At 74.1% G+C, this 44,540-nt stretch carries 34 protein-coding genes; 18 read left to right on the top strand and 16 right to left on the bottom strand.

Annotated elements, in window-relative coordinates; all coding sequences use genetic code 11:
• Window positions 1-121: 121 nt before the first annotated feature.
• The gene (locus ACIP5K_RS25875) at window positions 122-1,096 is read right to left on the bottom strand and encodes an NADP-dependent oxidoreductase (RefSeq protein ID WP_401413134.1); all 975 of its coding nucleotides are present in this window, start codon (window positions 1,094-1,096) and stop codon (window positions 122-124) included.
• 69 nt (window positions 1,097-1,165) lie between these two features.
• Here ACIP5K_RS25875 and ACIP5K_RS25870 point away from each other — a divergent pair, with 69 nt between their 5' ends.
• On the top strand, window positions 1,166-2,194 hold the full coding sequence (locus ACIP5K_RS25870; RefSeq protein ID WP_401413133.1) for a GlxA family transcriptional regulator: 1,029 nt from the start codon (window positions 1,166-1,168) through the stop codon (window positions 2,192-2,194).
• 44 nt (window positions 2,195-2,238) lie between these two features.
• On the opposite strand, the gene ACIP5K_RS25865 is transcribed toward ACIP5K_RS25870, so the two are convergent.
• The 3 genes from ACIP5K_RS25865 to ACIP5K_RS25855 form a co-directional block, all read right to left on the bottom strand.
• Window positions 2,239-4,293 carry an NAD(+) synthase gene (locus ACIP5K_RS25865; RefSeq protein ID WP_401413131.1) on the bottom strand — a complete coding sequence of 685 codons (2,055 nt, stop codon included), beginning with the start codon at window positions 4,291-4,293 and terminating at the stop codon, window positions 2,239-2,241.
• Window positions 4,294-4,540: 247 nt separating this feature from the next.
• Window positions 4,541-7,528, bottom strand: coding sequence for a P-loop NTPase fold protein (locus tag ACIP5K_RS25860; protein WP_401413129.1), 2,988 nt, complete (start codon window positions 7,526-7,528; stop codon window positions 4,541-4,543).
• A gap of 90 nt (window positions 7,529-7,618) precedes the next feature.
• On the bottom strand, window positions 7,619-8,884 hold the full coding sequence (locus ACIP5K_RS25855) for an FAD-binding protein (RefSeq protein WP_401413127.1): 1,266 nt from the start codon (window positions 8,882-8,884) through the stop codon (window positions 7,619-7,621).
• A 106-nt stretch (window positions 8,885-8,990) separates the two neighbouring features.
• On the opposite strand from ACIP5K_RS25855, the gene ACIP5K_RS25850 reads away from it, so the two are divergent.
• Window positions 8,991-9,680, top strand: a complete 690-nt coding sequence (locus ACIP5K_RS25850; protein WP_401413125.1) for a pyridoxamine 5'-phosphate oxidase family protein — start codon at window positions 8,991-8,993, stop codon at window positions 9,678-9,680.
• Between the two features lie 60 nt (window positions 9,681-9,740).
• On the top strand, window positions 9,741-11,063 hold the full coding sequence (locus tag ACIP5K_RS25845) for a radical SAM protein (protein WP_401413124.1): 1,323 nt from the start codon (window positions 9,741-9,743) through the stop codon (window positions 11,061-11,063).
• A 73-nt stretch (window positions 11,064-11,136) separates the two neighbouring features.
• On the opposite strand, the gene ACIP5K_RS25840 is transcribed toward ACIP5K_RS25845, so the two are convergent.
• Complete coding sequence (locus tag ACIP5K_RS25840) at window positions 11,137-12,117, bottom strand: asparaginase (RefSeq protein ID WP_401413122.1); 981 nt, start codon at window positions 12,115-12,117, stop codon at window positions 11,137-11,139.
• Window positions 12,118-12,256: 139 nt separating this feature from the next.
• Here ACIP5K_RS25840 and ACIP5K_RS25835 point away from each other — a divergent pair, with 139 nt between their 5' ends.
• Window positions 12,257-12,706, top strand: coding sequence for an Lrp/AsnC family transcriptional regulator (locus tag ACIP5K_RS25835; protein ID WP_401413120.1), 450 nt, complete (start codon window positions 12,257-12,259; stop codon window positions 12,704-12,706).
• A gap of 86 nt (window positions 12,707-12,792) precedes the next feature.
• Here ACIP5K_RS25835 and ACIP5K_RS25830 read toward each other — a convergent pair whose 3' ends face one another.
• Window positions 12,793-12,972 (bottom strand): hypothetical protein, encoded by a 180-nt coding sequence (locus tag ACIP5K_RS25830; protein ID WP_401413118.1) that lies wholly within the window; start codon window positions 12,970-12,972, stop codon window positions 12,793-12,795.
• Between the two features lie 130 nt (window positions 12,973-13,102).
• On the opposite strand from ACIP5K_RS25830, the gene ACIP5K_RS25825 reads away from it, so the two are divergent.
• From ACIP5K_RS25825 to ACIP5K_RS25810, 4 genes are all read left to right on the top strand, one after another.
• Entirely contained in the window at window positions 13,103-13,246 is a 144-nt protein-coding gene (locus ACIP5K_RS25825) for a hypothetical protein (protein WP_401413116.1), read from the top strand.
• A 279-nt stretch (window positions 13,247-13,525) separates the two neighbouring features.
• Window positions 13,526-14,731 carry a ribosome small subunit-dependent GTPase A gene (gene rsgA / locus ACIP5K_RS25820; RefSeq protein WP_401413114.1) on the top strand — a complete coding sequence of 402 codons (1,206 nt, stop codon included), beginning with the start codon at window positions 13,526-13,528 and terminating at the stop codon, window positions 14,729-14,731.
• Window positions 14,732-14,830: 99 nt separating this feature from the next.
• Window positions 14,831-16,231: a DNA-3-methyladenine glycosylase 2 family protein gene (locus tag ACIP5K_RS25815; RefSeq protein WP_401413145.1), complete on the top strand. Its 1,401-nt coding sequence runs from the start codon at window positions 14,831-14,833 to the stop codon at window positions 16,229-16,231.
• Window positions 16,228-16,743 carry a methylated-DNA--[protein]-cysteine S-methyltransferase gene (locus tag ACIP5K_RS25810; RefSeq protein WP_401413113.1) on the top strand — a complete coding sequence of 172 codons (516 nt, stop codon included), beginning with the start codon at window positions 16,228-16,230 and terminating at the stop codon, window positions 16,741-16,743. Before ACIP5K_RS25815 ends, ACIP5K_RS25810 begins: the two co-directional genes overlap by 4 nt.
• On the opposite strand, the gene ACIP5K_RS25805 is transcribed toward ACIP5K_RS25810, so the two are convergent.
• The 4 genes from ACIP5K_RS25805 to ACIP5K_RS25790 all read right to left on the bottom strand — a co-directional run bounded on the left by ACIP5K_RS25805 (window position 16,740) and on the right by ACIP5K_RS25790 (window position 19,741).
• Window positions 16,740-17,423 (bottom strand): 4'-phosphopantetheinyl transferase family protein, encoded by a 684-nt coding sequence (locus ACIP5K_RS25805; protein ID WP_401413111.1) that lies wholly within the window; start codon window positions 17,421-17,423, stop codon window positions 16,740-16,742. The two genes, ACIP5K_RS25810 and ACIP5K_RS25805, sit on opposite strands and share 4 nt — an antisense overlap.
• 22 nt (window positions 17,424-17,445) lie before the next feature.
• Window positions 17,446-18,132 carry a DedA family protein gene (locus ACIP5K_RS25800; protein ID WP_401413109.1) on the bottom strand — a complete coding sequence of 229 codons (687 nt, stop codon included), beginning with the start codon at window positions 18,130-18,132 and terminating at the stop codon, window positions 17,446-17,448.
• A 97-nt stretch (window positions 18,133-18,229) separates the two neighbouring features.
• Window positions 18,230-18,712 (bottom strand): DUF456 domain-containing protein, encoded by a 483-nt coding sequence (locus tag ACIP5K_RS25795; protein WP_401413107.1) that lies wholly within the window; start codon window positions 18,710-18,712, stop codon window positions 18,230-18,232.
• Window positions 18,713-18,760: 48 nt separating this feature from the next.
• On the bottom strand, window positions 18,761-19,741 hold the full coding sequence (locus ACIP5K_RS25790) for a helix-turn-helix transcriptional regulator (protein ID WP_401413106.1): 981 nt from the start codon (window positions 19,739-19,741) through the stop codon (window positions 18,761-18,763).
• Between the two features lie 190 nt (window positions 19,742-19,931).
• Between ACIP5K_RS25790 and ACIP5K_RS25785 the strand changes: the two genes are divergently transcribed.
• Window positions 19,932-23,684 (top strand): S8 family peptidase, encoded by a 3,753-nt coding sequence (locus tag ACIP5K_RS25785; protein WP_401413105.1) that lies wholly within the window; start codon window positions 19,932-19,934, stop codon window positions 23,682-23,684.
• A gap of 160 nt (window positions 23,685-23,844) precedes the next feature.
• Here ACIP5K_RS25785 and ACIP5K_RS25780 read toward each other — a convergent pair whose 3' ends face one another.
• Window positions 23,845-24,000, bottom strand: coding sequence for a hypothetical protein (locus ACIP5K_RS25780; protein ID WP_401413103.1), 156 nt, complete (start codon window positions 23,998-24,000; stop codon window positions 23,845-23,847).
• Window positions 24,001-24,874: 874 nt separating this feature from the next.
• Between ACIP5K_RS25780 and ACIP5K_RS25775 the strand changes: the two genes are divergently transcribed.
• Both ACIP5K_RS25775 and ACIP5K_RS25770 read left to right on the top strand, forming a co-directional pair.
• Window positions 24,875-26,053: a protein phosphatase 2C domain-containing protein gene (locus ACIP5K_RS25775; protein WP_401413101.1), complete on the top strand. Its 1,179-nt coding sequence runs from the start codon at window positions 24,875-24,877 to the stop codon at window positions 26,051-26,053.
• A gap of 88 nt (window positions 26,054-26,141) precedes the next feature.
• Window positions 26,142-27,887: a pyruvate dehydrogenase gene (locus ACIP5K_RS25770; protein ID WP_401413100.1), complete on the top strand. Its 1,746-nt coding sequence runs from the start codon at window positions 26,142-26,144 to the stop codon at window positions 27,885-27,887.
• Between the two features lie 36 nt (window positions 27,888-27,923).
• Here ACIP5K_RS25770 and ACIP5K_RS25765 read toward each other — a convergent pair whose 3' ends face one another.
• A complete protein-coding gene (locus ACIP5K_RS25765; RefSeq protein WP_401413099.1) occupies window positions 27,924-31,031 on the bottom strand; it encodes an alpha-mannosidase in 3,108 nt (1,035 codons plus the stop codon).
• A gap of 228 nt (window positions 31,032-31,259) precedes the next feature.
• On the opposite strand from ACIP5K_RS25765, the gene ACIP5K_RS25760 reads away from it, so the two are divergent.
• Entirely contained in the window at window positions 31,260-31,730 is a 471-nt protein-coding gene (locus ACIP5K_RS25760) for an ATP-binding protein (protein ID WP_401413098.1), read from the top strand.
• A 27-nt stretch (window positions 31,731-31,757) separates the two neighbouring features.
• Here the strand turns inward: ACIP5K_RS25760 and ACIP5K_RS25755 are convergent, their stop codons facing one another.
• The gene (locus ACIP5K_RS25755; RefSeq protein ID WP_401413097.1) at window positions 31,758-32,834 is read right to left on the bottom strand and encodes a DUF2637 domain-containing protein; all 1,077 of its coding nucleotides are present in this window, start codon (window positions 32,832-32,834) and stop codon (window positions 31,758-31,760) included.
• A gap of 186 nt (window positions 32,835-33,020) precedes the next feature.
• A complete protein-coding gene (locus ACIP5K_RS25750; protein ID WP_401413096.1) occupies window positions 33,021-33,875 on the bottom strand; it encodes a (2Fe-2S)-binding protein in 855 nt (284 codons plus the stop codon).
• A gap of 141 nt (window positions 33,876-34,016) precedes the next feature.
• Here ACIP5K_RS25750 and ACIP5K_RS25745 point away from each other — a divergent pair, with 141 nt between their 5' ends.
• Window positions 34,017-34,787 carry a GntR family transcriptional regulator gene (locus tag ACIP5K_RS25745; RefSeq protein ID WP_401413094.1) on the top strand — a complete coding sequence of 257 codons (771 nt, stop codon included), beginning with the start codon at window positions 34,017-34,019 and terminating at the stop codon, window positions 34,785-34,787.
• Window positions 34,788-34,854: 67 nt separating this feature from the next.
• On the opposite strand, the gene ACIP5K_RS25740 is transcribed toward ACIP5K_RS25745, so the two are convergent.
• Entirely contained in the window at window positions 34,855-35,631 is a 777-nt protein-coding gene (locus ACIP5K_RS25740) for a hypothetical protein (protein ID WP_401413092.1), read from the bottom strand.
• Between the two features lie 115 nt (window positions 35,632-35,746).
• Window positions 35,747-37,426 (bottom strand): PucR family transcriptional regulator, encoded by a 1,680-nt coding sequence (locus tag ACIP5K_RS25735; RefSeq protein WP_401413090.1) that lies wholly within the window; start codon window positions 37,424-37,426, stop codon window positions 35,747-35,749.
• Between the two features lie 313 nt (window positions 37,427-37,739).
• Between ACIP5K_RS25735 and ACIP5K_RS25730 the strand changes: the two genes are divergently transcribed.
• The 5 genes from ACIP5K_RS25730 to ACIP5K_RS25710 all read left to right on the top strand — a co-directional run bounded on the left by ACIP5K_RS25730 (window position 37,740) and on the right by ACIP5K_RS25710 (window position 44,420).
• A complete protein-coding gene (locus ACIP5K_RS25730; protein WP_401413088.1) occupies window positions 37,740-38,636 on the top strand; it encodes an FAD binding domain-containing protein in 897 nt (298 codons plus the stop codon).
• Complete coding sequence (locus tag ACIP5K_RS25725; protein WP_401413087.1) at window positions 38,636-39,223, top strand: (2Fe-2S)-binding protein; 588 nt, start codon at window positions 38,636-38,638, stop codon at window positions 39,221-39,223. The genes ACIP5K_RS25730 and ACIP5K_RS25725 overlap by 1 nt, the downstream gene beginning before the upstream one ends.
• Before the next feature lie 4 nt (window positions 39,224-39,227).
• Window positions 39,228-41,627: a xanthine dehydrogenase family protein molybdopterin-binding subunit gene (locus tag ACIP5K_RS25720; protein ID WP_401413084.1), complete on the top strand. Its 2,400-nt coding sequence runs from the start codon at window positions 39,228-39,230 to the stop codon at window positions 41,625-41,627.
• Window positions 41,628-41,778: 151 nt separating this feature from the next.
• Window positions 41,779-43,230 carry an NCS2 family permease gene (locus tag ACIP5K_RS25715; protein ID WP_401413081.1) on the top strand — a complete coding sequence of 484 codons (1,452 nt, stop codon included), beginning with the start codon at window positions 41,779-41,781 and terminating at the stop codon, window positions 43,228-43,230.
• 41 nt (window positions 43,231-43,271) lie between these two features.
• Window positions 43,272-44,420: an XdhC family protein gene (locus tag ACIP5K_RS25710; protein ID WP_401413079.1), complete on the top strand. Its 1,149-nt coding sequence runs from the start codon at window positions 43,272-43,274 to the stop codon at window positions 44,418-44,420.
• Window positions 44,421-44,540 lie beyond the last annotated feature (120 nt).

The raw sequence follows: 44,540 nt of genomic DNA, 5'->3' as shown, positions 1-44,540 counted from the left end.
TTGGGTCCGGGTGCTGGGAACTCTTTACCCGGTTGGCTTTAGTCAAACGACCCCTCGGGGGGGGGGGGGGGGGGCCCGCGGGGGGGGGGGGGGGGGGCGCGCCCCCCCCCCCCCGCGCCGCTCACGCGCGGACGGTGAGCACCAGCTTGCCGGTGACCCGGCCGGTCTCGCCCTTCTCGTGCGCCTTCGCGGCGTCGGTGAGCGCGTAGGTCTCCGAGACGTGCACCCGCAGCTCGCCCGACTCGGCCAGACCGGCGACGGCCCGCATCCCCGCCTGGTCGTGCTCGACCAGCATCGCCGTGGCCCGCACGCCCAGCTCCCGCGCCCTGGCGGGGACCTCGGCGAACCCGTTCGGCAGGATCGAGACGAGGATGCCGCCGGGGCGCAGCACCTCCAGCGAACGCAGCCGGGTCTCCTCGCCGAGCGTGTCGAGCACGACGTCGACGTCCCGGGCCTGCGCGACGAAGTCCTGGGTGCGGTAGTCGATGACCTCGTCGGCGCCGAGCGACCGGACGAAGTCGTGCTTGGGCGCCGACGCGGTGCCGATGACGTACGCGCCGCGCGCCTTCGCGATCTGCACGGCGACGTGCCCGACGCCGCCCGCGGCGGCGTGCACCAGCACGCGCTGCCCCGGCCGCACGTCCGCCAGGTCGACGAGCGCCTGCCACGCGGTCAGCGAGACCAGCGGCAGCGCACCCGCCTCGACGTGGCCGAGCCCGGCCGGCTTGGGCACGAAGGCGCGGGCCGGCCCGGTGACGTACTCGGCGTGCGCGCCGGCGCCGTACGGGTACGGCAGCATCCCCATGACCTCGTCGCCGGGCTGGTGCAGGGCCACGCCGACGCCCACCGCCTCCACGACGCCGGACACGTCCCAGCCGAGCGTGAACGGCGGCTCGCCCAGGAAGGCGCCGGTCCTGCGGTGCTTCCAGTCCGTCGGATTCACGCCCGTCGCGTGCACGGCCACCAGGATCTGGCCGACGCCGGGCTTCGGCCGGGCGACCTCGATCTCCTTCAGGACGTCCGGTTCGCCGAGGGCGTCCTGGCTGATGGCCTTCATGGTCGGCTGTGCGGGCTGCTCGCCGCTGTTCTTGGTCATGTCTCCAGCCTGCGGCAGGCCCTCCGGTCCGGCAATGGCAAGATGGTCATTAAGCGATAGGATCGTGCCATGACCCGGATCCCCGCCACCCCCGCCCCGGCCCGCACCGCCCGGCCGGTCGAGCTGCGCGCGGCCCCGCCGCACCGCGTCGTCGTGCTCGCCCTCGACGGCGTCTACCCCTTCGAGCTGGGCATCCCGAACCGGGTCTTCCCGATGGTCCCCGGGGCGTACGAGGTGGTGACCTGCGCCGCCGCGCAGGACCGCACGGTCGCGACGAACGCCGACTTCACCCTCACCGTCGCCCACGGCCCGGAGGCCCTGGAGACGGCGGACACGGTCGTCGTCCCCCCGTTCGACCTGCGCTTCCTGTCGGCCGAACTGCCGGAGCCGGTGCGCGCCGCGCTCGCCCGGATCCGGCCCGGCACCCGCGTCGTCTCGATCTGCACCGGTGCGTTCACGCTCGCCGCCGCGGGCCTGCTCGACGGGCGGCCGGCGACGACGCACTGGGCGCTCGCCGACCTGTTCCGCCGGATGTTCCCGCAGGTCGCCCTGGACCCGGACGTGCTCTTCGTCGACGACGGCGACCTCCTCACCTCGGCGGGCGCCGCATCCGGCGTCGACGTGTGCCTGCACATCGTCCGCGCCGACCACGGCAGCGCGATCGCCAACCGGGTGGCCCGGCACTGCGTGGTGCCGCCGTGGCGGGACGGCGGCCAGGCCCAGTACATCGAGCAGCCGATGCCCGACGAGGACGGCACCAGCACCGCCGACACCCGCTCCTGGGCCCTGCTGAACCTCGAACGGGCCCTGACGCTCGGCGAGTTGGCCGATCACGCGCGGATGAGCCGGCGCACGTTCGCCCGCCGCTTCCAGGAGGAGACCGGCACCAGCCCCGGCCGCTGGCTCATCCAGCAGCGGGTGCACCGGGCCCGGCAGCTGCTGGAGACCAGCGATCTGCCGGTGGACCGGATCGCGGCGGAGGTCGGCTTCGCCACCGGGACCTCCCTGCGCCAGCACCTGCACGCGGCCATCGGAGTGTCGCCCCGGGACTACCGCCGCACGTTCAGGGCGGGCGCCCCGCAGGAGTCCCGCGTCTGAGCGCGGGCGGGCCCCGCGGCGCGTCCGGGAGGCCCGCGGCGCCGTCAGCCGTCGATGCGGGCGGGGTCCCAGCGCTCCAGGTCCCGCAGCCAGGCCCGCGCCGAACTGTCCGACGGCATCCGCCAGTCACCGCGCGGCGACAGCGAACCACCGGCCGACACCTTCGGCCCGTTCGGCATCGCGGACCGCTTGAACTGGGCGAACTGGAAGAAGCGGCGGCAGAAGTACTCCAGCCAGTGCCGGATCTCCGCCAGCTCGTACGCCGTGTGGTCCGCGTCCGGGAAGCCGGGCGGCCACGCGCCCGCCGCCGTGTCCCGCCACGCGTGCCACGCCATGAACGCGATCTTCGTCGGCCGGAACCCGTACCGCAGCACGTAGAACAGCGTGAAGTCGTGCAGCGCGTAAGGACCGATCTTGTCCTCGGTCGACTGCAACTCCTCGCCCGGCACCAGCTCCGGGCTGATCTCCGTGTCCAGGATCGCGGTGAGGATCGCCCCGGCCTCGTCCCCGAACTGCCCGCTGCTGACCACCCAGCGGATCAGGTGCTGGATGAGCGTCTTCGGCACGCCGCTGTTCACGTTGTAGTGGCTCATCTGGTCGCCGACGCCGTACGTGCACCAGCCGAGCGCCAGCTCCGACAGGTCGCCGGTGCCGAGCACGATGCCGCCGCGCTGGTTGGCCAGCCGGAACAGGTAGTCGGTGCGCAGGCCCGCCTGGACGTTCTCGAAGGTGACGTCGTAGACCGGGTCGCCGCCCGCGAACGGGTGGTCCATCTCCTTCAGCATCAGCCGCGCGGTGTCCGTGATGTCCAGCTCGGCGGCGGTGACGCCGAGCGACTTCATCAGCGCGTGCGCGTTGTTCCTCGTGTGCTCGCCGGTCGCGAACCCCGGCATGGTGAAGGCGAGGATGTCGCTGCGCGGCCGCCCCGCCCGGTCCATGGCCCGCGCGGCGACGATCAGCGCGTGCGTCGAGTCGAGCCCGCCGGACACCCCGATCACGATCTTCGGACCGCCGATCGCGCCGAGCCGCTGCATCAGGCCCGCGACCTGGATGTTGTACGCCTCGTAGCAGTCCTGGGCGAGCCGCTCGGCGTCGGCCGGCACGAACGGGAACCGCTCCACGGTGCGGCGCAGCCCGAAGTCGTCGGCCGGCGCGTCCAGCCGGAAGGAGACCCGGCGGAAGTCGGCGGTGCGCGCGGCGTGCGTGCGCCGGTTGTCGTCGAAGGTGCCCTGGCGCTGGCGCTCCTGGCGCAGCAGGTCCAGGTCGATGTCGGCGGTCGCCGCCCGGTCGCCGAGCGGGAAGCGCTCCGTCTCGTCGAGCAGCGCCCCGTTCTCGTAGATCATCGTCTGCCCGTCCCAGGACAGGTCGGTGGTCGACTCGCCGAGCCCGGCCGCCGCGTAGACGTAGGCGGCGAGGTAGCGGGACGACGCCGACCGGCACAGCAGCCTGCGGTCCTCGGCGCGGCCCACGGTGATCGGGCTGCCGGACAGGTTGGCGATGACCGTCGCACCGGCCAGCGCCGCCTCCGCCGCGGGCGGCACCGGCACCCACATGTCCTCGCAGATCTCGACGTGCAGCACGAGCCCGGTCACGTCCTCGGCGGCGAACAGCAGATCCACGCCGAAGGGCACCTCGGCGCCGCCGAGCCGGATCGTCCCGCCGCGCTCGGTGTCACCCGCCGCGATCTGGCGCCGCTCGTAGAACTCCCGGTAGTTCGGCAGGTACGACTTCGGGGCGACGCCCAGGATCCGGCCCCGGTGCACGACGACCGCGCAGTTGTAGATCCGGTCCCGGTGGCGCAGCGGGGCGCCGACCACCAGCACCGGCAGCAGCTCGGCGGAGCCCGCGACGACGGCCGCCAGCGCCTGCTCCACCTCGTCGAGCACGACGTCCTGCAACAGCAGGTCCTCGATGGAGTAGCCGCAGAGCCCCAGCTCGGGGAAGACCGCGACGGCCACCCCGTCGGCGGCGCGCTCGCGGGCCTGGCGCAGGATCGCCTCGGCGTTGGCGTGCGGATCGGCGATGGCGGCGTGGCCGGTGCAGGCCGCCACCCGCGCGAATCCCTGACTGTAGATCGACCGGAAGTTCACCCGGCCCATGATGTCAAGCGGGCGCCGGCGGTGCCTGCCGGGGGCCCCGCGCCGCCCGCGTCGTGGCTGGTCGCGCCCCGCTCCCGGCGGGCACCGCCACCTCCCGGCCCGGGCCCGCGCGGGGGAGCGGCGCCGCGCGGAACGCTTCCCGCCGCGGCGCCCCGCCCCAAGTCGCCGCACGGCCGGTGCCGTTGGCCGTCCCGCGGCGCGGGCCACGGGACGCCCGGGTGGTCCCCGGCGCCGGGCGGGGACGGGGTCACGGCGCCCCGCCGGGCGCCGGGACGACGGCGCGCAGCGGCGTGCCGGCCGGCACCTGGAGGCCCCAGGCGCGCCGGACCGCGTCCAGGAGCGTCCGGGCACTGTGCGGGGACACGGCCAGCTCCTGCCGCGCCTCGGCCAGCAGGTGGGGGTCCCCGTCGGGGCCGGTCGCCGCGGCCGCGGCCCGCCGCTCCCGGAACGCCGGGGCGGTGAACACGTCGAGGAACGTCAGGGCCAGATAGGCGTAGGCCGTCGCCTCGTCGACCAGCCGGACCGCGCTCTCCGGGACGCCCGGCGTGGGGGGCAGCGGACGGAACGCGAAGTTCCGCAAAGCTTCGGTGAGCGCCTCCTGGTGGGCCGGGGTCGCGGACGCGGTGGTCCGCAGCAGCGTGGTGAGGCCGCGGAAGCGGGTGAGCACGTCACTGCTCGGCGCCGTCCACTCCTCCTTCCCGAGCAGGATCCGGAACCCGGCGAGGGTGTCGGCGAGCTCCTCGACCACCAGTCGGCGGCAGACCGTGGCCAGCTCGTGGGACTTCGTGTGCTGCTGCATCTCCACGATCCGGCGGGCGTACCGGATCAGGTCGCGCGGGATGCCGCCGGACAGGGCGTGCGCGAGGAGCACATAGGGCTCGGGAATGCCGTCGGCGCGCCGGTCGAGGATGGCCCGGGACGCCTCCAGGGTGCACGGCTGCACGTGCAGGACGTCGTCGAGGGAGCTGTCGGTGGCGTCGCGGTGCGGCAGCCCGCGCCGCACGAACGCGGCCCCGACGTCCTCGGCCACGGACAGCAGGAAGTGGACGTGCGGGATGCCCAGCACCGCCTTGATCTCGCCGAGGAACTCCAGGGCCCGGGTGTCGGTGCCGAGCCGGTCGAGCTCGTCGACCGAGATCACCACCCGCTTCCCCCTGCCGTGGGCGTCGAGCGCGATGCGGGCGAGCAGCTCGCGGAAGTCGTTGACGAGCTTGGGGAAGCGCGGCGGCACGGAGGTGACGGCCGCGGCGTGCGAGCCGCTCAAGGAGGCCACGGGAGCGACGGCGCCGGTCAGCGTCGTCGACATGGTCTGCACCGTCTGGAGCCGCAGGAGCTGGGCGCGGCAGTCCTGCACCAGGTCGGGCGCGGCCACCCGCGCGCTCACCGGGACCCGCAGGCGCAGCAGCGCCAGGCCGAGGACGGCGAGCGCCGAGCGGGGCAGGTTGTCCGGGTCGAGGAGCATCGGGCGGGTGTGCCGGTCGTGCCAGAGCAGCGCGAGCGGCAGGACGATGCCGGCGGCACCGGAGACCACGGTGATCACGATGGCCGTCCAGCCCCTCGGATCCACCCCGTCCTCCGGGTCGGCCGTCCGGCACTTGTCGTACCAGCGCGCGGCGATGAAGAGCGGGGCGAAGCTCACCACGAGGAGCAGGAACGGCCGGTTGGTCGGCCGTCCCTGCGGGTCCTTGGGGCCGCTGGCCATGAACTGCGTGCCGAACCGGCGGATGGTGTCGTCGTGCAGGAGGTCGACCAGGCACCACGTGAGGAGGACGGCTCCCGCGACGACGCACGCCGCGTTCCACAGCGAGCGCAGTCCGGGGCCGAGCCAGGCCACTCTGCTGAACAGGAAGAGCAGCGCGGCGAGCAGGAGCGCGAGGAACGTGGGGGCCGGGGTGCTGCCGGCCCAGGCGTGCGCGGACGCCGCCCCGAACAGGCCGGCCACGCCGTCGGCGGCGTGCACGAGGACACCGCCGTTCCAGTCGCGCAGCGCCCGCACCCCGGGCGCCGCGCCGAGCACCAGCAGCGCCCCGGAGAGGAGGAGCAGGCCCGCGCGGCCGGCTCCGCGGCGGCGTCCGCCGGCGGCGTTGCGCAGCATCCGGCGGAACCGGGACAGGTCGTCGTAGCGCGGCACCTCCTGGCCCCGCCAGACGAGGTACCGCTCGCAGACGGTGGTGAACAGCATGAGCAGGAAGTCGTGCGCCACGTATCCGGCGGGCGCCTGCACGAGCACCGAGAAGTCGTCCGGGCGGGCCGTGCCGCCGAGCAGGGTCGACTTGCCCGCGCCGCGCGGTCCGCTGACGGCGACGGTGCCGCCCTGCAACTGCCCGAGTTTGGCCTTCAGGCGCTTCATCGAGTCGACCGGGACGACGAGTTCGGCGGCGTGCCCCTGCCGCAGACCGGCGGGGTCCAGGGGCATCCACACCGAGTCCGGGTCCGCGCCGAGCAGCGAGGCGATCACGCTGTGCACGTCGGCGGTGAGGTCGGCGTCTCGGAACTGCCGCTGCCACAGGCGCAGTTGCAGCTCGCGGAAGAGCAGCAGCGGTGCCATGGCGAGCAGGCCGCCCGCCGCGTCGCGCAGTCTCACGAACCCGTCCCGCGATGCGGGGTGCTGCGCCGTGGCGAAGCCGAGGGTGAGCACGGCGACGGTGAGGGAGAACGGCACGATGCCGGGCAGCGGGCGCGCGAGCCGGCAGACGACGGCCAGGAGGAACGCGCCGACCAGGCCCTGGGCGAGAGGGTCGGCGATGCGCTCGCGCGTGCTGCGGTCGGTCAGCCACAGGCCGAGCGGGCCGAGCGCCAGCATGGTGATGAGGACGGCCACTCCTCCCGAGCTGCGGCCCGGGAGGGTAACGGCCATCAGGACGGCGCACAGGACGAGCCAGCGCAGCCGGCGGGTGCCCAGCCGCCACCAGCGCGACGGCGCGGGGCCGCGGGCGCGCTCCCGGCGCGCCCAGAGCCGCAGCAGGACCACCGACCGGTGCCGGCGCAGCGCGACGGCCTCCGTGCGCCGGGCCGCCGCCAGGAAGCGGCTGTGGTGGCGCAGCGCCCGCCCGATCCGGGCGGGATCGGTGGTCATGATGTGCCGGACGACCGGCCGGGTGACGCCGGGCCGCACCCCCATGCGGTCCTGCACACCGGGGGCGTCCAGCGCCTTCTCCAGCGCACCGTGGTAGACGCTCCGCTCGAACGGCGATCTCAGCCCGAGCGGAACCTCCGCCCCCTCGCTCTCCGCCATGGCGGCCCCCCTCCCGTGCCCCTGGACCTCGCCCGGGTTCCATGAGAGCGGAGATTGCCCGGCGGCGGGCGGTTCTCGCGCAACCGTGACTCAGGCCCGCGCCACGACCTGCCGCACGAAGGCGTTGGTGAACTTGCCGGCGGGGTCGAGGCGCTCGGCGAGCGCGGCGAAGTCCGCCACCCCCGGGTAGCGCGCCGCGACCCGGGCGGGCGCGACGGTGAAGACCTTCCCCCAGTGCGGGCGCGGGTCGAACTCCCGCAGGCGGTCCTCGACCAGGGACACGACGGGCAGCACGCGCCCGGTGTCCGCCACCCACGTGAAGTGGAAGGCGACCGTGTCCCGCCCGTACGCCGGGCTCAGCCACTGCGTGTCGGCGGCCACGGTCCGCACCTCGCACACCTGGAGCACCGGCGCGATCCGGTCCCGTACGCCGTCCAGCGCGGCCAGCGCCGCGAGCGCGTGCCCGCGCGGCAGCAGGTACTCCGACTGCAACTCGTCGCCGCTGCTCGGGGTGAACTCGGCCCGGAAGTGCGGCAGCCGCTCGTGCCAGGGCCCCGGCACCCCGAACTGCTCGGTGCAGTTCACCGCGGGCATGCCGGGCACCGGATGCTGCTTCTCCGTGGCGGGTTCGGCCCAGGGGAAGTCGACCGCCGGACCGGCGGCGTGCGGGTGCCGCTGCTTCAGCCAGACCTGGTCGAAGTGCGGCCCGCGCCACTTCGTGAACAGGCTCACGCTGTACGCCGCCGCCGTGACGGCCTCGAAGTCCAGCCCCTGGAAGGGCAGTTCGCGGAACACGTGCTGACTCACCGGGTAGGCGGGCTGCACGTCCAGAGTGAGCGAGAGGACGACGCCGAGCGCACCCAGCGAGACCACGGCGCCCTCGAAGCCCGCGTCGCCGCGCGCGAGGGTGACGGTCCCGCCGTCCGCGGTGACGATCTCCACGGCGCGGACCGCCTCCGCGAGCGACGCGTTGCCGTTGCCCGAGCCGTGGGTGCCTGTCGCCACCGAACCCGCCACCGAGATGTGCGGCAGGGACGCCATGTTGGGCAGCGCCAGACCGTGGGCGTGCAGCCGCGCCGCCAGCTCGGCGTAGCGGACGCCGCCACCGACCCGGACCGTGCGGGCCGCCGCGTCGACGTCGACCGTGCCGGGCAGGCCGCCCAGCGACACCAGGGCGCCGTCGCGGTCCCCGTCCACGTCGGCGACCCGGTTGAAGGAGTGGCCGCTGCCGAGGACCCGGACGTGGGGGCTGTCGGCCACGAGCCGGCGCAGGGCGTCGGCGGTCGCCGGGCGGTGCACCGCGGCTGCCGAGAAGGTGATGTTGCGGGCCCAGTTCATGGGGCGGGTGTCGGGCATGGGCCGATTGGATCACGGCCGGGCCGGGCGCCCGACAGCCGGTGGGCGCCGCCCCCGGTCCCCCTGCCCCCGGGCGGGGCGATCACCCGGGAGTACTGTCCGGCGCATGACGCACTCGCACCTGCCCCGCACGCTGACGCCCACCGACCGCACGCGCCTGCGTCGCTTCAAGGAGAACGCGAGCTTCGAGCGGGCCGACCTGGAGGCGATCCTCGACGCGGGCTTCGTCTGTCACCTGGGGGTGGTCGTCGACGGCGTCCCCATGGTCGTACCGACGGTGTACGGGCGTGACGAGCGGTACCTGTACGTGCACGGGTCGGTCGCCAGCCGCAGCCTGACCGGCGCCGGGGACGGCGCCGACGCGACGATATGCGTGACCGTCACCCACGTCGACGGCCTGGTCCTCGCCCGCTCCGTCTTCGAGCACGGCGTGAACTACCGGTGCGCGATGCTCTACGGCGTCCCGCGCGTCCTCACCGACGACACCGAGAAGACCGAGGCGCTGCGCCTGCTCACCGAGCACGCGGCGCCGGGCCAGTGGGACTACGCGCGGCGCCCCAACCGCAAGGAACTCGCCGCCACCACCGTCCTCGCCCTCTCCCTCGAAGAGGCCTCCGTCAAGATCAGCGCGGGCCCGCCGGACGACGGCGACTCGGCCGACGCCGCCCTCGGCCTGTGGGCCGGCACCCTGCCGCTCACCACGCGCTGGGGAGCACCCACCGCCGACCCCATGCTCCCCGCCTCCCGCACCGCCCCCGCGCACATCGTGGCCCGAGCGGGGACCCGGCAGGGCTGACCCGCGGGCGGGGGATACCGTGGGAAGGACTGTGGCCGTCGATCGAGCAAGGAGAACGGGATGCAGAGCCGTACGGCGCTGGTAGAGGACCTGATGGAGCGCTTCCCGCATGTGCCGAAGGAAGCGGTCTTCAAGGAGGACCTGCTGCGCGGCGGTGTGGCGTTCGACGCCTCGGCTCTCAGCGACAACGAGGACGGCGAGGTCAAGCCGAAGTCGTACTTCATCTTCTCCTTCGACCACGGCACCCTGCCCGAGCTGGGCGAGGCCGCGCTGCGCCGCCCGCCCGAGGAGATCGTCCTCACCGGCGGCCCCTACGACCTGCGCCGCACGGTCGTCTCGGTCCGGGTGAACCCGTCGTCCCCGTACCGCGTCGCGGCCGACGACGAGGGCATGCTCGGCCTGTACCTCGACGGCAGGCGCATCTCGGACGTGGGCGTGCCGCCCATGCCGGAGTACTACCGGCACAAGCTCTCCAACGGGAAGTCGGTCATGGAGGTGGCGCCCACGATCCAGTGGGGCTACCTGATCTACCTGACCGCGTTCCGCGTCTGCCAGTACTTCGGCGCCAAGGAGGAGTGCCAGTACTGCGACATCAACCACAACTGGCGCCAGCACAAGGCGGCCGGCCGCCCGTACACGGGCGTGAAGGACGTCGACGAGGTCCTGGAAGCGCTGGAGATCATCGACAAGTACGACACCGCGAAGGCGTCGACCGCGTACACGCTGACCGGCGGCGCGATCACGTCGAAGGTGCAGGGCCTGGACGAGGCGGACTTCTACGGCCGCTACGCCAAGGCCATCGAGGAGTACTTCCCCGGCCGCTGGATCGGCAAGGTCGTCGCGCAGGCGCTGCCCAAGGACGACGTCCAGCGCTTCAAGGACTACGGCGTCCAGATCTACCACCCCAACTACGAGGTGTGGGACGAGTACCTGTTCAAGATGTACTGCCCCGGCAAGGAGCGCTACGTCGGCCGTGACGAGTGGCACCGCCGCATCCTGGACTCGCGGGACGTCTTCGGCGCGCGCAACGTGATCCCGAACTTCGTCGCGGGCGTCGAGATGGCCGAGCCCTTCGGCTTCAAGACCGTCGACGAGGCCATCGCCTCCACCACGGAGGGCCTGCGCTTCTTCATGTCGAACGGCATCACGCCGCGCTTCACCACCTGGTGCCCGGAGCCGACGACGCCACTCGGCAAGGAGAACCCGAACGGCGCGCCGCTGGAGTACCACATCCGGCTGCTCGACGCCTACCGCTCGACCATGGACGAGTACGGCCTGTCGTCGCCGCCCGGATACGGCCCCGCCGGCGCCGGCCGGGCCGTGTTCTCGGTCAGCTCCTTCATGGACAGCCTCGCGCCCAACGAGGAGAGCGTGGAGTTCTAGGGCCGGGAGGCCCGGAGCCGGGAGACGCGGGGTCGGGGCGGGCGCGGGGACACCCCGCGCCCGCCCCGACCGCTCACTGCTCCGGGTCGGTCACCAGCCGCTCCAGCAGCCCGGCGTCGCCCTCGGCGAGCAGGGTGGCCAGGACCGCGATCCGGGCCTGGCCCGCGCGCAGCGTCCCGGTGAGCACGGCGCCCGCGGCGACCAGGTCCACGGCGCCGCCGCCGGTGTAGATCTCGGCGAGCGGGCCGGCCGGGACGCGCGAGGTGACGGCGACCAGGACCCCGCGCCGCACGGCGCCCGCGACGGCCTCCGCGAACGCCGGAGTGGCGTTCCCCGCCCCGGTGGCGACCAGCACGACGCCCCGGGCGCCCGCCGCGAGCGCCGCGTCGAAGAGCGCCGGGTCCGCGTCGCTGTGATGCATCACGATGTCGACGCGCGGCAGCTCCCCGTCGTCCGTCTTCGGTACGGGCAGCGGCTCGGGCCGCCGCGTGGCGCGGCGGATGTCCACCCGGCCGAAGCCGAGCCGGCCGAGCGGCTGCGGCCGCGACGGGTCGCCGAACGCGTTCGCCGCGAGCGTCTGCGTCTTCACCGTGCCGCGCGCCGCGTACACCGCGCCGTCGAACGCGATCAGCACACCCAGGTCCCGCACCGTCGCGGCGACCTGGAGCGCGTCGTACAGGTTCCCCGGGCCGTCCCCGTCGAGGGCGCCGAGCGGCTTCTGCGCGCCGGTGAACACCACCGGGCGCGGGTCGTCGTGGTGCAGGTCCACCAGGAACGCGGACTCCTCCAGGGTGTCCGTGCCGTGGGTGACGACGACGCCGTCGACGTCCGGGTCGGCCAGGGTGTCCCGCACCGCGCGCAGCAGTGTCAGCTGGCGCCCGCTGGTCATCTGCGAGCTGTTGATGTTGAAGAGGTCGACGACCTTCACCTCGACGTCGTCCGGCACGGCGGCGCTGGCCAGGACGGTGTCCCCGCCGGCGTCGGCGGCGTAGCCGGTGCCCTGCCAGCGGCTGGCGATCGTGCCGCCGGTGCTGAGGAGCGTGATGCGCTTCATGAAGAGGTGCCTCGCGAAGGGGGGAGGGGAATGGGGGGATGGGGACATGGGTCAGCATCGCAAGGATAAATCGAAAACCACGCAATATGATTGCCAGTTCTGGCCTGCATGCGGCAAAAGTGTGGTGGATGATTGCGCCATGGACGCGATCGACCTGCATATCTTGCGCGAGCTTCAGAACGACGGCCGGCTCAGCAACCAGGAACTGGCCCAGCGGGTGGGGCTGAGCCCGTCGCCCTGCCTGCGCCGGGTCCGCCAGCTCGAACAGGACGGCGTCATCCAGGGCTACCGCGCGGTGGTCGACCCGGCGGCGGTCGGCCGCGGCTTCGAGGTCCTCGTCTCCATCGAGGTCCGCCGCGACCGCGAGTCCGTCGAGGCCTTCGAGCGGGCGCTCCAGGACATCCCCGACGTCATCGAGGCCTACCGGCTGTTCGGCAGCCCCGGCTGCCTGCTGCGCATCGCGGTCGCCGACCTCGCCGCGTACGAACGCCTGTGGATCGAGCGGCTCACCACCCTCGGCGGGGTCACCGAGGTGAACTCCCAGATCATCATGAAGCGCGTCAAGGAGCCGCGGGGCCTGCCGGTCTGAGCGGGAACGCCCGAGGGGCGGTGCGGATCACCCCGCACCGCCCCTCGGACCGCTCGCGTGCCCGGCCGCCCGCCGTGGTCGGCGGATCAGCGGCGGCGCGACGAACGGCCGCGCGCCCAGCCGCCCGCACCCGCCAGATGAAGGGCCAGCGCGGTGAGGCCCAGCAGCATGATGTTGACGGAGGCGAAGACGTCGTTCGTCGCGATGTCGGCGGCGTTGATCAGGAACGCCAGGAAGAACAGCACGGCGGCGGCGATGGCGAACATGGGAACTCCAGTTCCTCGTCGGGGTGTTGACGCCCGTGTGCCCCCGATCGTGTGGTGTACGGCATCCCGGGTAATCGGTAACCACAGGAGAGCGACACACCGACGAACGACCGTTCATCTTGGAGGCGACATGCCGGGCATCCTCAGCCGGATCAAGCAGTACAGCCGCACGCCGCAGGGCCGCCGGACCATCGCGACGGCACGCCGGACCGCCTCCGACCCGCGCCGCCAGGCCCAGGCCCGCGCCTGGCTCGGACGGCTGCGCCGCCGCTGACCCGCCACGGGGGGCCGCGGAGGCGGACGACGTGAAAAACCACTGGCGCCGTCCCGGCGCGGGTGACTAACGTCTGCTCCGATCCCGCGGCGCCTTCGGGCCGCCGCACCAGGCCGTGTGATGTGGAGGTGTTGACCGATGGCTGTCGTCGCGCCGGGCGTTGCCCGCATTCGGAAGTCCGTCACGTCCATCTCCGTGGCCACCGGCTGATCCCCAGACTCTCGTTCTTCTCCGCGTCCCAGGACGCGGCGCCGGGGCCACCCCTGTGAAGGGTCCCCCTTGTCTCCGTCTCCGTTCTCCTCTCCTTCTTCTTCTCCTTCTTCGGCCTCGCCCTCTTCTCCCGCGTCTCCTGATGACGCTCCGGTCCCGCTCGCCGCGTACGGCTGGGACCCGGACTGGGAGTCCGCGTTCGCCCCGTACGGCGCGCAGGGCCTGCTGCCCGGCCGGGTCGTCCGGGTCGACCGCGGACTGTGCGACGTGGCCACGCCCGAGGGCGTCGTCCGCGCCGACACCGAGTTCGTCGTGCCCCGCGACCCGATGCGGGTCGTGTGCACGGGGGACTGGGTCGCCGTCGACCCCGACGGCCACGATCCGCGCTACGTGCGCACGCTGCTCCCGCGCCGCTCCGCCTTCGTCCGGTCCACGTCGTCGAAGCGGTCCGAGGGGCAGGTGCTGGCGACCAACGTCGACCACATCCTCATCTGCGTCTCCCTCACCGCCGAGCTGGACCTCGGCCGCATCGAGCGGTTCCTGGCCCTCGCCCACGCCAGCGCGAGCGGTGACGCCCTGCTGGCCGGCGCGGGACACGCCCCCGCACCGGCGACGCCGCCCCTCGTCGTCCTCACCAAGGCCGACGTCGTCCCGGACGCGGTCGGCCTGTCCTACCTGGTCTCCGACGTGGCGGCCGCGGCCCCCGGCGCCCAGGTCCTGGCCGTCAGCGCCCAGGACGGCGACGGGATCGACGTGCTGCGGGCCATCGTCTCGGGCGGCACGTCCGTGCTCCTCGGCCAGTCCGGCGCCGGCAAGTCCACCCTGGCCAACGCGCTGGTCGGCACCGACGTCATGGAGGTCAGGACCGTCCGCGACCAGGACGGCAAGGGCCGGCACACCACGACCACCCGGAACCTGTTCGTGCTGCCCGGCGGCGGCGTCCTCATCGACACCCCGGGACTGCGCGGGGTCGGACTCTACGACGCGGAGGAGGGCGTGGAGCAGGCGTTCGCCGAGATCGCCGAGCTGGCCGAGCGGTGCCGGTTCCACGACTGCGGGCACCAGGCCGAGCCCGGCTGCGCGGTGCTCGCCGCCCTCGACGACGGCACGCTCCCGCAGCGCCGCCTCGACAGCTACCGCAAACTGCTCCGCGAGAACCGCCGCCTCGCCGCCCGGACGGACGCCCGGCTGCGCGGAGAGATGCGCAAGGTCTGGAAGCAGCGCGGACAGCAGGGCCGTGCCGCGCTGGAGGCCAAGCGCGGGCACCTGAGGTAGGACCCGGCCGCGGCCTCGCGGGCCCACTGCCCGCGAGGCCAACGCCGTGTCCGATTCCCGCCAGCCGGAGGATGCGGGAGCGGCGACACTGGAAGCGTGATGATCGACGAGGACACGCGCTACGAGGCCGTGCGCAGCCGGGACGCCCGGTTCGACGGCGAGTTCTTCTTCGCCGTGCGGACCACGGGGATCTACTGCCGGCCCAGCTGCCCCGCGGTCACCCCCAAGCGGCAGAACGTCTGCTACTACACGACGGCCGCCGCCGCCCAGGGCTCCGGCTTCCGGGCCTGCCGCCGCTGCCGCCCGGACGCCGTGCCGGGCTCCGCGGAGTGGAACGTGCGGGCGGACGTCGTCGGCCGGGCCATGCGGCTGATCGGCGACGGCGTCGTCGACCGCGAGGGCGTCGGCGGACTCGCCGGACGGCTCGGCTACAGCGCCCGCCAGGTGCAGCGCCAGCTCACCGCCGAGGTGGGCGCCGGACCCGTCGCGCTCGCCCGCGCCCAGCGCGCGCACACCGCCCGCGTCCTGCTCCAGACGACACCGCTGCGTGTCACCGAGATCGCGTTCGCGGCCGGCTTCGCCAGCGTCCGCCAGTTCAACGACACCATGCGCGAGGTGTACGCCCGCACCCCCACCGAGCTGCGGGCCGACGCCCCCGACCGGCACCGGGCCGTCGCCTCCAGCGCGGGCATCCCGCTGCGCCTCGCCCACCGGGGCGTCTACCAGGCGCGGCCCGTCTTCGACCTGCTCGCCCGCGAACTCGTCCCCGGCGTCGAGGAGATGACCGGCGCCGCACCCGGGTCCCGGACCTTCCGGCGTACCCTGCGCCTGCCCCGCGGCACCGGCATCGTCTCCGTCGACGAGACCGGGCACGAGCAGCCCGGCGCCCGCGCCGAGCACCGCGGCGGCTGGCTCGACGCCCGGATCCACCTCACCGACCTGCGGGACCTGACCACCGCCGTCGGCCGGCTGCGCCGCCTGTTCGACCTCGACTCCGATCCGTACGCGATCGACGAACGGCTCGCCGCCGACCCCCGGCTCGCCCCGCTCGTCGCCGCCCGCCCGGGCCTGCGCTCGCCCGGCGCCGCGGACCCCGACGAACTCGCCCTGCGCATCGTCGCCGGGCCCGCCGAGTCCGCCCGGCTCGCCGAGCGCCACGGCAAGCGGCTCGACGTGCCCTGCGGCGCCCTCGACCGGCTCTTCCCCGCCCCGGACACGCTCGGCGGCGAACCCGGCACGCTCGGCGCGCTGGCCCGCGCCCTCGCCGACGGCGCCCTGCGGCTCGACGCGGGCGCCGACCGCGACGACGCCGAGGCCGCCCTGCGCGCCCTGCCCGGCATGGACGCCCGCACCGCGGCCCTGATCCGGCTGCGCGCCCTCGGCGACCCCGACGTCACGGTGCCGGGCGACCCCCCGCCCGCACCCGGCAGCGACATCGCGGCGTGGCGGCCCTGGCGGTCCTACGCACGCCAACACCTCTCCCCGGAAGGACAGCTGTGAACGCCACCCCCGTACTCACCGCCATCGACACCACCGTCCGCCACACCACGCTCGACAGCCCGCTCGGTGAACTGCTCCTCACCGCCGACGCGTCCGGCGCCCTGACGTCCCTGTCCGTCCCCGGCCAGAAGGGCGGGCGCACCGTCCAGGACGGCTGGGTGCGCGACCCGGCGCCGTTCGCCGAGGCCGTCCGGCAGCTCACCGCCTACTTCGCCGGGGACCTCAAGGAGTTCGACCTGGAGCTGAGGCCGGAGGGCACCGACTTCCGGCGCCGGGTGTGGGACGCGCTCGACGCCGTGCCCTACGGCGCCACCGCCACCTACGGCGAGATCGCGGCCCGGATCGGCGCGCCGCGCGCCGCCGTGCGGGCCGTCGGCGGCGCGATCGGCGCCAACCCGCTGCTCGTCCTGCGTCCCTGTCACCGCGTCATCGGCGCCGACGGCTCCCTCACCGGGTACGCGGGCGGCCTCGACCGCAAGGTGACCCTGCTGACCCTGGAAGGGACCCTCTAGGGGGCGAGGGCCACCGCCGCCAGATGGCCGGACGGCACGGGCACGTCCCGCACCGTCCAGCCGTCCGGCGATCCGGGCACGCCGGGCAGCGCGCCGACGTAGTCGAGGTCGGGGGCGCGGGACAGGCCGGTGCCGATGCCCTTCAGATAGGCCTCCTTGCGGACCCAGGCGCGGGCGAGGGCGTCGCGGTGCTCCACCGGGTCCGCCAGCGCGGCGAGTTCGGCCCGCTCGCGCGGGTGCAGGACCGCCGCAAGCTCCCGGGCCGCCTCGGCCGACGGCAGCTCTTCCACGTCCATGCCGACCGGGACGGGCGCCAGCGCGATCAGCGCCAGGTCACCGCTGTGGGAGAGCGAGAAGTGCAGGTCGCGCGCGTCCGCGAGGGCCGGCCGGCCGTGCGGCTCGGCGCACCGGGGGCAGGGCTCGCGCACGAACCGCACCGCGCCCGGGGCGCACCCGAGCCGCTCCCCGAGGATGCCGCGCAGCGCCAGGTGCGCGGCGACGTACCGCACCCGGTGCCGCGCGAACCGGAAACCGGCGGCGCGCCGCAGCTCGTCCGCGTCGAGCACCCCGGCCCCGTCGGCGCCGCCCCCGCCGTCCCCGCCGTCGGTGGCGTGCCCGTCCGTCCGCGCCAGCCACAGCCGGGCCCGGTCCCGGGGCGCCAGCTCCCTCACACCGTCCATGTCACCTGCACGGAGAGGAACCCTACCCGCCTTCTTCGGCCCGGTGACGGCCCGTGCGGCGACGCCCCCTGACCCGTACGACGACGTAGGCGACGACCGCGACGAGGGCCGCGGCGAGCACCACCTTCGACAGGACGCCCACGTACCGCTCGACCAGCTCCCACCGGTCGCCCAGCCAGTACCCGGCGAGCACCAGCACCGTGTTCCACACGAACGAGCCGAGCGCCGTGAGGGACAGGAAGACCGGCAGCCGCATCCGCTCCACGCCCGCCGGGACCGACACCAGGCTGCGGAAGAGCGGCACCATCCGGCCCAGCAGCACCGCCTTGGTGCCGTGCCGCTGGAACCAGGCCTCCGTCCGCTCCAGGTCGGAGACCTTCACCAGCGGCAGCCGGTCCCACAGCGCGAACATCCGCTCGCGCCCGACCGCCCGGCCGATGCCGTACAGCGCCGCCGCGCCCACCACCGAACCGAGCGTCGTCCAGAACAGCGCCGAGGCAAGGCCGATCGCGCCCCGCCCCGCCGCGAACCCGGTCAGCGGCAGGATGACCTCGCTCGGCAGCGGCGGGAACAGGTTCTCCAGCGCGATCGCGAGACCGGCGCCGGGACCGCCCATCGTCTCCACCAGCCGCGCCGCCCACCCGGCGATCCCGGAGGTCGGCTCGCCGGAGTCGCCGCCGGAGCCGGCGGCCAGGGTCACGAGATGCATAGGGGGTCTCCAGGCAGGGGGGAACGGCGGCCCGGCGCCGCCATGAAGGTAAACGCCTGGCAAAGTCAGGAGTTCCCGGCCCGCCCGCCGCGCGGGCTCAGCCCCAGACGACCGCGCCGATCCAGGCGCCCACGATCAGGAAGCACGCGAACAGCTCGGCCAGGACGCTGGAGCCGCCCGCCCGCAGGGCCGTCCGCGTCGAGGCGGCCGCGTCGCCGTGGCTGCCCAAGCGCCGCCGCTCGCAGAGGTAGATCCCGCCGACGTATCCGGGGATCGCGCCGATCACCGGAAGCACGCAGAACCCCACGAGCGCCCCGAGCCCCGCCCACACCGCGAGCCGCCAGGTGGCCCCGGCCTGCCGCAGCCGGCGCGGCGGCAGCTGCCAGCGCAGCACCTGCGCGGCGAGGAGCACGACCGTGGCACCGACCAGCACCCCCCAGGCGAGGGTGTCGGGCTCGCGCAGGGCCCAGACCGCGACCGCCGCCCACACCAGCCACGACCCGGGCACGCCCGGCACCAAGACCCCGGCAAGACCGAGCAGGAGCACCGCCCCGACCAGCAGGAGTTCCCACGTTCCCATGCGGGAAGCCTGCCATGATCATGCCCGCGCGGCACGGCCAGAAAGGCGTCAGCGCGCGACCCAGCCCCGCTCGAAGGCGTGCCAGCCCAGCTGGAGCCGCGTCGTCACCCCGGCCAGCTCCATCAGCCGCTTCACCCGCCGCTGCACCGTCCGCAGGCCCAGATCGAGCTGTTTGGCGACGCTCGCGTCGGTCAGCCCGGCGAGCAGCAGCGACAGGATCCCCAGATCGACGGCGTCGGGGCCGTCCGGGCCCTCCTCGGACACCTGCCCGTCCGTGCCGAGCCGCAGCGGCAGCGACTGCCGCCACACCGCCTCGAACAGCCCGCTCAGCGATTCCAGCAGCCCGCTCGCGTGCACCACGAGCGCCGCCGGCTCCGCGGACCGCGACGTCAGCGGCACCAGCGCGAGCGACCGGTCGGCGATCACCAGCTTCGTCGGCACCCGGTCCACGAGCCGCACCTGCTCGTCCCGGCGGATCGCCGCCGACAGCTCGATCAGCCCCCGGGGCAGCGACAGCACCTCGCGCTCGATGACGACCCGGTAGCCGACCCCGCGGCTGACGGCCTGCGGCTCCGCCACGTTGTCCGAGCCGGTCACCGCGACCGGGCTGTCGGTGACCAGGGCGCAGACCTCCTCGGTCGCCCCGAGCTGGATCTGGAGGAAGCGCTGGGTGACGGCGGCCGCCCCGGTCACCACCTCGACCAGGTCGTGCACGGCCGTCTCGGACGCCTGCGCCCGGTACTCCTCGACGAGCCGGGCGGCCGTCAGCTCCGCCTTCTCCAGCTCGTGCCGCTGCTGGGCGAGCAGGGCGCCGAGCGCGATCCCCGGCGGCGCCGCCACCCAGCGGCCCGGCCGCGCCGACGACCGGGCGGCGAGACCGTGCCGTTCGAGGCGGCGCAGGATGCGCTCGGTGTCGTACTCGGCGTGCGCGAGCCGCAGCGCGAGATCCGGCACGTCGGCGGCCCCCACCGCCACCAGCGCGCGGTACGCCGTCTCGTGCGCCTCGTCCAGACCTATCGCGCCCAGCATGCGGTGACGCCCCTCCCTCGGCTCGCGTTCGTCGCCCCCGTGGCGGGAAACAGCCACGGCACATTCCCGCCGCGCTCATCTTCCCCGCACCTGCCGCCACTCTGCCAATGTGGCGCCACCGCAGCACCAACACCCGCCGGGAATACGGGCTTTGCCCGGAATTCACCTGCGCATTCACCTGGGGAGAGCGATGCGCCCGATAGCGCGTACGGCCCTGGTGGCGGCGACCGCCGCCGTCCTGGCCGCTACGGCGGCCGTGCCGTCCGGAGCGGTGGAGGGGACCGCTCCGGACCACGCCCGTCCACTCGTCGGCAGCACCGGCACGGCCGGCACGGCCACGACCGCGACGGTGACCCTGGTGACCGGGGACCGCGTCCTGGTCACCACCGGCGCCGACGGCACCAGCTCCGCGACGGCGCTGCCCGCCGAGGACGGCACCACGCCACTGCTCCAGACCCGCCGCGCCGGGAAGAACCTCTACGCCTACCCGGACGGCGCCGCGCAGGCGCTCGCCGCGGGCCGCGTCGACGAGGAACTCTTCAACGTCACCGGCCTGATCCGGCAGGGCTACGACGACCAGCACAGCGCGACGCTCCCGCTCATCGCCACCTACGCCCCGACCGTCGACGTCGCCCGCGCCGCGCCCGCCACCCCGCGCGGCGCCACCCGCGGCCTCGTCCTCGACGCGATCGACGGCGTCGCCCTCAAGGCCGACAAGAAGAAGGCCGCCGCCTTCTGGGCCGACATCGCCACCCCCCGCTCCCGCGCGGCCGGGGACCTGAAGAAGCTCTGGCTGGACGCCAGGGCGACGTCGCTGCTCGCCGAGTCGACCCGGCAGGTGCACGCCGACCGTGCGTGGGCCGCGGGCTACGACGGCAAGGGCACCAAGGTCGCCGTCCTCGACACCGGCGTCGACACCGCGCACCCCGACCTGAAGGGCCGGGTCGCCGAGTCGAAGAACTTCACCGACTCCGCCGACGCCGACGACCACCAGGGCCACGGCACCCACACCACGTCCACCGTCGGCGGCAGCGGCGCCGCCAGCGGCGGCAAGGAGAAGGGCGTCGCCCCCGCCGCCACCCTGCTCAACGGCAAGGTCCTCGACGACAGCGGCTCCGGCGCCACGTCGTGGATCATCGCCGGCATGCAGTGGGCCGTCGACGAGGGCGCCGACGTGGTCTCGCTCAGCCTCGGCAACCCCTCCGAGCTGGACTGCTCCGACCCCATGGCGCAGGCCACCCAGGAACTCGCCCGGTCCGCGAAGAACACCCTGTTCGTCATCGCCGCGGGCAACTCGGGACCGCAGAACAACACCGTCTCCTCGCCGGGCTGCGTCCCCGAGGTGCTCACCGTCGGCGCCGTGGACGGCGACGACGCCACCGCGAGCTTCTCCAGCCGCAGCCCCGTCCGGCGCACCCACACCCTGAAGCCGGAGATCGCCGCGCCGGGCGTCGCCATCACGGCCGCCGCCGCGGGCGGCCGGGGCGTGTACGCGTACCAGGCGATGAGCGGTACGTCGATGGCCACCCCGCACGTCGCGGGCGCCGCCGCCCTCGTCCGGCAGCGCCACCCCGACTGGAGCGCCCAGCGGATCAAGCAGGCCCTCGTCTCCTCGGCCGACGCCGGCATCCCCGGCGACGTGCGCGAGACCGGCGGCGGCCGGCTCGACGCGAAGGCCGCCGTCGACCAGACGGTCCTCGGCGCCGACGCCGTCCAGGGCGGCAGCTTCGACTGGCCGCAGGACAGGAGCGACCGCACCACCGTCCAGGTCCCGTACACCAACACCACCGGGAAGCCGGTGAAGCTGGCCCTGTCCGTCGCCCGCGTCACCGGCAACGACGGCTCCACCGTCCGCTCGGCGGTCGCCGCCCTCGGCGCGCGCACCGTCACGGTCCCCGCGGGCGGCACCGCCCGGGTACCGCTGACCCTCGACCCGGCGGCCCGCCTCAAGGCCGCCCAGTACGGCGACGTCACCGGCCGGATCCTCGCCACCGGGCCGGGCGGCACGCACCTGAGCACCCCGTTCTCGATGTACGTGCAGCCCGAGACGGTCACCCTGCGGGTCAAGGTCCTCGACCGGCAGGGCCACCCCGCCGCCGGCGCCTCCTCCCTCGACGTCATCGGGACCGACGACGCCTCCGGCGAGCGGCGCGTGAACGACGGCGCCGCCGACCAGACCTACCGGCTGCGCCCCGGCGCCTACTTCCTGTCGAGCTTCGTCGCGACACCCGCCGCGGCGGGCACCCTCGTCGACTCGGCGTCCTTCCTCGCCCGCCCCCAGCTGACCCTCACCAAGGACACCACCGTCGTCCTCGACGCCCGCGACGCCCACCGGCTGAGCGTCAGGACCGACCGGGACAGCGAGGTGCGCGGCGCCTCCCTCGGCTTCGCCCGCACCTTCGGCGCCGACAACTGGCTGCACGCCGCGACCATCCAGGGCTCGCGCACGGTGCGCGCCTACTACGCCGACGTCCGGGGCCGCCCCACCGACGGCACCTTCGAGTTCGACAGCTTCTGGCGGGCCGCCGCCCCGCAGATCAGCGCGTTCGGCGTGACCGGCGGACCCGCCCTGCACCCGGTGACCGGCTCCACCAACTCCGCGAACCTGGACGGCACCGGCAGCGCCGCCGTCGTCGACGCGGGCTCCGGCACCGCCGCCGAACTGGCCGCCGCCCGGGGCCGGATGGCCCTGGTGAAGCTGCCCGAGGGCGGCTCCGTGGCGGCCGTCGCGCAGGCCGCGGCCACGGCGGGCGCGCGGGGCGTGGTGTTCTACCGCGAGGCCGCGGGCCGCTGGTACCCGACGGCGGGCTTCACCGGCGCCACCCTGCCGACGCTCGCCCTGGAGTCCGCCGAGGGCGCCGCGCTCGCCGCCCGCGTCGCCTCCGGCCCCACCACGCTGCACTGGAAGGCCACGGCCACGAGCCCGTACAGCTACACCCTGGCCTTCCCCGAGAGCGGCCAGCTCCGCGCCGACCGCACCTACCGCGTCGCCGACCGCGACCTCGCCGCCGACACCGCGACGTACCGGGCGATGGGCACCGCCGCCGACTACCTCGACTTCCCGTCGGTCTCCCGCCCGAACGGCCTGAGCGCCGGGTTCGGCGACCTCATGACGATCGCCGCGCCGTCCACCCGCACCGAGCTGTACTCCACGGGCGGCACGGGATTCGGGCACGAGGTGTCCAGCTCCTTCCCGTTCGGCGAGTTCATGAGCGACCCCGCGCGCACCTACAAGAAGGGCGAACGGCGCACCGAGGAGTGGTACGGCGGCGTGCTCGCCCCCACCACACCGCTGACCGCCACCGGTGAGCAGGCGCTCGCCGCCGAGCGGCAGGGCAACCTGATCGGCGTCGCCCCCGGCTTCTGGGGCGACGCGCAACACCAGGGCGTCCAGGGCTCGTTCGGCGACATCGGCAGTGTCCGGCTGACGCGGGACGGCGAGGAGGTCGGCCAGAGCGGCTGGCCGTACGGGGTGTTCGAGGTCCCGGCCGACGACGCCGCGTACGAACTCACCCTGGAGACCGGCAAGATCGGCTCCAAGGTCTGGAACCGCTCGACGCGGACCAGCACGACCTGGTCGTTCCGCTCGCACCTCGACGAGAGCGCCTTCTCGCAGGGCATTCCGCTGCTCTTCCCGCACGTGGCGCTGCCCGAGGACGGGCTCAAGACCGTCGCCGCGCGGGACGGCCGACGGATCACCCTGACCGCCACCGGCCACGCGGGGTACCGGCCCGGGCGCCTCACCGAGGCCGCGGTCTCGTACTCCTACGACGGAGGGGAGACCTGGACGCAGGCCAGGACCGCCCGTCACGACGGCAGTTGGACCGCGACCCTGGACCACGCCGGCGCCGCAGGCCGGCAGGTCACGCTCAAGGTGCGGCTCACCGACGCGAAGGGGGCCTCGGTCATCCAGACCGTGACCCGCGCGTACGACGTGCGCTAGTTCGAACCGTCACACGAACCGGTCCGCCGGGTGGTCTCCCCGTGGGGGGTGGGACCGCCCGGCGGATCTTTGTGCGGGGGATTTTCCCGATGCACCGTTTTCGCGCGCCCCGACCTGTGGACAATAAGGGCATGAGCCAGCAGGGGGAGAGGCCCACCGGTCACCGGTCCCGGGAGTCCCAGAAGGTGCAGGAGTCCTGGGAGGACGACTGGTGGGGACAGTTGTACGAGGACGAGGGCGCCGCCGCCGACACCGGCGCGGTCCCGGCCGCCGACACGCTGGACGACCGCTTCGCCTCGGTCGGCTCGGTGACCACCCCACCACCCCACCGAACCCCACCCGCCCCACCCACACCACCGCCCTCGACGGCCCCGACAGTCCCGACAGTCCCGACAGTCCCGACGGTCCCCAACGATCCGGGTGCTCCGGCGACGCAGGTGACCCCGGGCGTTCCTACAGCCCCGGCCGCCCCAGGCGCTTCGGCGCCCCCGGCGGTCCTAGGCGCCCCGGCGGCCCCAGGCGCTCCGGTGCCCCCGGCGGTCCCAAGTGCTGCGGCGACACCGGAGGCCCCAGATGCTCCGGCGCCCCCGGCAGCCCCAGGCGCTGCGGCGACTGCGACGGTTCCGGGGGCATCGGCTGATCCGTCGGCTGCCGCCGATCCCATGACGGCGGCGGGCCCGGCGGATCAGGCGGATCCAGGGGATGCGGCCCCGACGGCGCCCGAGGGCACAGGGACCACGGCGGCTTCGGCGAACTCACCGGCGCCTGGGGTGCCGACGGGTCCGAGGCTCCCGGCGGATCCGGCGTCCTCCGGGTCCGCGGACGCGGTGCGACCGTGGGGGCCGGGGGCTCCGGTGGAGGGCCAGGACCCTGCGGTGCCGGCGGGGCCTCCCGTCCGGACGGGCTCTGCGGGCTCGCCGGGCTCGCCGGGCTCACCGGTTTCGGCGGAGGCTGCGGATCCGCTGTCCCCAGGCGCTCCGGACCCGGCGACCCCGAGGGGCCCAGGGGCCTCGGTGGGCGCGGTGGGCTCCGCGGACCCGTCGGTCCCCGGCGCTCCGGACCCGGTGGCCCCGAGAAGCTCGGAAGCCTCGGTGGACCCCGCGGGCCCGGCGGAGCCGGTGGGCCCGGCGATCCCGGCGGGCCGGGCGGGGCCGGAAGGCTCCGCGGCCCCGAAGGACCCGAGGACCCCGATGGCGCCCGGCAGGGCACCGGCACCGGCACCGGCGGGGCCGGTGATGAGTCCGTCCCCGCCGCCCTGGGGCCCGCCGCCCTCCGAACCGCCCGCCCCCGTCGCCGGGACGCCGCCCCCCGGCACCGCGGGGCCCGCCCCGCGCACCCCGCCCCGGCCCACCGTGCCCGCCCCCGCGAGCCCGCCGCCGTTCCCGGCCGAGCCTCCGGAGCGGGTCGTTCCGTACGTGGGGGACGGCCCGCCCACCTACGAGGCGGAGCCCACCACGCTGCCCGCCGCGGACCCCGACGACCTGGACGGCCTGGTCGCCGACACCGTGCTCGACGGGGCCCGGTACGGCTCCTGCGTGCTGCGGGTGGCGTCGGTGCGCGGCGACTCCGCGCGCTACCGGGGCGAACCGCGCCGCGACACCATGCTCACCGCCCGCTTCGGCAGCGGGCCCGGCGCGCTGATCCTCGTCGCCCTCGCGACCGGCGCCCGCGCCACCCCGGGCGCCCACCGCGCCGCCGCCGACGTGTGCGACTGGATCGGGCGGGCCGTCGGGCTCAGCCACGCCCGGCTGGCCGAGGACATCAGGGCGGGCCGCCGCGGCGACCTCAAATCGGGGCTGCACCGGCTCACCGACCGCAGCCTGGGCAAGCTGCGGGCCGCCGCCGCCGAACAGGGCCTCGACCCCGACGAGTACAGCGCCACCCTGCGCTGTCTGCTCGTCCCCGCCGACCCCGACTGCCGCACCCGCGTCTACTTCGGCGTCGGCGGCGGCGGCCTGTTCCGGCTCCGCGGCGGCGCCTGGCAGGACATCGAGCCGAACGTGGAGCAGCGCACCGGCGCCCCCGTGGTCGGCTACGGCTCGCCGCCGTCCGCCGAACCGCCCGGCGGCGACCGCCTCACCATGGACCTGGGCATCACCACCCCGCCCAGCCCCTACGAACCCGCGCCGCGACCGCCCCGCGACCCGTTCCGGTTCCGCGCCTCCGTCGCCCGCCCGGGCGACACCCTGCTGCTGTGCACGGCGGGCCTCGCCGAGCCGCTGCGCGGCGAGCCGGACCTGGCCCGCCACCTCGCGGACCGCTGGGCGGACGCCGAGCCGCCGGGCCTCGCCGCGTTCCTCGCGGACACCCAGATCCGGGTCAAGGGGTACGCGGACGACCGCACGGCCGCCGCCGTTTGGGAGGCGTAACACCGCCCCGTGTGAATTCATGGAACCCGGAAGCAGTGATCGGCACGCGACCGAGACCGAAACCGGGTTCCGAAGGGGCACACACGTCATGGCCAAGCAGAACGTCGCGGAACAGTTCGTCGACATCCTCGTCCGCGCCGGCGTCAAGCGCCTGTACGGCGTCGTCGGCGACAGCCTCAACCCGGTCGTCGACGCCATCCGCCGCAACAGCGCCATCGACTGGATCCACGTACGCCACGAGGAGACCGCCGCCTTCGCCGCGGGCGCCGAGGCGCAGGTCACCGGGCAGCTGGCGGCCTGCGCGGGCTCCTGCGGCCCCGGCAACCTGCACCTCATCAACGGCCTGTACGACGCGCACCGCTCCATGGCGCCGGTGCTCGCCCTCGCCTCGCAGATCCCGTCCAGCGAGATCGGCCTCGGCTACTTCCAGGAGACCCACCCCGACCGGCTCTTCACCGAGTGCTCGCACTACAGCGAGATGATCTCCAGCCCGAAGCAGATGCCGCGCGTGCTCCAGACCGCGATCCAGCACGCTGTGGGCCGTTCGGGTGTCAGCGTCGTCTCGCTGCCCGGCGACGTCGCCGACGAGGCCGCCCCGGACGGCGGCGTCGAGACCGCGATCGTCACATCCCGGCCCACGATCCGCCCGGGCGACGCCGAGATCGACAGGCTCGTCGAGATGATCGACGCGGCCGACAAGGTCACCCTGTTCTGCGGCAGCGGCACCGCCGGCGCGCACGCCGAGGTCATGGAGTTCGCCGAGAAGATCAAGTCGCCGGTCGGGCACGCGCTGCGCGGCAAGGAGTGGATCCAGTACGACAACCCCTTCGACGTCGGCATGAGCGGCCTGCTCGGCTACGGCGCCGCCTACGAGGCCACCCACGAGTGCGACCTGCTGATCCTGCTCGGCACGGACTTCCCGTACAACGCGTTCCTGCCGCAGAAGGACGTGAAGATCGTCCAGGTCGACGTCCGGCCCGAGCACCTCGGCCGCCGCTCCAAGCTCGACCTCGCGGTGTGGGGCGACGTCCGCGAGACGCTGCGCTGTCTGACCCCGCGCGTCCGGCCCAAGAGCAACCGCCGCTTCCTCGACAAGATGCTGAAGAAGCACGCCGACCACCTCGAAGGCGTCGTCAAGGCCTACACCCGCAAGGTCGACAAGCACGTCCCGATCCACCCCGAGTACGTCGCCTCCGTCCTCGACGAACTCGCCTCCGACGACGCCGTGTTCACCGTCGACACCGGCATGTGCAACGTCTGGGCGGCCCGCTACATCTCGCCCAACGGCCGGCGCCGGGTCATCGGCTCGTTCTCCCACGGCTCGATGGCGAACGCGCTGCCGATGGCGATCGGCGCCCAGTTCACCGACCGCGAGCGGCAGGTCATCTCGATGTCCGGCGACGGCGGCTTCTCCATGCTGATGGGCGACTTCCTGACGCTGGTCCAGTACGACCTGCCCGTCAAGGTCGTCCTGTTCAACAACTCCGCCCTCGGCATGGTCGAGCTGGAGATGCTGGTGGCGGGGCTGCCCTCGTACGGCACCACCAACAAGAACCCCGACTTCGCCGCCGTCGCCCGCGCCGCCGGTGCCTACGGCGTCCGCGTGGAGAAGCCCAAGCAGCTCGCCGGCGCCCTGAAGGACGCCTTCAAGCACAAGGGCCCCGCGCTCGTCGACATCGTCACCGACCCGAACGCGCTGTCCATCCCGCCGAAGATCAGCGCCGACATGGTCACGGGCTTCGCGCTCTCCGCCTCCAAGATCGTCCTGGACGGCGGGGTGGGCCGCATGGTGCAGATGGCCCGCTCCAACCTGCGCAACGTGCCCCGTCCCTGACGGCCTGTCGGCCGGGCGCGGTGCGGGCGTCCCGGCTCAGACGGGCCGCAGCCGCAGCGTCAGGATCTGGAACGGCCGCAGGGTCAGCGACAGGCCGCTGTCCGAGGTGGCGGCGGGGTGCAGCGGCCGCTCCAGCAGGTCGGTCACGTCGGCGCCCGCCACCGGGAACCCGGCGGTGAGCGTCGCCGCGGCCCGCCCGCCCCGCGACTCGTAGAGCCGGACCACGACGTCGCCGCTGCGGTCCTCGGCGAGCTTCACCGACTCCACCGTCACCGCCGGATCGTCGACCGTGATCACGGGCGTCAGCGGCGGTGCATCGGCGATCCGCAGCGGCAGGTTCAGGGCCAGCCCCTCCGCGACCGCGTCGCCGGTCGTGGCCCCCGGCCGCAGCGCGTACGTGAACCGGTGCGTGCCCAGATCGGTCTCCGGGTCGGGGGAGTGCGGGGCCCGCAGCAGCGTCAGCCGCACCGTGGTGCCCAGCACCCCGGCCCGGTCGCCGTCCCGCTCGCCGTCGCCGTCGCCCTCGCCGCCGTGCCGGGTGCGGGTCACGTCGTGCCCGTACGTCGAGTCGTTGACCAGCGCGATCCCGTACCCCTCCTCGGCCACCCGCAGCCAGCGGTGCGCGCAGATCTCGTAACGGGCGGCGTCCCAGCCGGTGTTGACGTGCGTGGGCCGGTGCACGTGCCCGAACTGGATCTCCGCCGTGGACCGTTCGGCGTGCACGTCCAGCGGGAACGCCGCCTTCAGGACCTTCTCCGACTCCTGCCAGTCGATCTCCGTGACGACGTCGAGCCGCCTGCTGCCCGCCGCGAGCCGGTACTCCTGGGTGATCCGCGACCGGTTGACGGAGCGCACGACGCGGACCGCGACCCGCAGCGGCCCGTCCTCCACCAGCTCCACCGACTCCGCGCCGGTCAGGTCCGTCCGGGTGTGCCGGTAGTGGGCGTCCAGGTCCCAGGCGTCGAACCGGGTCGGGTGGTCGGGGTGCAGCTGGAGCAGGTTCCCCCGGGCGCCCGGGGCCAGCGCCTCGCGGCCGCCGTGCGCCAGGTCCCGCACGGAGGCGAGCAGCCCGTCGGCGTCGACGGCCACCGTCAGGTGCCCGTTCGCCAGGACGATCCTCCCGTCGGCCCCACGGGTCGCCGCCGCGTGCGCGCCGGGATCCTGCGGGCGCCCGGCGGCGCCGGTCAGCGGCGCCGCGCCGAGCCCGCCGACCTCCACCTGCACCAACCGCCCTTCGTGCGCGACGACGTCGCGGCGCGGGTAGGGGGAGGCGTTGAGCGCCGAGGGCGCGCCGCCGCCGAGCCGGGCCACCGCGTCGGCGGTGAGCGCGTCCAGCTCGGCGAGCACACCCGCGTAGGTCTCCCGGGCCTCCCGGTGGACCCACGCGATCGACGAACCGGGCAGGATGTCATGGAACTGGTGCAGCAGCACCGTCTTCCAGATCCGGTCCAGATCCTCGTACGGGTACCCGTACGAGGGATCGCGCAGCGCCGCCGCCGTGCACCACAACTCGGCCTCGCGCAGGGCGTGTTCGCTGCGCCGGTTGCCCTGCTTCGTCTTCGCCTGCGTGGTGTAGGTCGCCCGGTGCGTCTCCAGGTACAGCTCCCCGGACCACACCGGCGCCCGCTCCCCGTACTCCGCGAACGCCGCCTCGAAGAACGCCGACGGCGACTCGATCGCCACGGTCGGCGACCCCTCCAGCGAGCGCAGCCGGCGCGCCTTCTCCAGCATCTCGCGGGTCGGACCGCCGCCGCCGTCGCCCCAGCCGAACGGCACCAGGGAGCGCGAGGCGCCGCCCTTCTCCGCGAAGTTCCGCTCCGCGTGCGCCAGTTCACGCGCGTGGAACTGCGCGTTGTAGGTGTCCACCGGCGGGAAGTGGGTGAAGACCCGGGTGCCGTTGATGCCCTCCCACCAGAAGGTGTGGTGCGGCATTTTGTTCGTCCGGTTCCAGCTCAGCTTCTGCGTCAGGAACCACTTGGCGCCCGCCAGCCGCGCCAACTGCGGGAAAGCGGCGGTGTATCCGAAGGAGTCCGGCAGCCAGACCTCCTCGGTCTCCACGCCCAGCTCGTCCAGGAAGAACCGCTTGCCGTGCACCAGCTGCCGGGCCAGCGCCTCACCGCCCGGCATGTTGGCGTCCGACTCCACCCACATCGAGCCGACCGGCGCCCAGTTCCCCGCCCGCACCGCCTCCTTGACCCGGTCCCACAGGTGCGGCTGGTGCTCCTTCACCCACGCGTACTGCTGCGCCTGGGAGCAGGCGAAGACCAGCTCGGGGTAGTCGCGGGCGAGCGCCGTGACGTTCGCGAAGGTGCGGGACGCCTTGCGGACGGTCTCGCGCAGCGGCCACAGCCACGCCGAGTCGATGTGCGCGTGCCCGGCCGCCGAGATCCGGTGGGCGCTGGCGTGCGCGGGACGGGCCAGGACCTCGGCCAGCTCGGCGCGGGCGGCGACCGCCGTGCCGGTCACGTCGTGCAGGTCGAGCGTGTCCAGCATCCGCTCCAGGGCGCGCAGGACGTCATGGCGCCGGCCCCGGTCCGCGTCCAGCTCGTGCATCAGCTCGGAGAGCACCTCGACGTCGAGCACGAGATGCCACACGGCCTCGTCGAGCACGGCCAGGTCGGCGGAGCGGAACCGGTGGAGGGGGCGGTCCCCGGCCGTCAGCACGTCGCCGAGCGGAGTGGGTGTGAAGTCCCAGGCGACCGTCGGATTGGCCGCCGCCTCCAGCAGCAGCCGCACCGGTTCGCCCCCGGCCGCGCGCTCCGCGACGGTCAGGTGCCGATTGCGCGGGTGGATGCCCTTCAGGGGGACGCCCGCGGCGTCGTGGAGCAGCCCCTCGGCCTGGAAGCCGGGCCCCTGCCCGGTGAACCCGGGGTCGACGACGGCCTCGACGCGCAGCCCCGCCCACTCCTCGGGCACCGCCCCCTCCAGCCGGAACCAGCTCGTCGACCAGGGCGGTCCCCAGTCGGTGCCGGTCTCGAAGGGCTCGTACACGGCCTTCAGCGCCTCGGCGACGGGCACGGGCTCGCCGGGCGCGTGCCACACGCTCAGGGCCAGCGGTGTGCGCCGCGCGTACTGCGCGGGCCGGACGAACTGGCGCATCGCCCGCTCCAGTCGGTCCTCCACGTGCTGTCGGTCGTCGTGCACGGCGGCTCCCTCCCACTCCTGCGGCCGGGGTGCGGTCCCCCTGCGGGGGTGCGTTCCCCGCTTCCCCGCCCCGCACCCGCCCGGGGCGGCCCGGACGCGATGGACGAATCAACAGGAGTGCGGACAGAGCAGCGGGGAATGCATGCCCGTGTACGCGTTCGACGGACAGGCCGAGGAGTACGGGTCAAGGGCGAGAAGGGAATGGGGATCGGCGTGTGGGCGGGGGTCATGAGACGGCAGGTGCACGACGTCAGGGACAGGGTGACCGGAACGGGGGAGGGGGCGCCGCGGCAGCTGCGCAGGAAACTGGGGCACGCGGACCTGCGGGTGGTACCGGAGACCCGGCGCGCGCTGCGTGAACTGCTCCGGCACTGGGGCAGGCCGGGACGGGCGGAGATAGCCGAGCTGCTCACCAGCGAACTGGTCACCAACGCGCTGGTGCACACCGGGCGCGACGCGGAACTCGTCGCGACCGTGGGCCCCCGGGGGCTGCGGGTGGAAGTGCGCGACAAGGTGGCGCACCGGCCGGAGCTGGGGGTACCGGACGCCGACACCGGTACGCACAGCACGCACGGCCGGGGCCTGATCCTCGTGCAGTCGCTCGCGGACGCCTGGGGCGTCACGGCGCTCGGCGTCGGACGGCGGTCCGGCAAGGTGGTGTGGTTCGAGCTGGCCCCGGAGGCCGGCGGCGCCGTGTGACACCGCCCGCCTCCGGGTGACGGACCGTCAGCCGAACTGCTGCTCAAGGTCCTTGAGCTTGCGCTCCAGGGTGTCGAGCCGGGGCAGCGCCTGGGTGTCGTCCTCCGCCGTCAGGTCGACGGTCGTGGACGGCGGCTCGGTGCCGCCCCGCACGGCCTGGAGCGAGGGCCGCGACCGCAGCGGGAGCTGCTCGGGCGAGGGCGGGGACTCCTCCGGTATGGCGGGGTCCTGGCCGCCCTGCGCGGAGCCCGCCGACGCGGTCACGGCCGGCACCTCCACCTGGCGGCCACCGCGCCCGGGCAGGCCGCCGTGGCCCCGGCTGAGCGCCCGCAGCTGCGCGCGCTCCAGCTTCTGGTGCTCGCGCTGCCGCATCCGGTTCTGCACCTTCTGCCGCTTGTCCTCGCGGACCTCGTCGACCGCCTCGTCCAGCGTCCGGACGTTCTCCAGCAGCATCAGCGACCAGGCGCTGTACGTCTCCCGGGGCGCGCGCAGCCACCGGACGATCCGGATCTGCGGCAACGGCCGCGGCACCAGGCCCTGTTCGCGCAGCGCCGCGCGGCGGGTCTGCTTCAGGGCGCGGTCGAAGAGGACGGCCGCCGACAGCGACATCCCGGCGAAGAAGTGCGGGGCGCCCGCGTGGTCGAGCCCGCGCGGCGCGTGCACCCAGTTGAACCAGGCGGCGGCGCCGGCGAACGTCCAGACGAGTATCCGCGAGCCGAGCGCGGCGTCGCCGTGGCTGGCCTCGCGCACCGCGAGCACCGAGCAGAACATCGCGGCGCCGTCGAGGCCGAAGGGGACCAGGTACTCCCAGCCCCCGGTCAGGCTCAGGTTCTGCCGGCCGAAGCCGACCAGGCCGTGGAAGGAGAGCGCGGCGGCGACGGCGGCGCAGCAGAACAGCAGCACGTACGAGGCGGTGCCGTAGACGGCCTCCTTGCGCCTGCGCCGCTCCTCACTGCGTTCCCAGGACTCGTCCATCGCCGATCCGCCCTTCTTCCCGTCCCCGGAGCGCCTGCCGCGCGCGAGGACCGCAACCGCCGCCAGTCCGCCCAGGAGCAGTACGGCGCCCGGAAGCAGCCAGTCCAGCGATATGTCGGTCAGTCTCATCTGGGGTCCCTTGCGTTGCGGTAGGGCTTTCGGGCGCCATAGTGGCCCAGCCGTCCGAGCCCGCAGGGGGTTTCGGGACAAGAGAACGCCATTGGAGTGCGAGGGGGCGCGTCAAGCGGCCGTACGCTCGAACTCCCGCCGCGGAATGGGCTGTTGGGTTCGATTTACGTCACTCGTACGAGTGGTTCAGGCTGCCGCGGTTGCCGTGAGGCGGTCGACGCGGTCCGCGTCGCAGGTGCGCGGGCAGGTCACGCAGGTGTCCTCGGGGCGCAGCGTGTAGAAGAGGCAGCAGCTGGCGCGGTCCCGGGTGGGCAGGGTCTCGCCCGCGGGTCCGGTCAGCTCGCGGAAGGCGGCCCGGCCGACGTACGGCTTCGTGGTGCCGGGGAGAAGCTCCTCCAGCTCGGTCATCGCGCGCCGCTCCTCGCCGAGCAGGTGACCGACGTACCACAGGCTCTCGACGATCTCGTCCGTGGCCATGCCCCACAGGGCGCGCGGGCCGCGCCGCATCCGGGGGCCGAAGCCGCTCAGGACGGGCCTGAGGTGGTCGGCGACCGCCGCGCGGACCTCCGCGCGCAGCGCCTCCTCATCGGGGACGACGTGCGCGCCGGGCCGGTCCGCCGCCGGGTCGCCGGGCAGGCAGGCGAAATCGGTGACGCGTACCGCCATCCGGCCGAGCGCCCGCTGGAAGGAGACCTGGGCGGCCGGGAAGCGCGGGACCCTGCGGTGCAGGAACCAGGGGACCGTGATCAGCAGGCAGGCCGGCCAGGCGTAGCGGTGCAGGCCGAAACTGGCGATGACGTCGGGGCGGGCCTGCTGGCCGTAGTCCTTGAGGACCTGGGCGTTGTCCCACGCCAGGAACGCGTCGAGGGCGGGGCCCGGCTGCGCCAGGTCCTCGGTGCGGACCCAGCCGGCGCCGTGCGGCAGCGGCTCGTCCGGGCCCAGCTCGCTGATCCGCAGGCTCGGGAACACCTCGGTGAGGCGGGCGTACGCGGCCGACACCGCGCTGTCCGTCGTGGCGTGCGCCGGGGTGAGCAGAGTCATGCGGGGACCACCGAATCGCGATCGTTTGCAGGTAAGCCTTACCTTACCCGACGTTCTCGGGGTTTGAACTGCGGGCCGTGCGCCCTATGGTTCTGGGTTGGGATGGGGACAAAGAGCGACGAACGGCGAGGAACGGCGGCGATGGGGATGACCGGGGTGGAGCGGACCAGACCGCGCGCGGCACCTCTCGCGGTGCCGGAGCAGCGCGGTGCCGCCTCCCCCGGCTCCCCGGCCTCCGCCGCCTCCTCCGACTCCTCGGCCTCCGCCGGCCGCAGCCGCGGTGACCACACCCACAGCGAGCCGCCCGCGCCACGGGTCGCCGTCGAGCGGACCTCCGTGCGCGGGCAGGTCCTCGACGCCCTGCGGGCCGCGCTGCTCTCCGGTGAGCTGACGCCGGGCGAGGTGTACTCGGCGCCGCTGCTCGGCGAGCGGTTCGGGGTCTCGGCCACGCCCGTGCGCGAGGCCATGCAGCTGCTGGCCCGCGAGGGCGCCGTCGAGGTCGTGCCGAACCGGGGGTTCCGGGTCACCGAGCGGAGCGCCCGGGAGCTGGCCGAGCTGGCCGAGGTGCGGGCGCTCATCGAGGTGCCGGTCGTGCTGCGGCTCGCCCGCGCGCTGCCGGCCGGGCGCTGGGCCGCGCTGCGGCCCGCCGCCGAGGAGACCGTGACCGTGGCCGCGCGCGCGGACGTGGCGCGCTACGCCGAGGCGGACCGGGCCTTCCACCGGGCCCTGCTGGGGCTCGGGGGGAACGAGCAGCTGGTGCGGGTCGCCGATGACCTGCGGCGGCGGGTGGTCTGGTCGGCCTGCGACCTCGCGGCCGACGCCGGGCAGCACGTGGCGCTCCTCGACGCCCTGGAATCCCAGGACGTCCCGTCCCTCCACCACGTCCTGGACGCCCACTACCACGCTTCCTGACCCGCTCCGCGGCCCGGCGCCCCGCGCTCCCGTCGGGGCCTGCGGCGGTCCCGGCCGGGGAAGCCGGTCAGGCCGCCGCGGGCAGGACGGCGGCCAGCCAGGTCGGCACCCCGCCCAGCAGGCGGAAGAGGCGGGCGGCCTCGGCGGTGAGGCGGGCCTTGGTCTCCGCCTCCGGCTCGGCCTCGGCCAGCGAGACCAGCGCGGGGGCCGTGCCCACCAGATAGCCCAGCTCCTCGCGCAGCCGCAGCGACTCGGCGAACCCCCGCCGGGCCTCGGCCAACTCCCCGTCCCGCAGCGCGAGCCCGGCCAGATGCCGCCAGGTGAAGGACAGCAGCAGCGGATCGCCGTGGGCGGTGGCCCCGGCATGGGCCCGGCGGTACGCGGCCCGGGCGGCCTGCGGCGCGTCCGTCAGGTTCTCCGCCATCAGGCCGCGCCGGAAGTCGAGCAGCGCCCGCCCCGCGGCGCCGGGGGCGATCAGCGCGGCGGCCCGCCCGAACGCCGAACGGGCCTCGTCGACCCGGTCCCGGACCCTCAGCAACGTCGCCGCGTAGGCGAGCTGACCCCGCTCGCAGGCCGCGGCCCCCCGCTCCTCGTCGGTGTGGGCCAGCGCCTCGGCGGCCCGCAGGGCGTCCTCGGCCTCGGCCCAGCCCTGCTCCGTGTACAGGCAGCGCTCCCCGAGCAGCCCCGCCCGCTGGAGCGCGGCGGCCGGGTCGGCGGCCGCGTGCGGGTCGAGGAGGGCCGCGGCGTCGGCCCAGCAGCCGCGCGAGCGCAGCCGCCACACCGCGGTCTGGAGTGGATCGTCCCCTGCGTTCGTTCCCGTACCAGACATGGCGGGATGCGCCACGTTGCCCTCCCCGAGCACGCCATCGAGCCGAGATGATGAGGGGCATCTCAGCACGGATCACGGCACCCGGCCAAGGGGGTGGGTGAAAGAATTCACAAACGCGTGGGGTGGCGCGTCAGCTCATCCGCAGGGCCAGGAAGAAGTCCAACTTGTCCTCCAGGCGCGCCAGATCACGGTTCGTCAGCTGCTCGATCCGGCCGACGCGGTAGCGCAGCGTGTTGACGTGCAGGTGCAGCCGCGAGGCGCAGCGGGTCCACGAACCGTCGCAGTCGAGGAACGCCTCCAGGGTCGGGATCAGCTCCGCGCGGTGCTTGCGGTCGTAGTCGCGCAGCGGGTCCAGGAGCCGGGCGGTGAAGGCGCGCCGCACGTCGTCCGGGACGAACGGCAGGAGCAGGACGTGGGACGCCAGCTCCTGGTGCCCGGCCGCGCAGACCAGGCCGGTGCGCGCCCCCGCGACCCGGCGGGCGTGCCGGGCCTCCTCCAGGGCGCCGCGCAGCCCCTCCGCCGAGTGCACGGCGGCGCTGACGCCGATGGTCAGCCGCCCGTCGTCGGCGAGCCCGGCCGACAGCGGGTCCCGTACGGAGGTCAGCAGTGCGTCGGCGATCAGGCCCTGGTCCGGCCCGTCCTCCTCCGTCGGCACCGCGGGCAGCGGGACGAGCGCGATCGCCTCGTCGCCGGTGTGCGCCACGGCGATCCGGTCGGACGGCTCGGGGCCGGACGACAGCGGGTCGACGAGGATCTCCTCCAGGAGCGACTGGGCGACCGGGCCGCCCTCGATGTCGCCGCCCTCCCACTCGACCTTCGCGACGACGACCTGCCAGTGCGGGGCCGTGCCCAGCCCGGGCAGCAGCACCGGCGCGGCGACCCGCAGCCGGGCGGCGATCTCGGCGGGGGCGGCGCCCGACTGGACCAGTTCGAGCACCTCCTGGGCGAGCCTGCGGCGCACCGTGCGGGCCGCGTCGCGCCGGTCGCGCTCGACGGAGATCAGCTGGGTGACGCCCTGGAGCAGGTCCAGCCGCTCCTCGGGCCAGTCGCCCGCGTCGGCCTCGACCGCGAGCAGCCAGTCCGACAGCACCGTCTCGCGCACGTCACGGGAGCCCGCGAGGGCCGCGCCGCGGGCGCCGGAGCGGATCGGGAACAGCGAGTACGGGCTGCCGCCGACGGTGACCCGGTGCGGGGCGCGGCGGCCCGTGCGGGTCGCCGACAGGTGCTCGGCGGCCAGCCGGGCGCAGACCGCGCGGTCCAGCTCGGGCCCGCCGGCGCCGGAGCCCGCTATCGCCCGGCCCGCGGGGGAGAGCACCCAGGCGCGCAGGTCCAGGTCGCTGCCGAGCAGGTCGAGGACGACGTCGGGGCCGCCGCCCGTGGGCCCGGACGTCATCAGCCGCCGGTGCCGGTCCACGACCGCGGCGAGGTCGCCCGCGCGCTCGCCGGAGACCTGGCGCACCACGTGCTCCGTGATGGTCGCGAACGCCACCGACTCGTTCACCGCGAAGAGCGGCAGCCGGTGCTGGGCGCACGCCCGGACGAGATCGTCGGGCACCGCCCCCAGCTCCGCCTCGCCGGCCGCCAGGGCCGTGACCCCGGCCGCGGCGAGGATCCGTACGAAGGGTTCCGAGTCCGCCGCGTCCCGGCGCCAGGCCAGACCCGTGAGGACCAGCTCGCCGCCGGACAGATAGCGGCTGGGGTCCCGCAGGTCCGTGGTCATCACGCCCCGGACGGTGCGGTCCAGCTCGTCCTCGCCGCCGAGGAGCCTGAGGCCCAGCGCGTCCGTGTCCAGCAATGCGCGCAGCCGCATGTCTTCGTCGCCGCCGATCTGTCTCGAAGTGTGCGTGAGGGAGTACGCCGCCCGTTTCCCAGGGGAAACGGAGAGGTTACTGATGTCCTCTGTTCATACGAATCTACAAGACACCCGTCTTGGTCAGCCAACTCCTTCATGGTTTCCGTGACTGACCCCGGTGCGGTACACCGCTGTGTACTGGGCCCACTCCGCGTGAACAGAACATGAACGAGCCTCAGTGATCCGCACATCCGTGGCTCGATCGCATCGCCAGACGATCATCGAACGATCCACGCACGACGCCTAACGATTACGAAGAAGAGAGCCGCTCATGGACTTCCTTCGCCCCGCCAGCTGGGAGGAGGCGCTCGCCGCCAAGGCCGAGCACCCCACGGCTGTGCCGATTGCGGGTGGCACCGATGTGATGGTCGAGATCAACTTCGACCACCGGCGGCCCGAGTACCTGCTCGACCTCAACCGCATCAGCGAGCTGAGCCAGTGGGAGGTGGGAGAGGGAGCCGACGGTACGGTCCGGCTCGGCGCCTCCGTCCCCTACACCAAGATCATGGAGGAGCTGCGGACCGAACTGCCCGGCCTCGCGCTCGCCTCGCACACCGTCGCCTCGCCGCAGATCCGCAACCGCGGCGGCGTCGGCGGCAACCTCGGCACCGCCTCCCCGGCCGGTGACGCCCACCCCGCGCTGCTCGCCGGCGGCTGCGAGGTCGAGGCCGAGTCGGTGCGCGGCACTCGCATGATCCCGATCGACGAGTTCTACACGGGCGTGAAGCGCAACGCGCTCGCCCCCGACGAGCTGATCCGCGCCGTCCACCTGCCCAAGGCGCGGGGCCCCCAGCAGTACTCCAAGGTCGGCACCCGCAACGCCATGGTGATCGCCGTGTGCGCCTTCGGGCTCGCGGTGCACCCCGACACGCGGACCGTGCGCACCGGCATCGGCTCCGCCGCGCCCACCCCGGTCCGCGCCAAGGAGGCCGAGCAGTTCCTCAACGCCGCGCTCGACGAGGGCGGGTTCTGGGACAACGGCCGGATCATCACCCCCTCGGTCGCCAAGCAGTTCGCGGACCTGTGCGCCGCGGCCTGCAACCCGATCGACGACGTACGCGGCACCGCCTCGTACCGCCGGCACGCGGTCGGCATCATGGCCCGGCGCACGCTGACCTGGGCCTGGGAGTCCTTCCGCACCACGAACACGATGGGGGGCGCGGCGTAATGCGCGTCAATTTCACGGTCAACGGCCGCCGCCAGGAAGCCGACGACGTGTGGGAGGGCGAGTCCCTGCTGTACGTGCTGCGCGAGCGGATGGGCCTTCCCGGCTCCAAGAACGCCTGTGAGCAGGGCGAGTGCGGTTCCTGCACCGTCCGCCTCGACGGCGTGCCGGTCTGCTCCTGTCTGGTCGCCGCCGGACAGGTCGAGGGCCGCGAGGTCGTCACCGTCGAAGGGCTCGCCGACTTCGCGAAGAACCGCGCGTGCGGCTCCCACGGGACCGGCGGCGCCTGCGGCACCTCGCTCCAGGAGGCGCAGGGCTGGTCCGCCGCGCACGGCACCGACTCGCAGACCGGCGAGGGCACCGAACTCGCCCCCATCCAGCAGGCGTTCATCGACGCCGGAGCCGTCCAGTGCGGCTTCTGCACCCCGGGCCTGCTGGTCGCCGCCGACGAGATGCTGGAGCGCACCCCGAACCCGTCGGACGCGGACATCCGCGAGGCGCTCTCGGGCAACCTGTGCCGCTGCACGGGCTACGAGAAGATCATGGACGCGGTACGGCTCGCCGCCGCGCGCCAGTCCGAGGAGGTCTGAGGACATGGCTGACACACGTACGACGGGCATCCCCTTCAACGTCACGCAGGGCGCCCCGACCAAGGGCGGCATCGGCGAGTCCACGCTCCGCCCGGACGGCACCCTCAAGGTCACCGGCGAGTTCGCGTACTCGTCCGACATGTGGCACGAGGACATGCTGTGGGGCCAGATCCTGCGCTCCACGACCGCGCACGCCGAGATCGTCTCCATCGACACCGGCGAGGCCCTCGCGACCCCCGGCGTCTACGCGGTCCTCACCTACGACGACCTGCCGACCGACGTGAAGCGGTACGGCCTGGAGTTCAAGGACACCCCCGTCCTCGCGCACGGCAAGGTCCGCCACCACGGCGAGCCCGTCGCGCTGGTCGCGGCCGACCACCCGGAGACCGCGCGCCGCGCCGCCGCCAAGATCAAGGTCGAGTACCGCGAGCTGCCCGTCATCACCGACGAGGCGTCCGCGACGGCACCCGACGCGATCCTCGTCCACGAGGGCCGCGACGACCACCACGCCGGCCACGTCCCGCACCAGAACATCGTGCACCGCCAGCCCATCGTCCGCGGCGACGTCGAACAGGCCGCGCGGCGCGCCGACTTCGTCGTCGAGGGCGACTACGTCTTCGGCATGCAGGACCAGGCGTTCCTCGGCCCCGAGTCGGGTCTCGCCGTGCCGTCCGAGGACGGCGGCGTCGACCTGTACGTGGCCACCCAGTGGCTGCACTCCGACCTCCAGCAGATCGCGCCCGTGCTCGGCCTGCCCGAGGACAAGGTGCGCATGACGCTGGCCGGCGTCGGCGGCGCGTTCGGCGGCCGCGAGGACCTGTCGATGCAGATCCACGCCTGCCTGCTCGCCCTGCGCACCAACAAGCCCGTCAAGATCGTCTACAACCGGTTCGAGTCCTTCTTCGGGCACGTCCACCGCCACCCCGCCAAGCTCCACTACGAGCACGGTGTGACCAAGGACGGCAAGATCACGCACATGAAGTGCCGGATCGTGCTCGACGGCGGCGCCTACGCCTCCGCCTCCCCGGCGGTCGTCGGCAACGCGTCCTCGCTGAGCGTCGGCCCGTACGTCATCGACGACGTCGACATCGAGGCGGTCGCGCTCTACTCCAACAACCCGCCCTGCGGCGCCATGCGCGGCTTTGGCGCGGTCCAGGCGTGCTTCGCCTACGAGGCGCAGATGGACAAGCTCGCCGACGTCATCGGCATGGACCGGGTCGCGTTCCGGCAGCTCAACGCCATGGAACAGGGCACCATCATGCCGACCGGCCAGCCGGTCGACTCCCCGGCGCCGGTCGCCGAACTGCTGCGCCGCGTCAAGGCGATGCCGCTGCCGATGGAGCGCCAGTGGGAGTCCAGCGAGGGCTCCGACGTACGCCAGCTGCCGGGCGGCCTGTCCAACACCACGCACGGCGAGGGCGTCGTCCGCGGCGTCGGCTACGCGGTCGGCATCAAGAACGTCGGCTTCTCCGAGGGCTTCGACGACTACTCCACCGCCAAGGTGCGCATGGAGGTCATCAACGGCGAGGCCGTCGCCACCGTGCACACCGCGATGGCGGAGGTCGGCCAGGGCGGCATCACCGTCCACGCGCAGATCGCCCGCACCGAACTGGGCGTCGCGCAGGTCACCATCCACCCCGCCGACACCCAGGTGGGCTCGGCCGGCTCGACGTCCGCCTCCCGGCAGACGTACGTCACCGGCGGCGCCGTCAAGAACGCCTGCGAACTGGTCCGCGAGAGGGTCCTGGAGATCGGGCGCCGCAAGATGGGCACCTACCACCCGGCGTGGGCCACCGCCGAACTCCTCCTGGAGGGCGGCAAGGTCGTCACCGACGGCGGCGAGGTCCTCGCGGACCTGGTCGACGTCCTGGAGGGCGAGGCCGTCGAGCTGGAGGAGGAGTGGCGCCACCGCCCCACCGAGGCCTTCGACCTGGTCACCGGCCAGGGCAACGGCCACGTGCAGTACTCCTTCGCCGCGCACCGCGCCGTCGTCGAGGTCGACACCGAACTCGGCCTGGTCAAGGTCATCGAACTGGCCTGCGCCCAGGACGTCGGCAAGGCGCTCAACCCGCTGTCCGTCGTCGGCCAGATCCAGGGCGGCACCCTCCAGGGCATGGGCATCGCCGTGATGGAGGAGATCGTCGTCGACCCCAAGACGGCGAAGGTCAGGAACCCCTCCTTCACGGACTACCTGCTCCCCACGATCCTCGACACGCCGACCATCCCGGTCGACGTGCTCGAACTCGCCGACGAGCACGCCCCGTACGGGCTGCGCGGCATCGGCGAGGCACCGACCCTGTCGTCCACCCCGGCCGTCCTCGCGGCGATCCGGAACGCGACCGGGCTCGAGCTCAACCGGACCCCGGTCCGGCCCGAGCACCTGACGGGCACGGCTCCGGCCTAGTCCCGTCCACGGGGTGCCGGTCCCGGTACCGGCACCCCGTCTCCCCCCACTTGCGTCTCGGGCCGTCCCCCGGGTCGTGCAGCCATCCCAAAACCCGCGCGATCCACAGAAGTGCGCGGGTGCCCCTGTGAACCTTGGGAAACGAGGCACCATGACCCAGCAGTCCGTGGAGCCGAAGACCGCCGCGGAGGACGCGGGCGCGGGAACGCGCCAGCCCGCCGGACGCTCTTGGCTCGACCGCTACTTCCACATCTCCGAGCGAGGGTCGACGTTCGCCCGCGAAGTGCGCGGCGGCATCACCACCTTCATGGCGATGTGTTACATCCTGCTGCTCAACCCGCTGCTGCTCGGCGGCCCCGACGTGGACGGCAACAAGCTCAGCCACGCCGGACTGATCACGGCCACCGCGCTCGCCGCCGCCGTGTGCACCCTCCTGATGGGCTTCGTCGGCAAGGTCCCGCTCGCGCTCGCCGCGGGCCTGTCCGTCTCCGGCGTCCTCGCCACCCAGGTGGCGCCCAACATGACGTGGCCGCAGGCCATGGGCATGTGCGTGCTCTACGGCGTGGTGATCGTGCTGCTCGTCCTCACCGGGCTGCGCGAGATCATCATGAACGCGATACCGCTGGCCCTGAAGCACGGCATCACCATCGGCATCGGCATGTTCATCGCCCTGATCGGGCTGGTCAACGCCGGCTTCGTCGGCAAGGGCAACCCGGTCACCCTCGGCGTCGGCGGACAGCTCTCCGGCTGGCCCGTCCTGCTCTTCAGCGTCACCCTGCTGCTCATCTTCATGCTCCAGGCGCGCAACATCCCCGGCGCGATCCTGATCGGCATCGTCGTCGGCACGATCCTCGCCGTCATCGTCAACGCGGTCTTCGACCTCAGCCCCAAGGTCTGGGGCGGCAGCCCGCCCGCGCTGTCCGGCAGCGCCGTCTCGATGCCCGACTTCGGACTCTTCGGCCACGTCGAGTTCGGCGGCTGGGACTCCATCGGCGGCATGACCGTCGGCATGATCGTCTTCACCCTGGTGCTCGCCGGCTTCTTCGACGCGATGGCCACCATCATCGGCGTCGGCACCGAGGCGAAGCTCGCCGACGACAAGGGCCGCATGCCGGGCCTGTCCAAGGCGCTGTTCATCGACGGCGCCGGCGGCGCCATCGGCGGTGTGGCGGGCGCCTCCGGGCAGACCGTCTTCATCGAGTCGGCCACCGGCGTCGGCGAGGGCGCCCGCACCGGCCTCTCGTCCGTCGTCACCGGCCTGTTCTTCGCCCTCGGCCTGTTCTTCACGCCGCTGGCCCAGATCGTCCCCGGCCAGGTCGCCGCCGCCGCCCTCGTCGTCATCGGCGCGATGATGATGCAGAACGCCCGGCACGTGGACTGGTCCGACCGGTCCGTCGCGGTGCCGGTGTTCCTCACCGTCGCCCTGATGCCCTTCACCTACTCGATCACGGCGGGCGTCGGCGCGGGAGTCATCTCCTACACGGCGATCAAGGCCGCCCAGGGGAAGTTCCGCGAGATCGGCGCCTTCATGTGGGTGCTGACCCTCGTCTTCCTCGTCTACTTCGGCCTGCACCCGATCGAGAGCTGGCTGGGCGTCAAGTAGCACCCGCCCCCTCACCCGCGCATCCGTAAGGAGACCGAGACATGCTGGACATCGCCGACGAGCTCGACCGGTGGGTCGAGCAGGGACGCGACTTCGCCGTGGCCACCGTGGTGGCCGTCGGCGGCAGCGCACCCCGGCAACCGGGAGCGGCCCTCGCCGTCGACAGCGACGGCACCGCGATCGGCTCGGTCTCCGGCGGATGCGTGGAGGGCGCGGTGTACGAACTGTGCCGGCAGGCCCTGGAGGACGGCGAGCCCGTCCTCGAACGGTTCGGGTACAGCGACGACGACGCGTTCGCCGTGGGGCTCACCTGCGGCGGCGTCATCGACATCCTGGTCACGCCGGTACGCGCCGCCGACACGGCCGTGCGCGGGGTGCTCGGGTCCGCGCTCGCCGCCGCCGCACGGGGGGAGGCGGCGGCGCTCGCCCGGATCGTGTCGGGCCCCGCCGACCTGATGGGCCGGGCGCTGCTCGTCCGCCCCGACGGCTCCCACGAGGGCGGGTTCGGCGCCCATCCCGAGCTGGACCGCACCGTTGTGGGGGAGGCGGTCGCGCACCTCGACGCCGGCCGCACCGCCACCCTGGAGATCGGGGAGCAGGGCTCGCGCTGCGGAGCACCGCTCACGCTGCTCATCGAGTCGTCCGTGCCCCCGCCCCGCATGATCGTGTTCGGCGCCATCGACTTCGCCTCCGCGCTGGTCCGCATGGGCAGGTTCCTCGGCTACCGCGTCACCGTCTGCGACGCGCGGCCCGTCTTCGCGACGGCCGCCCGCTTCCCGGACGCCGACGAGATCGTCGTCGAGTGGCCGCACAAGTACCTCGCGCGCACCGAGGTCGACGGCCGCACGGTGCTCTGCGTCCTCACCCACGACGCCAAGTTCGACGTCCCCCTGCTCCAGCTCGCGCTGCGGCTCCCGGTCGCGTACGTCGGCGCGATGGGCTCCCGCCGCACCCACCTCGCCCGCAACGAACGCCTGCGCGACGTCGGCGTCGGCGAACTGGAGCTGGCCCGCCTGCGCTCGCCCATCGGCCTCGACCTGGGCGCCCGCACCCCGGAGGAGGTGGCGGTGTCCATCGCCTCCGAGATCGTCGCCGCCCGGCGCGGCGGCAGCGGCGTCTCGCTGACCGGCGCGCACACCCCGATCCACCACGAGGCGGGATCGACGGCGCGCATCGGGTCCGTGGCCTGAGCGGTCGCCGGGGGGGGCCGGGGGGGGCGGGGCGGCCGCCGGGGGGGGCGCCCCCCGGGCCCCCCGGGCCCGCCGGGGCCCCCGCCCGGGCGACCGGCGGCGGGAACCGCCGGGCCTCCC

The organism is Streptomyces sp. NPDC088785, from assembly GCF_044750685.1.
Taxonomy (GTDB): domain Bacteria; phylum Actinomycetota; class Actinomycetes; order Streptomycetales; family Streptomycetaceae; genus Streptomyces.
Note: the sequence above shows the minus strand (reverse complement) of the source record. Positions and strands in the feature narration are given on the sequence as shown.

Bases quoted from the DNA above. Each gene is read 5' to 3' on its own strand.
- ACIP5K_RS25875 (WP_401413134.1), bottom strand. From the start codon at position 1,096: ATGACCAAGAACAGCGGCGAGCAGCCCGCACAGCCGACCATGAAGGCC.
- ACIP5K_RS25870 (WP_401413133.1), top strand. From the start codon at position 1,166: ATGACCCGGATCCCCGCCACCCCCGCCCCGGCCCGCACCGCCCGGCCG.
- ACIP5K_RS25865 (WP_401413131.1), bottom strand. From the start codon at position 4,293: ATGGGCCGGGTGAACTTCCGGTCGATCTACAGTCAGGGATTCGCGCGG.
- ACIP5K_RS25860 (WP_401413129.1), bottom strand. From the start codon at position 7,528: ATGGCGGAGAGCGAGGGGGCGGAGGTTCCGCTCGGGCTGAGATCGCCG.
- ACIP5K_RS25855 (WP_401413127.1), bottom strand. From the start codon at position 8,884: ATGCCCGACACCCGCCCCATGAACTGGGCCCGCAACATCACCTTCTCG.
- ACIP5K_RS25850 (WP_401413125.1), top strand. From the start codon at position 8,991: ATGACGCACTCGCACCTGCCCCGCACGCTGACGCCCACCGACCGCACG.
- ACIP5K_RS25845 (WP_401413124.1), top strand. From the start codon at position 9,741: ATGCAGAGCCGTACGGCGCTGGTAGAGGACCTGATGGAGCGCTTCCCG.
- ACIP5K_RS25840 (WP_401413122.1), bottom strand. From the start codon at position 12,117: ATGAAGCGCATCACGCTCCTCAGCACCGGCGGCACGATCGCCAGCCGC.
- ACIP5K_RS25835 (WP_401413120.1), top strand. From the start codon at position 12,257: ATGGACGCGATCGACCTGCATATCTTGCGCGAGCTTCAGAACGACGGC.
- ACIP5K_RS25830 (WP_401413118.1), bottom strand. From the start codon at position 12,972: ATGTTCGCCATCGCCGCCGCCGTGCTGTTCTTCCTGGCGTTCCTGATC.
- ACIP5K_RS25825 (WP_401413116.1), top strand. From the start codon at position 13,103: ATGCCGGGCATCCTCAGCCGGATCAAGCAGTACAGCCGCACGCCGCAG.
- ACIP5K_RS25815 (WP_401413145.1), top strand. From the start codon at position 14,831: ATGATCGACGAGGACACGCGCTACGAGGCCGTGCGCAGCCGGGACGCC.
- ACIP5K_RS25805 (WP_401413111.1), bottom strand. From the start codon at position 17,423: ATGGACGGTGTGAGGGAGCTGGCGCCCCGGGACCGGGCCCGGCTGTGG.
- ACIP5K_RS25800 (WP_401413109.1), bottom strand. From the start codon at position 18,132: ATGCATCTCGTGACCCTGGCCGCCGGCTCCGGCGGCGACTCCGGCGAG.
- ACIP5K_RS25795 (WP_401413107.1), bottom strand. From the start codon at position 18,712: ATGGGAACGTGGGAACTCCTGCTGGTCGGGGCGGTGCTCCTGCTCGGT.
- ACIP5K_RS25790 (WP_401413106.1), bottom strand. From the start codon at position 19,741: ATGCTGGGCGCGATAGGTCTGGACGAGGCGCACGAGACGGCGTACCGC.
- ACIP5K_RS25785 (WP_401413105.1), top strand. From the start codon at position 19,932: ATGCGCCCGATAGCGCGTACGGCCCTGGTGGCGGCGACCGCCGCCGTC.
- ACIP5K_RS25775 (WP_401413101.1), top strand. From the start codon at position 24,875: ATGGCGCCCGGCAGGGCACCGGCACCGGCACCGGCGGGGCCGGTGATG.
- ACIP5K_RS25770 (WP_401413100.1), top strand. From the start codon at position 26,142: ATGGCCAAGCAGAACGTCGCGGAACAGTTCGTCGACATCCTCGTCCGC.
- ACIP5K_RS25760 (WP_401413098.1), top strand. From the start codon at position 31,260: ATGAGACGGCAGGTGCACGACGTCAGGGACAGGGTGACCGGAACGGGG.
- ACIP5K_RS25755 (WP_401413097.1), bottom strand. From the start codon at position 32,834: ATGAGACTGACCGACATATCGCTGGACTGGCTGCTTCCGGGCGCCGTA.
- ACIP5K_RS25750 (WP_401413096.1), bottom strand. From the start codon at position 33,875: ATGACTCTGCTCACCCCGGCGCACGCCACGACGGACAGCGCGGTGTCG.
- ACIP5K_RS25745 (WP_401413094.1), top strand. From the start codon at position 34,017: ATGGGGATGACCGGGGTGGAGCGGACCAGACCGCGCGCGGCACCTCTC.
- ACIP5K_RS25735 (WP_401413090.1), bottom strand. From the start codon at position 37,426: ATGCGGCTGCGCGCATTGCTGGACACGGACGCGCTGGGCCTCAGGCTC.
- ACIP5K_RS25730 (WP_401413088.1), top strand. From the start codon at position 37,740: ATGGACTTCCTTCGCCCCGCCAGCTGGGAGGAGGCGCTCGCCGCCAAG.
- ACIP5K_RS25725 (WP_401413087.1), top strand. From the start codon at position 38,636: ATGCGCGTCAATTTCACGGTCAACGGCCGCCGCCAGGAAGCCGACGAC.
- ACIP5K_RS25720 (WP_401413084.1), top strand. From the start codon at position 39,228: ATGGCTGACACACGTACGACGGGCATCCCCTTCAACGTCACGCAGGGC.
- ACIP5K_RS25715 (WP_401413081.1), top strand. From the start codon at position 41,779: ATGACCCAGCAGTCCGTGGAGCCGAAGACCGCCGCGGAGGACGCGGGC.
- ACIP5K_RS25710 (WP_401413079.1), top strand. From the start codon at position 43,272: ATGCTGGACATCGCCGACGAGCTCGACCGGTGGGTCGAGCAGGGACGC.